The 41,515-nt window shown below is 70.8% G+C and carries 32 protein-coding genes; 11 read left to right on the forward strand and 21 right to left on the reverse strand.

The genetic code is table 11. The features are described 5' to 3' along the window. The 6 genes from HUW36_RS35070 to HUW36_RS02340 all read right to left on the reverse strand — a co-directional run. Positions 1-154, reverse strand: a 154-nt coding sequence (locus HUW36_RS35070; protein WP_174526540.1) for an FAD-dependent oxidoreductase, incomplete at its 3' end; no start/stop codon positions are given. A 154-nt stretch (positions 155-308) separates the two neighbouring features. Next, a complete protein-coding gene (locus HUW36_RS34285) occupies positions 309-1,421 on the reverse strand; it encodes a hypothetical protein (RefSeq protein WP_246247804.1) in 1,113 nt (370 codons plus the stop codon). A gap of 208 nt (positions 1,422-1,629) precedes the next feature. Then, the gene (locus HUW36_RS02325) at positions 1,630-3,327 is read right to left on the reverse strand and encodes a glycoside hydrolase family protein (RefSeq protein WP_174526541.1); all 1,698 of its coding nucleotides are present in this window, start codon (positions 3,325-3,327) and stop codon (positions 1,630-1,632) included. A 127-nt stretch (positions 3,328-3,454) separates the two neighbouring features. Then, entirely contained in the window at positions 3,455-4,282 is an 828-nt protein-coding gene (locus tag HUW36_RS02330; RefSeq protein WP_174526542.1) for a carbohydrate ABC transporter permease, read from the reverse strand. A 3-nt stretch (positions 4,283-4,285) separates the two neighbouring features. Beyond that, positions 4,286-5,230, reverse strand: coding sequence for a carbohydrate ABC transporter permease (locus HUW36_RS02335; RefSeq protein WP_246247814.1), 945 nt, complete (start codon positions 5,228-5,230; stop codon positions 4,286-4,288). 5 nt (positions 5,231-5,235) lie between these two features. Next, complete coding sequence (locus tag HUW36_RS02340; protein WP_174526544.1) at positions 5,236-6,498, reverse strand: ABC transporter substrate-binding protein; 1,263 nt, start codon at positions 6,496-6,498, stop codon at positions 5,236-5,238. A 381-nt stretch (positions 6,499-6,879) separates the two neighbouring features. On the opposite strand from HUW36_RS02340, the gene HUW36_RS02345 reads away from it, so the two are divergent. Then, a complete protein-coding gene (locus HUW36_RS02345) occupies positions 6,880-7,845 on the forward strand; it encodes a formylglycine-generating enzyme family protein (RefSeq protein ID WP_174526545.1) in 966 nt (321 codons plus the stop codon). A gap of 95 nt (positions 7,846-7,940) precedes the next feature. Here the strand turns inward: HUW36_RS02345 and HUW36_RS02350 are convergent, their stop codons facing one another. The 4 genes from HUW36_RS02350 to araB form a co-directional block, all read right to left on the reverse strand. Continuing rightward, positions 7,941-9,242, reverse strand: coding sequence for a glycoside hydrolase family 27 protein (locus HUW36_RS02350; RefSeq protein WP_246247808.1), 1,302 nt, complete (start codon positions 9,240-9,242; stop codon positions 7,941-7,943). A 127-nt stretch (positions 9,243-9,369) separates the two neighbouring features. Next, positions 9,370-10,866, reverse strand: a complete 1,497-nt coding sequence (gene araA, locus HUW36_RS02355) for an L-arabinose isomerase (protein ID WP_174526546.1) — start codon at positions 10,864-10,866, stop codon at positions 9,370-9,372. Beyond that, a complete protein-coding gene (locus tag HUW36_RS02360; RefSeq protein WP_174526547.1) occupies positions 10,863-11,561 on the reverse strand; it encodes an L-ribulose-5-phosphate 4-epimerase in 699 nt (232 codons plus the stop codon). Before HUW36_RS02360 ends, araA begins: the two co-directional genes overlap by 4 nt. Further along, positions 11,558-13,225 (reverse strand): ribulokinase, encoded by a 1,668-nt coding sequence (gene araB, locus HUW36_RS02365; RefSeq protein ID WP_174526548.1) that lies wholly within the window; start codon positions 13,223-13,225, stop codon positions 11,558-11,560. Before araB ends, HUW36_RS02360 begins: the two co-directional genes overlap by 4 nt. Before the next feature lie 293 nt (positions 13,226-13,518). Between araB and HUW36_RS02370 the strand changes: the two genes are divergently transcribed. Together HUW36_RS02370 and HUW36_RS02375 are read left to right on the forward strand one after the other, a co-directional pair. Further along, complete coding sequence (locus HUW36_RS02370) at positions 13,519-14,496, forward strand: LacI family DNA-binding transcriptional regulator (protein ID WP_174526549.1); 978 nt, start codon at positions 13,519-13,521, stop codon at positions 14,494-14,496. A 197-nt stretch (positions 14,497-14,693) separates the two neighbouring features. Beyond that, on the forward strand, positions 14,694-15,602 hold the full coding sequence (locus HUW36_RS02375) for an endo alpha-1,4 polygalactosaminidase (RefSeq protein WP_174526550.1): 909 nt from the start codon (positions 14,694-14,696) through the stop codon (positions 15,600-15,602). Positions 15,603-15,789: 187 nt separating this feature from the next. Here HUW36_RS02375 and HUW36_RS02380 read toward each other — a convergent pair whose 3' ends face one another. Continuing rightward, positions 15,790-16,530, reverse strand: a complete 741-nt coding sequence (locus HUW36_RS02380) for a GerMN domain-containing protein (RefSeq protein WP_099160245.1) — start codon at positions 16,528-16,530, stop codon at positions 15,790-15,792. 151 nt (positions 16,531-16,681) lie between these two features. Here HUW36_RS02380 and HUW36_RS02385 point away from each other — a divergent pair, with 151 nt between their 5' ends. Together HUW36_RS02385 and HUW36_RS02390 are read left to right on the forward strand one after the other, a co-directional pair. Further along, positions 16,682-17,191, forward strand: coding sequence for a SigE family RNA polymerase sigma factor (locus HUW36_RS02385; protein ID WP_099160247.1), 510 nt, complete (start codon positions 16,682-16,684; stop codon positions 17,189-17,191). A 112-nt stretch (positions 17,192-17,303) separates the two neighbouring features. Then, a complete protein-coding gene (locus HUW36_RS02390; protein ID WP_174526551.1) occupies positions 17,304-18,581 on the forward strand; it encodes a hypothetical protein in 1,278 nt (425 codons plus the stop codon). Positions 18,582-18,683: 102 nt separating this feature from the next. Here the strand turns inward: HUW36_RS02390 and HUW36_RS02395 are convergent, their stop codons facing one another. From HUW36_RS02395 to HUW36_RS02410, 4 genes are all read right to left on the reverse strand, one after another. Next, positions 18,684-20,156, reverse strand: a complete 1,473-nt coding sequence (locus HUW36_RS02395) for a serine/threonine-protein kinase (RefSeq protein WP_174526552.1) — start codon at positions 20,154-20,156, stop codon at positions 18,684-18,686. After that, positions 20,143-21,141 carry a LacI family DNA-binding transcriptional regulator gene (locus HUW36_RS02400; protein WP_246247810.1) on the reverse strand — a complete coding sequence of 333 codons (999 nt, stop codon included), beginning with the start codon at positions 21,139-21,141 and terminating at the stop codon, positions 20,143-20,145. The genes HUW36_RS02395 and HUW36_RS02400 overlap by 14 nt, the downstream gene beginning before the upstream one ends. Before the next feature lie 510 nt (positions 21,142-21,651). Continuing rightward, positions 21,652-22,842, reverse strand: a complete 1,191-nt coding sequence (locus tag HUW36_RS02405) for a cellulose binding domain-containing protein (RefSeq protein ID WP_174526553.1) — start codon at positions 22,840-22,842, stop codon at positions 21,652-21,654. Positions 22,843-22,921: 79 nt separating this feature from the next. Beyond that, positions 22,922-23,974, reverse strand: a complete 1,053-nt coding sequence (locus tag HUW36_RS02410) for a lytic polysaccharide monooxygenase (RefSeq protein WP_174526554.1) — start codon at positions 23,972-23,974, stop codon at positions 22,922-22,924. A gap of 475 nt (positions 23,975-24,449) precedes the next feature. Here HUW36_RS02410 and HUW36_RS02415 point away from each other — a divergent pair, with 475 nt between their 5' ends. Then, on the forward strand, positions 24,450-26,432 hold the full coding sequence (locus HUW36_RS02415) for a cellulase family glycosylhydrolase (protein WP_174526555.1): 1,983 nt from the start codon (positions 24,450-24,452) through the stop codon (positions 26,430-26,432). A 541-nt stretch (positions 26,433-26,973) separates the two neighbouring features. After that, positions 26,974-27,960 carry a LacI family DNA-binding transcriptional regulator gene (locus HUW36_RS02420; RefSeq protein ID WP_174526556.1) on the forward strand — a complete coding sequence of 329 codons (987 nt, stop codon included), beginning with the start codon at positions 26,974-26,976 and terminating at the stop codon, positions 27,958-27,960. 1,158 nt (positions 27,961-29,118) lie between these two features. Here HUW36_RS02420 and HUW36_RS02425 read toward each other — a convergent pair. Then, positions 29,119-30,006: a LysR family transcriptional regulator gene (locus HUW36_RS02425; protein WP_174526557.1), complete on the reverse strand. Its 888-nt coding sequence runs from the start codon at positions 30,004-30,006 to the stop codon at positions 29,119-29,121. A gap of 85 nt (positions 30,007-30,091) precedes the next feature. On the opposite strand from HUW36_RS02425, the gene HUW36_RS02430 reads away from it, so the two are divergent. Next, entirely contained in the window at positions 30,092-31,405 is a 1,314-nt protein-coding gene (locus HUW36_RS02430; RefSeq protein ID WP_174526558.1) for an aspartate aminotransferase family protein, read from the forward strand. Positions 31,406-31,500: 95 nt separating this feature from the next. On the opposite strand, the gene HUW36_RS02435 is transcribed toward HUW36_RS02430, so the two are convergent. Then, on the reverse strand, positions 31,501-32,487 hold the full coding sequence (locus tag HUW36_RS02435; protein WP_174526559.1) for a CPBP family intramembrane glutamic endopeptidase: 987 nt from the start codon (positions 32,485-32,487) through the stop codon (positions 31,501-31,503). 20 nt (positions 32,488-32,507) lie between these two features. Beyond that, complete coding sequence (locus tag HUW36_RS02440) at positions 32,508-33,158, reverse strand: hypothetical protein (RefSeq protein ID WP_174526560.1); 651 nt, start codon at positions 33,156-33,158, stop codon at positions 32,508-32,510. Between the two features lie 97 nt (positions 33,159-33,255). Between HUW36_RS02440 and HUW36_RS02445 the strand changes: the two genes are divergently transcribed. After that, positions 33,256-33,864 carry a TetR/AcrR family transcriptional regulator gene (locus HUW36_RS02445; protein ID WP_174526561.1) on the forward strand — a complete coding sequence of 203 codons (609 nt, stop codon included), beginning with the start codon at positions 33,256-33,258 and terminating at the stop codon, positions 33,862-33,864. A gap of 70 nt (positions 33,865-33,934) precedes the next feature. Here the strand turns inward: HUW36_RS02445 and HUW36_RS02450 are convergent, their stop codons facing one another. Next, a complete protein-coding gene (locus HUW36_RS02450; RefSeq protein WP_174526562.1) occupies positions 33,935-34,255 on the reverse strand; it encodes a hypothetical protein in 321 nt (106 codons plus the stop codon). 64 nt (positions 34,256-34,319) lie between these two features. Then, entirely contained in the window at positions 34,320-34,991 is a 672-nt protein-coding gene (locus tag HUW36_RS02455; RefSeq protein ID WP_174526563.1) for a DUF3159 domain-containing protein, read from the reverse strand. Positions 34,992-35,765: 774 nt separating this feature from the next. On the opposite strand from HUW36_RS02455, the gene HUW36_RS02460 reads away from it, so the two are divergent. After that, complete coding sequence (locus HUW36_RS02460; protein WP_174526564.1) at positions 35,766-36,092, forward strand: TraR/DksA family transcriptional regulator; 327 nt, start codon at positions 35,766-35,768, stop codon at positions 36,090-36,092. Positions 36,093-36,315: 223 nt separating this feature from the next. On the opposite strand, the gene HUW36_RS02465 is transcribed toward HUW36_RS02460, so the two are convergent. Then, positions 36,316-36,879: an NYN domain-containing protein gene (locus HUW36_RS02465; protein WP_174526565.1), complete on the reverse strand. Its 564-nt coding sequence runs from the start codon at positions 36,877-36,879 to the stop codon at positions 36,316-36,318. 471 nt (positions 36,880-37,350) lie between these two features. Here HUW36_RS02465 and HUW36_RS02470 point away from each other — a divergent pair, with 471 nt between their 5' ends. After that, positions 37,351-40,767: a 3-keto-alpha-glucoside-1,2-lyase-like domain-containing protein gene (locus HUW36_RS02470; protein WP_174526566.1), complete on the forward strand. Its 3,417-nt coding sequence runs from the start codon at positions 37,351-37,353 to the stop codon at positions 40,765-40,767. The last annotated feature ends 748 nt before the right edge of the window (positions 40,768-41,515 follow it).

The following is a 41,515-nucleotide window of genomic DNA, read 5'->3' on the forward strand; positions in this document are numbered from 1 at the left end:
CGATGAGGGCGGGGGCCGCCGCGGACGCGGCGTACCCGCTCGTGCCGTCGTCGACGAGCAGCACCTGCGCGTCGAGTCGACGGGCCGTCCGCGCGGCGGCGAGCCCGGCGACACCGCCGCCGAGAACCACCATGTCCCACGTGCCGGTTCGCATCCCTCGCCCCGCTCCGTGACGTCCGCAGCCCGATCCTGTGTCTGTCGTCGCACCGCCGTGAGCTGCGCCCGACCGGGTGGTCGTCGGGCGGCGCGGACGCGCCGCGGCCCGGCAGAGGACACTCCGCCGGGCCGCGACCTTCCCCGGTGTGCGGTCAGTTGAGGGTGCAGACCGCGAGGCTGTCGAGTTCGGGGCGCTGCGCGCCGACGCGGTTGAAGGCGATCTCGATCCGGTCGAGCGCCGCCCCTCGCTTGCTCTTCAGCGGGTTGAGGATGGCGTTGGCGATGAAGTTCGGCCCGCCTTCCGGCTTGACGGCGATCCGGGCAAGCCGGGAGTTGGCCTCGTCGATCTGCTTGTCGAGGGTGGCCAGCTCGGACTGGACCTGCCCGGCGGCCGCGGCCGGCACCGCCGGCAACTCGACGCGGGGGCAGTTCACCGTACGGGCCTGCGCGGCCCCGCCGTTCTCCGACCCGGCCGCCTCGCCCTGGCCGGCGTTGCCGTTGACGGCGCTCGGCGTGCCGGGGGAGTTGAGCGTGCAGGTGGCGAGGTCGACCAGGTTGCCCGGACGGTTGCCGTTGACCCGGCCGATGTCCGTGGCGATGCGGTTCAGGACGGCCACCCGCTTGTTGCGCAGCGGGCCCAGGATGGCGTTCTGGATGAAGTTCGGGCCGCCCTCGGGCTTGACGGCGAGCTTCGCCAGGCGCTCGTTCTGCCGGGCGATCTCCTCGTCCAGGTTCGCCAACTCCTTCTCCACCCCGGCGACCGCCTCGGCCGGCACCTCGGGGAGCTTGTCGCGTACGGTCGGGCAGTCGACCGTCTGCGCGTTGGCCGGCGGGGCGGCCACCCCGCCGTCCCCGGCGCCGCCGGCCGCACCTTCGAGCGTGCAGTTCGCCAGGCCCTGCAGCCCGGCCGGCGCGGCGCCGCCGACGCGGGTGATGTCCTGGCTGATCCGGTCCAGCACCGCGCGGCGCTTGCCGGCGATGTCGTTGAGCTGGTTCTGTGCCGCCTTGGGCTCGCGGGCCAGCCGCTCGTTGACGTTCGCGATCTGCTTCTGCAGATTCTGCAGCTCGCGGTTCACCCCGTCCTGCGCGGCGGCCGGCACCGCGCCGAGCTTGTCGGCGACCGACGGGCAGACCACCGACACCGGCGTCGCGTTGGCGTTCTCGTCGGCGGACGCCAGTTGCAGTCCCGCGCCGATCAGCAACGCGGCGAAGGCTCCCACACCGCCGAGCTTCAGAACGGCGTTGTTGCGCGTACCCCTGGTCATGCACCTCTCCTTTGGTCGACCGCACCGGGCCGACGTGACGGGATGTCGCGGCGACCCGGTGCGGTGCGAAGTGAGGACTCAGGAATCGTGCTCGTGCCCGCTCCGGCATCGCGGTTCCGGACGATGTCCTCTGTCGATGAGGAGTACGGGGTGTTCAGCAGTATCGTTCAGTTTTTGTCACAGAATTTCAGGAAACACGAAGACCGGGTCAGTTGAAGGTCAACGTGGGGCTGCCCGTGATGTCGAAGCCACCGTCGGTCCTGGCGTTGGCGGAGGTGATCCTGGTGCCACCGATGGTGAGGTTCGTGATCGTCAGCTCCAGCGGTGCCTTCGCCTGCCTGACCAGGTTGCGGGGCAGGTCCTTGCTGCCGTTGCCGCGCAGCGAGTTGATCTCCGCAAGGCTGTAGAGCCTGTCCACCCTGGTGTCGGCCAGCGTGATGTCGCGGAACGCCTGGCTGGCGGAGGTGTTGGAGAGGGCCACGACCCGGGTGGTGGGTCCCATGATCCGGGTGCCGGTGACGCTGACGTTCGAGATGGCGCCGGAGCCGCCGGCCTCCTGGTAGTTCAGCAGCCCCCAGTTCGAGTTGGTGCCGGTCCACTCGGTGTGCAGCAGGGTGTTGTTGGTGGCGGTGATGTTGGAGATGGTCTTGGCGAACCAGCCGAGCTGGAACACGGCGCCGTTGTCCATCTGCCACAGGGTGTTGTTCTTGATGGTGGCGTTGGAGCTGTAGAGCTTGAAGGCGTCGTCGAAGGCGGAGACGAACGAGTCGCTGATGGTGGTGCCGGTCAGGGCGGGGATGCCGTCGCCGTTCCAGCCCCAGTTGCCGAGCACCTTGACGTCGGAGATGGTGCCGGTGAACCGGGACTCGTCGTCGCCCTGCTTGGCGGTGATCTCGTTGTCGCGGTGGCCGGTGACCACCCAGTGCGGGGCGTTGACCACGGTGACGTCGTGGAAGCGGAACCTGTCGGTGCCGAGCTGCACCATCTTGACGGTGTACTCCCAGCAGTCGTAGCTGCACGAGGTGGTGCCGTTGGTGCGCTTGTCGGCCCGCCAGTTGAAGTCCTCACCGGAGAGCACGCCCCGGCCGGTGACGGTGAAGCCCTGCTGGGTCGACTTGCTCACCGTGGCGGAGCCGATCGCGCCCTTGACGTACGCGCCGCCGGCCAGGTGCACGCGCTGCACCGAGTCCGGCACCGGCCAGTAGCCGAGGTCGTGCACGCCGCGGGTGAAGATCACCGTGGTGGAGCGGGCGGCCCGGGAGCGGTCGAAGGTGGCGCCGGGGTTGACCACGTAGGTGTCGGGGGCCGTACGTGACGGGTCCGCCACGGCGGCGCGCGAGTCGTCGGCGAACAGCAGCATCCCGTCCAGCGGCAACTGTCGGAGGCTGTCGTAGCGGTTGTCGATGAACTCCACCGACAGCTTGGCCTTCGGCCGGTTGACCCGGATCTTGATCTGCCGGGCGGCGAGGTCCTTGCTGACGATGGTGAAGTCGCCGGTGCCGCGGACCTTGATGTCGGTCACGGCTCCGGCGGCGGCCGTCCGGGTCACCGTGACGGTCGGGGTGGTGCCGACCGGGAACCAGAACGAGGACCAGTTGAACGACCGGTTCTCCGCGCGGGCGTGGTCGCCGCCGTCGCAGTTGGTGCTCGAGCAGGTCCGTGCCTTCGGTGCGGTGCGGTAGACCGACGGGGTCTTCCCCTCCACCGACACCGCGTAGATCGACGACTTGTCGCCCGCGGGCAGCCCAGGGGTCTTCGCGACGGTCACTGCGGCGACGGCTGCGGCGGTCGGGGGGAGGGCTGGTTGCTGCCCGGCGTACGCGCTGGTGACGCCGGCGACGGCCAGGCCTGCGGCGACGGTTACGCCCAGGGCGAGTGCCCCGAGGCGTCGGGTCTTTCCTGCCATAGCCTTGCTCCTTCGGTGTGGTGGGGGTGGGGGGGTGTGGTGCCGCGGTCGCGCCCCGGGCAGGCGTGGCGAGGATGGTGCGGTGGGGACACTCCGCGGGACGGTGGGAGGTTTCAGGACGCGCCGGCTACTTCTCGGCGCCGGCGAGCATGCCCTTGATGAAGTGCCGCTGCAGGAACAGGTACGCCAGCAGGATCGGCGCCATCGCGGTCAGCGACGCCGCGGCGGCGGCACCGAGGTTGCTGCTCTGCTGGGAGAAGAAGGACCCGATCGCGGGGGCGATGGTGCGGACGTCCTGGGTGGTCAGCATGTAGACCGACATCTGGTAGTCGTTCCAGATGAACACGCCGGTCAGGATCGCCACGGTCGCGGTGACCGGCTTGAGCAGCGGCAGCACGATCCGGAAGAACACCCGGAAGGTACCCGCGCCGTCGACCCGGGCGGCCTCCTCAAGGGCGGTCGGCACCGTCCGGATGAACGCGGCGTAGAGGAACACGCTCAGTGGCAACTGGCCCGTCACCAGGATCAGGATGATGCCCCAGTAGGTGTTGACCCCACCGAGTTGGTTCATCAGCGAGTACAGCGGCACGAGCACGCTCAACGGCGGCACCATGATCGAGCCCAGCATCAGCAGCATCACCACCCGGTTCACCCAGGTGCCGCGCCGGGCCAGCGGATAGGCGGCGAGCGCCCCGATCAGGCAGACCAGGACGGTGGCGACCGAGGTGACGACGAGGCTGTTGACGATCGCCCGCAGGATGCCGCCCTGTTCGATGGCGATGCGGAAGTTGTCCAGGTAGAGACGCCCGGTCGGCGGCATCCACTGGGAGCTCAGGTCACTCTTGGGCTTGAGTGCCGTGGTGAGCGCGACGTAGAACGGGACGAGTTGGATGACCGCGAAGGTGAGCAGGAAGCCCACCGAGGCCAGCCGGAACAAGCGGTGTCCGATCAGCATTGCTCACGCCTCCAGCCGGCGCTTGTTGAGTGCCGCGTTGAGCACCAAGGTCATGATCATGATGACGGCGAAGAGCGCGACGCCCATCGCGGCCGCGTACCCGGCGCTCTGCGCGTTGAAGTAGGTCAGGCCGATGAAGGTGGACACCGAGTTGGTCGAGTAACCGGGGCCGCCGCCGGTGAGCACCTTGATCACGTCGAAGAGCTTCATGCCACCGATCAGGTTGAGCACGATGCTGGTGGCGAAGGCCGGCTGCAGCAGGGGCACGGTGATCCGGCGGAACAGCGACCAGCCCGACGCGCCGTCGAGCCGGGCCGCCTCGTAGTACATCGTCGGGATCGACTGCAGCCCGGCCAGGTAGATGATCATCGACAGGCCGACGAACTGGATCGTGTTGACGGCCACGATGATGGCCACCGAGCCGGTCGTGGTGCTCAGCCACGCCTGCTGCTCACCCCCGAGCGCGACCACGATGTCGTTGAGGGCACCGTTGTCGTACTGCAGCAGCAGGTAGTAGATGGTGCCCATGATGACCGGGGAGACCAGCACCGGCAGGTAGATGATCGCGCGCAGCAGGGCCCGTCCCCGCATCGGCCGGTCCAGCGCGAGCGCCAGGCCCAGGCCGAGCACCTGCTGCAGGACGGTGCTGCCGAGGGCGTACACCAGGGTGTTGACGAAGACGGTGCGGAAGGTGCCGTCGCTGAGCAGCCGCTGGTAGTTCTCCAGGCCCACCAGGTGGTGGCCGGGACTGTAGCCGTCCCAGTCGGTGAACGACAGCCCGACCCCGTTGACCAGCGGGTACGCCGTGAACATGGCCAGCAGCGCCAGCGCCGGCAGGTAGAGGACGTTCACCAGCCCTTGCCGAGGCCGATGTCGGGGGCCGGCCGTCGGGCGGTACGTCGCGTCCGCGCTGCGACGCACCGCCGTGTCGATGCCGCTGTCGACCATGTCGGTCACTTCGCCTGCGCGTACAGCTTGGTGAAGTCGGTCTTGACCTTGGCCACGCTGTCGGCGACGGTCGACTGCTTGGTCACCACGCCGTCGGTGGTCTTGACCATGGTGTCCCAGGCGCCGTTGGGCATGTAGACCCGGTCGAAGTAGGGGACGGTCGGCACCGCGCCCGACTTGACGTACGTGTCGTAGCTGCTCTGCAGGCCGCCCAGGTCGGACTGGGCGCTGGTCAGGCCCGGCGCGGACCCGGAGGCCTTGGCCAGCTTGGTCAGGTTCTCCGGCTGGGCCAGGAACGCGAGCAGCTCCTTGGCCTCCTTCGGGTGCTTGGTGTCCTTGTTGATGCCCAGCGCGTTCTTCTCGCCGCTGATCAGGTAGGGCTCGCCACCGTTGGCGGTGGGCACCGGCATGAAGCCGATCCTGGCGTCCTTCTTGTACTCGAACGCCGAGGTGGCGACGAAGTTCATCAGGAAGCTGAACCCGGTCTTACCCTCGGCGAGGGCGCGGGCGACGTTGTCCGTGGTCGCCGAGCTGTAGTCCTTGTTGAACAGGCCGGCCTCGCGGAACGCGCCGACGGTGTCGAGCACCTTGGTGTAGCTGCCCTCGGCGAACGTGCCCTCCTTCATGCTCTTCAGCTCGGCCTCGCTGAAGACGCCCGGCGCGATCCAGTCGACGAACAGGCCGGTCGGCCACTGGTCCTTGCCGGCCGCGTAGATCGGGGTCTTGCCCTTGGCCTTGATCGCGGCGGCGGCCCGGTTGAAGTCGTCCCAGGTCTTGATGTCGTCGGGCTTGACGCCGGCCTCGGCCAGCACGTCGGCGTTGTAGAGCAGGCCCGCGATGTCGGTGTCGACCGGCATGGCGTACAGCTCGCCGCCCTGGCCGAGCATCGCCGGCTTGAGCGCGGGCGCGAGGTCCTTGGCCCAGGGCTCGTTCTGCAGCGGCATCAGGAACTTGCCGTAGCGCAGCAGCGACCACCCGTGGGTCATCCAGATGTCGGGGATGTTGCCCGAAGCCAGCCGCACCTTGAGGTCGCCCTCGTGGTCGGTGCTCGACGGCACCAGGTTGACCTTGACGCCGGAGTGGTCGGCCTCGAACTTCTTGACCAGGTCCTGGTACTGCCCGTAGAGCGGCGAGTCCACCGCGGTGCCGGTGAGGAACTCCACCTGCCCGCCCTTCCCGCCGCCGGAGTCGGTGCCACCGCCGGTGCAGCCGGTCAGGGCGAGTGTGAGTGCGGAGATCGCCGCGGTGAGGACGAGGCGTCGTCTCATGGGTGTGTCCTTTCCAGGGGGTGGGCCGGCGGGCCCACCGGCAGGCGCGGCAACGGGTCGGGTCGGGTTCGGTGCGCGCCGGGTGGGGTTCGGAGTGGATCGCCGGCCGAGAGCCGGCGCTGGGCGGTGCCGAGGCAGGCGACACCCGGGTGGGCGGGATCGTCGCCGTGCCGTGCGGTGGTGTGCCCACCGCGGTGCGGTGTGCTGTCAGCGGACCATTGTGACCGCTCACATTGAGCGTGAGTCTGGTCGACCGAAAACCGGCAAGTCAAGCGTCCTTCAAGTTACGTTTGGGTCACAAGCGGCCTTCTACCAGTATGTTCACGCGCACATGCTTGTACGGCTATTGATCAAGGCCGCTCATTGTTACCGTTCTCAAACATGAAGTCGCCAGAGGTTGCGTCCTCCGCCTGCTGCCAGCCCGGCACGGCGGGAGGATCCCCTGCGGTGGTCGGCCCGCCGCACCCCGTTCCCGGATTCACGTCCGGTCCTGCCCGTCCCGCACCAGCCGACGCCCTGGCGGAGATGATCACTGTTCCGGCCGGTTCGTTCTGGATGGGCGCGGACGGCCCCGGCACCGTCCCCGGTGACGCCGAGGGCCCGGTCCGCCAGGTCCACGTCGACGAGTACCGGATCGGCGTCACGACGGTCACGAACGCCGCGTACGCCGAGTTCGTCGACGCCACCGGATACGTCACGGACGCAGAGCGCTACGGGTGGTCCTTCGTCTTCGCCGGCCTCGTCGGCCCCGAGGCCTGGGCCGGCGTGCTGCCGGGCACCGTCGCGGAGGCGCCCTGGTGGTTCGCCGTGCGCGGCGCGAACTGGCGGCACCCCTTCGGTCCCGGGTCGTCCGTCGACGAACTCGCCGACCACCCCGTGGTGCACGTGTCCTGGTACGACGCCTCCGCCTACGCGCGCTGGACCGGCACCCGGCTACCGACCGAGGCGGAGTGGGAGAAAGCCGCGCGCGGCGGCCTGGACCGGGCCACCTACCCGTGGGGCGACGAGCTGCTGCCCGGCGGCGAGCACCGGATGAACGTCTGGCAGGGGGAGTTCCCGTTCCGCAACACCGCCGAGGACGGCCACCGTGCCACCGCGCCGGCCCGGTCCTACCAGCCCAACGGGTACGGGCTCTTCAACGCCTGCGGCAACGTCTGGGAGTGGACGGCGGACTGGTGGTCGGGCGACCCGGCCGGTGGCGGGTCAGGGCGCGACGCGGCCCGGGTGGTCCGAGGCGGGTCCTACCTCTGCCACGCGTCGTACTGCAACCGCTACCGCACCTCGGCGCGGACCCGTAACACGCCCGACACCTCGGCCGGCCACACCGGCTTCCGCGTGGCCTGCTGAGCCGGGCCGGCCGGCCGCTCGGCGGGGGACCACACCGCCGAGCGGCCGGCCGGGTCGCGAGGCGACGCGGGGTCGGGACCCGGCCGGTGTACCGGTCAGCCGAGGTGCTGGACGCGGAACAGCCGGGCGCCGTGCGCCTCGACGCGCATGCCGGTGGTGCCGCAGGCCTTGCCCTGCTCGGACCGGCTCCACAGGTCGCGCAGCGTCACCTCACCGTCGATGCCCACCGCCCGCAGGTCCAGCTGTACGTCCCGGTCGTCCTTGCCGACGTTGAACACCGCCAGCGCGGTGCTCGACTCGTCGAGCCGGGAGGTCCAGACGATGACGTCGTGCTCGCGGTACACCTCCCGGGCCCCGTCGCCGTCGCGCAGGACGGCCAGCACCTCGGGGTTGGTCAGCAGGTCCCGGGTGGCGTCGTCGAGCCGGGTCAGGTCGGTGCCGAGCATCAACGGCGAGCGGGCCACGCACCACAGGGTCATCAGGGTCGTCTGCTCCGGCCTGGTGAACCGGGTGTACCGGTCGCGCACCCCGGTCTCGCCGGAGCGCAGGGCGATCCGGCCCAGCGGCAGCATGTCGGCGTCCGGCCAGTGTCCCGGCCCGGCGTACGGGGCCCAGGCGGCGCAGATGTCGAACGCCGCACGCAGGTCGCTCCACCGGTCCCAGAAGTCGGCCGTGGTACGCCACATGTGCGCCCGGGAACTCAGGTGACCGGCCTCCGCCACCGGGGTCGGGCCGCAGGAGAGGCTCAGCACCATCTCCCGGCCGCAGGCGTCCAGCGCGTTGCGCATCAGGTTGATCTCGCCCCGGTGGTACGGCAGCAGCATGTCGTCGGCCTTGACGAAGTCCACCCCCCACGAGGCGTAGAGCGCGAACAGGGAGTCGTAGTACTCCTGGGCCCCGGGGCGGGTGGCGTCCACGCCGTACATGTCGGTGTTCCACGGGCAGATGGAGTTGGTCTGCGCGATGTCCCGGGCCGTCACGTCGCTGCCCAGGATCGGGGTGGCCGCGTGCACGGCCTGGCGGGGCACGCCGCGCATGATGTGGATGCCGAACTTCAGGCCCATCGCGTGGATCCGTTCGGCCAGCGGCGCGAAGCCCCGGCCGCCGGCCGCCGACGGGAACCGGTTCGCCGCCGGCACCAGCCGTGAGTGCCCGTCCACGGTCAGCGGTACGAACGGCCGGTAGGCGGAGCTGTGCGCGTCCGGCTCGTACCACTGGATGTCGACGACCAGGGTGTCCCAGCCGAAGGGGAGCAGCTCCCCGGCCAGCACCTCGGCGTTGGCGAGGATCTCCGCCTCGGTCACACTGGCGCCGTAGGTGTCCCAGCTGTTCCAGCCCATCGGGGGAATGGCGGCCACGGTCATGTTCTTGTCCTGCGCTTCCTGGTCGTCGGTCACGAGCGGTCGTTCGAGGTGGCGCCGGCCGGCACCGGTCGGACCCGGTCCGGGCGGGCCGGCGCCGAGGACGGCCCAGGAACCGCGGCGGTGGCGTGTGCCAGTCGTGCGGTCCGAGGGTGCGGTGGTGTCACAGCCCGCGGGCGAGCCGGTGGTAGGCGCTGGTCCAGCGCAGCTCGTGGGCGAAGCGCCGGGACGTGGTCTCCGCCTCGATGAGTGCGAGTTCGACACCGAGGATCTCGGCGAAGTCGTACAGGTGCTCCCTGGTCAGCGCGGTGGAGAGCACGGTGTGGTGCGGGCCGCCGGCGGTCAGCCAGGAGTCGGCGGACGTGGCGAAGTCGGGGTGCGGGCGCCAGACGGCCCTGGCGACGGGCAGCCGGGGCATCTCGGCCAGCGGCTCGACCACCGTCACCTCGTTGGCCACCAGGCGGAACCGGTCGCCCAGGTCGCACATGCCGACCACCAGGCCCTCGCCCGGGTCGGCGTCGAACACCATCCGGACCGGGTCCTCCCGGCCGCCGATCGACAGCGGATGGATCTCCACGCGCGGCGTGCGGGCGGTGATCGTGGGGCAGACCTCCAGCATGTGCGCGCCGAGCACCAGTTCCCGGTCGGGCTCCAGGTGGTAGGTGTAGTCCTCCATGAACGAGGTGCCGCCCGGCAGCCCCGCCGCCGTGACCTTGAGCGCGCGCAGCAGCACCGAGGTCTTCCAGTCGCCTTCGCCGCCGAACCCGTAGCCGTCGGCCATCAACCGCTGCACGGCCAGGCCGGGCAGTTGGCGCAGGCCGCCGAGGTCCTCGAAGTTGGTGGTGAACGCGGTGAAGCCGCCGTCGTCGAGGAAGTGCCGCAGCGCCAGTTCGATCCGGGCGGCGTAGCGCAGCGACTCGTGGCGCCCGCCACCGGCGCGCAGCTCCGGCGCGACCGCGTAGCGCTGCTCGTACTCGCCGACCAGTTCCTTCACCGGGCCGTCGTCGACGGCGTCGACCACGGCGACGAGGTCGTTGACCCCGTAGGTGTTGACCGAGACGCCGAAGCGCAGCTCGGCCTCGACCTTGTCCCCCTCGGTCACCGCGACGTCGCGCATGTTGTCGCCGAAGCGGGCCAGTCGCATGGTGCGCAGCGCCTGCACCCCCACGGCCACCCGGGACCAGTCGCTGATCCGGGCCAGTACGGTCGGGTTGGACAGGTGGCCGGAGACCGTCTTGCGGGTCCTGCCGAGCCGGGTCTGCACGTAGCCGAACTCGCGGTCGCCATGCGCTGCCTGGTTCAGGTTCATGAAGTCCATGTCGATGGAGCTCCACGGCAGGTCCCGGTTGACCTGTGTGTGCAGGTGCAGCAGGGGCTTGCGCAGCGCGTCGAGGCCGGTGATCCACATCTTGGCGGGGGAGAAGGTGTGCATCCAGGCGACGACTCCGACCACCCGGTCGTCGGCGTTCGCCGCGCACATCACCTGACGGATGGCGGTGGCATCGGTGAGCACCGGCTTGGCCACCACCTCTGCCACGATCCCGGGATGCCGGGCCAGCGCCACGCAGATCTCGCCGGACTGGCGGGCGACCTGGTCGAGCACCTCCGGCCCGTACAGCCCCTGGCTGCCGGTGAGGAACCAGATCTGCTGCTGCCTCATGAAGTCGGTTCTCCCTGCTGTCCGTAGACGTTCTGGTAACGGTGGAAGAGGCTGTCGATGTGCTCCTGCTCCAGGCGCGGTGGCCGGCCGAGCTGGTGGGCGACGTGCACCGTGCGAGCGACGTCCTCGAGCATCACCGCGGCCTTGACCGCGTCCCGCGCGTCGCTGCCGATGGTGAACGGACCGTGGCCGCCCATGAGCACCGCCCGGCTGCGCGACCCGCGCAGCGTCTCGACGATGCCGCGGCCGATGGAGTCGTCCCCGATCAGCGCGAACGGGCCGACCGGGATGTCCCCGCCGAACTCGTCGGCGACCATCGTGAGCACGCACGGGATCGGCTCCCGTCGGGCCGACCAGGCGGTGGCGTACGTGGAGTGCGAGTGCACGATCCCGCCGACCTCCGGCAGGTGCCGGTAGACGTAGGCGTGCGCCGCGGTGTCCGAGGACGGGGCGCGGTCGCCGTCGACCAGCCGACCGTGCAGGTCGGTGACGACCATCGCCGCGGGGGTGAGCTCGTGATACGGCAGCCCGGAGGGCTTGATGACCATCAGCTCCTCGCCGGGCACCCGGGCCGACACGTTGCCAGCGGTCCAGACGACCAGTTCGTAGCGGGTCAGCTCGGCGTGCAGCGCGCAGACGGTGTCGCGTAGCTGCGCCACGGCGGACCGTACGGCGGAGGCGGTGTCGATCGTCATGCGGTGGTCTCCCGTCGAATCGCCTTGAGGCGCCGCATGGCGTCGGTGCCGCCGCGGCCGAACTGGTCGTGCAGTTCCCGGTAGATGTCGTAGAGCCGCTGGTAGGCCATGACGTTGGCCGTGATCGGCCGGTACGACTCGACCACCCGGCCACCCATTGCCGCGGCGGCGGTGGGCACGTCCGGGTAGGCGCCGGCCGCCACGGCCGCGTGGATCGCGGAGCCGAGGGCGGGACCCTGCTCCGAGACGACGGTGGACAGCGGCAGGTTCAGCACGTCGCTGTAGATCTGCATGAGGAACCGGTTCTTCGGCAGCCCACCGGCGACGATGAACTCCCGCACCGGCACCCCGGCGCGGGCGAAGGTCTCCACGATCACGCGGGTGCCGAAGGCGGTCGACTCCAGCAGGGCGCGGTAGATCTCCTCGGGCCGGGTGGTGAGGTCCAGGCCGATCAGGAGACCGGACAGCTCGTGGTCGACGAGTACCGAACGGTTGCCGCTCCACCAGTCGAGGGCGACCAGTCCGTGCGCGCCCACGGGGTCCCGGGCCGCGAGGTTGGTCAGGTATTCGTGCACGGAGACGCCCTGGGTGCGGGCGTCCGCGACGTACGCCGGGGGGACCTGGTTCGCGACGAACCAGCCGAACATGTCGCCGACCCCGGACTGGCCGGCTTCGTAGCCGGGAAGCCCGGCGACGATGCCGCCGTCCACGACACCGCACATCCCCGGCACCTCCACGAGCCGGTCGCCGCTCATCACATGGCAGGTCGAGGTGCCCATGATCGCCACCAACTGACCGGGCTCGACCGCCTGCGCGGCGGCGGCGGTGACGTGTGCGTCCACGTTGCCGACGGCCACCACCGTTGCCTCGGGCAGCCCGGTCCAGCGGGCGGCCCGGGCGGTGAGCCGGCCGGCGGCGGCGCCCAGTTCACCGATGCGCTGGTCGAGCTTGTCCCGGACGAAGTCGCGGAAGTCGGGGTTGAGCGCGGCGAGGAACTCCTCGTCCGGGTATCGGCCGTCCTGGAGGATGCCCTTGTAGCCGGCGGTGCAGGCGTTGCGGATGTAGGTGCCGGTGAGCTGCCAGACGATCCAGTCCGCCGCCTCCACCCACCGGTCCATGGCGGCGTACGCCTCGGGTGCCTCCTCCAGCAGTTGCAGACCCTTGGCGAACTCCCATTCCGAGGAGATCAACCCGCCGTAGCGGCCGAGCCAGGGCTCGTTCCGTTCGGCGGCCAGAGCGTTGATCCGGTCGGCGTGGCGCTGGGCGGCGTGGTGTTTCCAGAGCTTCACGTAGGCGTGCGGCTCATGGGCGAAGCGGGGCAGCTCGCAGAGCGGCGTGCCGTCGGCCAGCGTGGGCACCATGGTGCAGGCGGTGAAGTCGGTGCCGATGCCGATGACGTCGGCCGGGTCGATCTTCGCGGCCCGTACCGCCCGGGGCACGGCGGTGCGCAGCACCGTGAGGTAGTCGGCGGGGACCTGGAGGGCCCAGTCGCGGGGCAGCCGTCGCCCGGTGCCGGGCAGCAGGGTGTCGATGACGCCGTGCGGGTACTCGCAGACCGCGGACGCGAGTTCCGCGCCGTCACTCACCCGGACGACCAGCGCTCGGCCGGAAAGTGTGCCGAAGTCGACCCCCACGACGTAGCGCGGTCCTGGCTGCGTGCTCATGTCCCCGACTCCCATGATCCCGACGGTGCCGGCGGGCACCTCGCTGCTGGCGGCCATTGTTAACGGTCACAACAGGCGCCGTCAACCCTTGATCAAGGGCAAATCACGGCTGAGAGCGGCAATAACGTCCGCTCTATAAGCTCTCCTGAGAGTTGGTTGATGATCGCTTTGTGACCGCTCTGTTAAACGTTTTCGAGAGTCGCGGTCGGGCGGCGCGGCCTGTTACCGTACGGGTCATGACCTCACGCGCGCCCGCTCAAGGCGAGGACGCGGGCAGGGCCCGGACACCAGTCATGCGCGATGTCGCCCGGCTCGCCGGCGTCTCGCACCAGACCGTCTCCCGGGTCCTCAACGGGCTGCCCAACGTCAGCGACTCCGTGCGGGAGCGGGTGGAGCGGGCCGTCGCCCAGCTCGGATACCGCCCGAATGTCAGCGCCCGGGCCCTGATCACGAAGCGGACGATGACGCTGGGTGTGGTCAGCGTGTCCACGCAGCAGTACGGTCCGGCGGGCACGCTGACCGGCATCTCCGAGGCGGCGCGGCGGGCCGGGTACTTCGTCAGCGTCACCGTGCTCGACGCGGTCGATCGCCAGTCGATGCGGTCCGCGATCGACCACCTGCTGGCGGCTGCGGTGGACGGGGTGATCGTCATCGCGCCGGTCGGCTCCGTGGTCGAGGCGGTGGCCGGTGTCGCACGCACAGTGCCGCTCGTGATGGTCGAGGCACGCGACGGCGAGCAGTCCGTCGCCGGCATCGACCAGGTCGGCGGGGCCCGGACGGCCACCCGTCACCTGCTCGATCTCGGGCATCGGACGGTGGCTCACGTCCGGGGCCCGATCAACTGGTTCGAGGCGGACGCCCGGGTCAGCGGCTGGCTGACCGAGCTGATGGCCGCTCATGCTCCCGTGCCCGAAGTGCTGGTGGGCGACTGGTCCCCCCGCTCCGGCTACGAGGCGGGCCGGCGCATCCTCGAGCGGTCCGACGTCACCGCCGTCTTCGCCGCCAACGACCAGATGGCGCTGGGCCTGCTCCGCGCATTCGAAGAGGCCGGGCGCTCGGTACCAGGCGACATCAGCGTGGTGGGTTTCGACGACCTGCCCGAGTCGGAGTTCTTCCACCCGCCGTTGACCACCGTCCGGCAGGACTTCGCCGAGGTCGGTCGACGCTGCATCGCCGAGATCGTCGCTCGGATCGACGGCACGAGCCCGCCCTCGGCAGGTCTGATCGTGCCCGAGATGGTCGTGCGAGACAGCACCGCCGCGCCCCGCTGAGCGGGCGGGCGGGCGTACCCAGCGTCGGGCCGAGAGCGGCTGCGCGGGCCGTCGGCGCCACCGTGCCGACGCACGGTCGCTCCGGTTCTCCGGCAGGCCCCGGGGCCGCCCCCACCTCCCGCTGAAACTCCGGCTGCGCCGCCGGAGTGTTCCCGGTCGACGCCGCCGTCCCGGTGGTGACCGACCCGAGGAGCGCCATGAAACCCTCAACTCGCGCCTGGCCGAGCGGCATCATCGCCGTCCTGCTCGTCCTGCTGCCCGGTGATCCCCTTGGGATCACGTCCGACGCCCCCACCGCCGTCCCGCCGCCGGTTACCACCGCCTACCTCTCGTCGAGCAGCGGCGGTGTCACCGCAGCCTCCCAGCGCCCCGGCTTCGCGCGGCGCACCGTTCGGCGGCCACCCACCAACGTCTCGATCGACTACCAGCTCGGCGGCGCCTACCCGCTACCGCTGCCGGCGCGGGTGGTCAGCCGCGACTGGGCGGACAGCCCGGCCCTCGGCGCCTACACCATCTGCCGCGTCAACGCCTTCCAGGCCCAGCCCCAGGAGATCGGCTGGTGGCGGGCCTACCACGACGACCTGCTGCTGCGCGACGCCATTGGACGGTACGTGGTCGACGCGCCGCGGCAGGAGATCCTGCTCGACATCTCCACGCCGGACAAGCGGGCCCGTCTCGCCGCCATCGTCGGCGGTTGGCTCGAACGATGCGCCGCCGACGGTTTCCCGGCCGTCGAGCCGGACAACCTCGACTCGTATCACCGGTCCCAGGGCCGACTCACCGAAGTGCAGGCGATCGAGTACGTCGGGATGCTCGCCGCCCGCGCCGACCGGGTCTCCCTGGCCGTGGCGCAGAAGAATGCCGTCGACCTCGGCCGGGCCGGACGCGACGTCGGTCTCGACTTCGCCATCGCCGAGGAGTGCGGCCGGTACGCCGACTGCGACGACTACACCTCCGTCTACGGCGACCATGTCATGGTCATCGAGTACACCGACGCCGGCTTCGCGCAGACGTGCCGCACGGTCGGGGCCCGACTGTCGGTGGTGCAGCGTGACCGGCGGCTCAGCCGCCCGAACAGCCCCGGCTACGTCTACCGCACGTGCTGAACCCCGTCGTCGCCTGCGGAGTGTCCTGTCGCGAGCGCCCTCTTGGTCCAGACAGAAGGCATCTGTCAGGAGGCCGAACGGATGGCCGCGTGGACCGGGTGGACTTCGTCCTGGACGGGGCCGATCCAGTGCGCTGGACGGAACGCGGCCGAGCCGGACCCCGTCGGCCGGGCTCCGGCTCGTGCCGTCATTTCGGCACCTGGTCGTGCAGCACGTCCACATAGAAGGCCCGCTGGTCACCGCGGATGGAGAAGCGGGCCTCCCGGATCCAGCCGAACTGCTCCAGGGTCCGCCGCATCGGCTCCAGCAGCTTGGTCTTCTCGCACCTGTCGTCGGGGGCCAGGATGCCGTCCAGGTCGGTGAAGTCGGCGCGGGCCATCGGCCCGTCCAGCTTGAGATACCGGAACCGGTAGGCGTCGTCGCGAAAGACGCTTGTCAGCCCCGCCGACTGCTCCGCCGGTGTCGGCCCGTCCAGCAGCGCGGCCAGCGCCCGCTTGGCCACCCCCTCGGCGGGCAACTCGCGAGTCACCGGCACGATCTGCGGACAGGGTTGACCGGCGCGCTCACGCAGCAGGAACAGCTTGACCCTGCGGGTGCCGGTGGAGGGCTCCACGGTCGGCTGCAGCGGCTCCTGCCCGTCACTCGGCCGGGCCGTCGGCGCGACAGATGTCGTGGTTGAAGGCCCCACCGCCGGGCCGGTGACCGCCTGTCCGCGTTGCCCCGCCGGGCTCAGGGCCCCGATCCCGATCGGCACGGCCAGCACGGCTGCGGTGACCATTCCGACGGCACCGGCGGTACGAGCGCGGCGTCGGCGGGTCCGGCGGTGCAGATCCGCCAGGTCCGGTGGCCGGGCGGTGTCCGCGGCGGTGCCGGCCAGGCGGCGCAGGGCGTCCCGCGTCGCGCCGTCGTCGCGCCCACCGTCCGTCACCGCTGTCTCCTCGAAGCGTCGTCGAGGCCACTGTAACGTTTGACGCTGAACCGGCCGTCACATAGCGTGCGGTAGCGGATGGCGGGTGAGTGGGCCTCGTTGCTGTCGGACGGCCGCCACAGTCACGGGCGATCCCTGGCTGAGAGGTTCGATGTCGACGGACCGGGAGTTCACCGAATTTTACCTCGCCACCTATCGTCGACTGGTTGGTCAGCTGTACGCGTTGACCGGGAACCGCCACGATGCCGAGGAGCTGGCGCAGGAGGCGTTCTCCCGCGCGCTCGTCCGATGGGCGAAGATCAGAGAGTACGACCTGCCCGAGGCGTGGGTACGCAGAGTGGCCTTCAACCTCGCGTTCTCCCGACGCCGGCAGGCACTTCGCGCGACGGCCGCCATGCTGCGCCTCGGCGCCGGTCGTCGCGGGCAGCCCGACGACGGTGACCACACCGCCGTCGTGGACGCGCTGCGGAAGGTGCCCGTACGCCACCGACAGGCACTGGTCCTGCACTACCTCGTCGACCTCCCCGTTCGGGACGTGGCCGAGGAACTCGGCGTACCGGAGAACACCGTCAAGACGTGGCTGCGGCGAGGACGCCAGCAGCTACAGGACGTGCTGCGTGACGAACTGACCGTCGCGGCACTGGCCCGCCTCGAGTTCTGAGCCCGGCCGCCGTTCGACATGAAACCCGCGCCGTCCCCGCGGGGTGTTCCTGCGCAGATCCCACCGCCGGCGCTCGCGAAGCGCCGCCGGTCGACACGGAGGAGGCCCGAGGATGAGCAGTCGTGGTGCGAGAGTTGGTCTGCTGAGTACCGCCGGTGTGCTGGTGCTCGCCGCCGCGGCGGCGTGGGGGACCGCGCCGAGTGCCTCCGCGGCGGCGGCACCGACCATCACCGCCGTCACCGGCGCGACGGACGGCGGCACGGTACGAGGCGTCACGGTGGTCCAGGCGAAGGTCCGGGGAGCAACCGACGCCGTCACCTTCACCCTGTCCGGCCCGTCGAGCGACGTCTGGACCGAACGGGCCGCACCGTACTTCTTCCACGGCGACCACAACGGAGCCGCCACGGGCTGGGACACCAACCGGATCGCCGACGGGCGCTACACCCTGACGGTGCGGGCCGCCAAGGGCTCCGCCGCCACGACCCGGACGGTAACCTTCACCGTCGACAACGGATCCGCCACCCCGACGCCCGACCCGACCGACGCCGCCGGCCGGCCCTCGGTGTGGGTGCTCAGCGACATGAGCATCCCCGGTGGCGGCACCGACCGCGACGACATCGTGACCCTCGCGACGCTGAGCGCGTATGCCGACAAGTTCGCCGTCGAGAGGGTCGTCGTCGGCGCGACCACCGTCGGCATCAACTGCGCCAAGGCTCTCGACTACGCGAGAACGTCCTTCGGCGCGCACCTGCCAGGCATCACCTTGGCCTCCACCTGCGCCGACGGCGACGGCTTCACCACCTGCACCGCCGCGAACCCGTGGCTGCGGCAGCCACCGGCGACCGTCGAGGCGCTCGTCGCCTCGATCCGGGCCGGCGGGCTCACGGTGCTCAACTGGGGGCCGATGTCGGAGATCGCAGGTGCGGTGTGTTGGCTGGAGCACCACGCGCCGGCCGACCTGGCCAAGGTCCGGATCATCAGCCACTGGACGGACCCCAGCCCCGGCTACCCGAGCCGCGGACAGGCGTACAACTGCGCGAAGGACCAATCCGCCTGCGACTACCTGCACCAGGCTGCCCGACGCGCCGCCAACCGGATCTCGCTGGTGGAACTCGGCGGCTCGGGCCAGCGATTCGTCGACGAGGCCAACGACCGGTGCGCCGCGGACACCAGCGTCCCGAACAACGGGCTGGGTGCCCTGCTCAACGTCACCAAGGACACCGGCACCCCGGACATGTCCGACGGGGCGACGTTCCTGCTGCTGGTGACCGGCGGCCTGGAGAGCTACGTCGACGACGGGACCGACGACGCGAACTTCACCAAGGGCTTCCAGCAGCTCTGTGTGGCGGCGCCGGCCATCTTCGACCATCTGCGCACCCATCTGAACTGAGCCGTTCGGCGGGCGGGCCGGCGCTCCCGGCCGGTCCCCCCGTCGTGCGGGCTCGCGCGACACGCCGAGCCTCGGTCGACCCGGGCGGGGCGTGGCACAGGATCAGGCGGCGGGTGTGGCACGGGACACGGCGTCGCCGACGCGGTCGACGGCGTCGGTGAGCGCCGGGGCCGCCGCCGCTGACACCCCGCCGTCGCGGATCTCGTCGGCGAGGCTCCGGCGCAGGTCAGACATCAGCTGGGCCAGGTTGTCCGCCCGGGCGTTCTGGTTGTTCACCACGTTCACCACCTGAGCGTCGATCTTCTGCGCCGCGCCGGAGGTCACGGTGCCCTCGGCGAGATCCCGGCGGAGCAACTCACGAAGCTCGGCCGCCGCGACGGCGAGAGACACGGTCGGACTGGCGGACGGTCCCGTCGTGGCGGAGGCGGGCCCACCGGTCGAGGGCGCGGATGAGCGGATCGCGCTCGGCACACGGGTCGGCTTGTTGCTCCGTGATGGTCCGGGCGTCGTGACCGGCCGCGTCGACCGGACCAGGGGCGGCCAGGAGAGCTCAGGCGCGGGCAGTTGGGCCTCGGGCGGCGGCGTCGGCGAGCGAGTGAGCGCGACGATGGTCACGGCGGCGGCCAGAGCGCCCGCGACCACCGTGGCCACCCCGGCGATCACCGGTCCTCGCCCACGCCGGTCTGCCGCCGGTTCGAGCACCGCGGTCACCACCCGGCCGGCCGGCGCGGTCGCCGGTGCAGGCGTCCGGGGCGGCTGGTGTCCGGCGGACATCGGATCGGTGACCGCGTCCAGCTCGGCGGCGACCTCCGCTGCGGACGGGCGCCGGCTCGGCTCCCGCCCCAGACACCTGTCGCACAGCCGCACCACCTCGGCGGGGACTGCGGCGGGCATGCGGATGGCATCGTCCGGTGGTCTGCCGGTGAGCATCTCGACCAGCAGCGCGCCGAGGGAATAGACGTCTGCCGCCGGATCGGCCGGAGCATCGGCGAGCCGTTCCGGCGCGAGGTACGGGGGAGTGCCGAAGGTCCAGCTCCGCTGCGGGCGGTCCCCGATCCTCGCGGCGATTCCGAAGTCGAGCAGCTTGACCTCGCCGTCGGCCACCATCACGTTGTCCGGGGTGACGTCCCGATGGACGACGCCGTGTGCGTGGACGGCCGCCAGCACCGCGGCCAGCCGCGCGGCGATCCTGACGGCCTGGCGCCACCCGAGCGCCCCGGAGGCCAGGACGTCGAGCAGCGATTCCCCGGCCAGCATCTGCAGGACCAGGAAGGTGGCCGTGGTGCCGTCGGGTGCCACGACCTGTCCGACGTCGTGCACGACCACCACGTCGGGATGCGAGACGGCCGCCATGGTGCGCGCCTCGGTGCGTGCCAGGGCGTCCCGGTCCACCGGCACGTCGCGGTCCGGGCCGGGAAGCTTGACCGCGACAAGACGGTCCAGCTCCACGTCCAAGGCCCGCCAGATGACGGACATGCCGCCCGCGCCGATGCGCTCCACCAGCCGGTAACGGCCGGCGAGCGTCACGCCCGGCGTGGGCCAGCGCTCGGGCGTCGGCCGCTCAGGCCGACCCACGACGGACGAGTTCAGTGGGAAGTACGACGGTGTCACTGGTGGGTCGGTCCTCGATGATGTCGGCCAGCAGCAGTCGGCAGGCGATCCTGCCCAACTGCTCGACCGGTTGACGGACGGTGGTCAGGGCCGGCTGGATCATGGTGGCGACGGGTGCGTCGTCGAACCCGACCAGGGCCACGTCGTCGGGTACGGCGCGGCCGGCACGGCGCAGGGCGTGAAGAGCACCGACCGCCATCGCGTCCGAGGCGACGAAGACCCCGTCGACCGTCGGTGCACGGCTGATCAGCCACTGCATGGCGTGCGTTCCGGAGGCCTGGGTGAAGTCCCCGTAGGCGGTGGCCGCCGGCTCGATCCCGGCCTCCGCCATCGCCTCGCGGTACCCGGCGAGGCGGTCGGCGGCGGCGGGCAGGTCCGGCGGCCCGGCGATCATGGCCACCCGGCGACGTCCGCCGCGCAGCAGGTGCCGCACCGCCGCGCGGGCGCCCCCGCGGTTGTCCACGTCGACGAACGGAATGTCCAGCTCGGCCGGGCGGCCGACACCGCGTACCGGCACCGGGGACGTGGCGACCGCCCGGGCAACCGGATGCTGGTGGTATGCGCTGACCAGGAGGACACCGTCGGCGCCGCCGGTGAGCAGGTAGCGTTCGATCCCGGCCAGGTTGTCCCGTGCCGCCGTCAGGATCGGCATGGGAGAGCCGTGGATCGACAGTTCGGCCTCCGCGCCGGCGGCCAGCCGCGCGAAGAACGGGTCGGCGAACACCCGTGCGGTCGGCTCGCAGATCACCAGGGCCACCACCGGAGGCTTCCGCAGACCCGGGTGCCGGGCGTCCCGCCGTATGTAGCCGAGCTGCGCCATCGCCGCGTACACGCGCTGCCGGACTCCCGTCGTCACGCGGACGGAGCCGGTGAGCACCCGCGACACCGTGGCCGGTGACACCTGGGCCGCGGCGGCGATCTGTTGGACGGTCGGCTGCGCGCGCATCATGCTCCGGCTCGAGGTCGGGTACCGAGCGGTCGGCCGCCGTTCTGTGAACAGGAAGGCGCGTCCGCGGCGCGACGAGCCCGGCTGAGGTCGTTGGAAGCAGGTCTCGTCGCGGGTACCTGCTTCCGAGTGGCGGGGCGTGGCCCGACTGCGCCGGAATCACCGAAGCGTGGCACGGCCGCGAAGGCCTGGCAAGGCCGGCGTGCCGTACGGGCCCGTACCCCGGCCGGCGGTGCCCCGCCGTTCCGGCCGGGGCCGCTGCCGGGAGGTGGCGTCCCGTCCACGGCATCCGCGCCGGTCACCGCCGTCCGGGCATCGACGGCGGTGGCCGGCGTCGGCGCGTCACGGACCGTCGCCGCCGCCTGCGAGCCGCAGGCGGCGACGTGCCGGGACCCGGCCGGGCCGGACGAGGCCGTGAAACGCGTTTCAGGCAGCGGGCGTCGCCGGTCCCGGGACGTCTCCCGCCGGCGGCGCGGGCCGGTCGTGGGGGACGACCCCCGGGGCAGCCGCCGGTCAGCAGGCGAGCGGGTACGCCGACACGGCGACGTCGTCGAACCAGAGGGTGTCGTCGCCACCGCCGTAGCTCTCCCAGCCGAGCCGGAGGTCGGTGAGGTGCGGACGCCAGGTCCGGCCGGTCCACTGCGCGTCGACGTCGGCGGTGGGCACGGCGTCGACGAGCAGGCCCGGCACCTGGGTCCCGTTCACGCTCGTGGACATCGTGCCCCGCTCACCGTCGACGGCGAACGCCACGCAGTTCCACGTGCCGGTCGGCAGCGGAAGGCTCTGCGCCACCCCCGCCGGACTCTGCACGGGCACGGTGGCGTCGTCCGACTCCCGGTTCCACTGCAGCGCACCGCTCTGTCCGCCGAGGCGCAGGTCCTTGCCGCCGTCGGCGTCGTCGCGCAGCGCCGCCAGCGCCACATGGCCGCCGGGCAGCGGCACGCTGTGGCGGACGTAGAACCGGACGTGCCAGGTCCTACCCACGGGGGTGAGATCGGCGACCGGCCGGACGAAGACGTGGTTGCAGTAGCCGGCGCGGCCGTCCACCCGCACGGATCGGGTGCCGGAGTGCGCGACGGCGGTGTCGACGGTGGCCGTACCGGATCCCTGGCAGTGGGGCCGGCTCACGGTCCAGGCGCCGTCGGGCACGGTGCCACCCTGGGCCTCGAAGCCGTCGCAGAACGTCGCGTTTCCGCAGGCGGCATCCGGCGGGCCGCTCGGTGTGGTCGAGGGGGTGGGGCTGACGGGCGGGACCGAGGGGGTGGGAGTGCCCGCGCCAGCCGGGTCCGCGCACGCGACCGCCGGTGCCTTGCTGTCCGGTTGACCGGTGCCCAGCAGCCCGATGATCGTGGACCCGGCCGGCGTCACGTTGCCGTTGAAGGTGGCGTTGGTGGCGGCCACCGTCGACCCGTCCTGGGTCACGGTGGCGTTCCACCCCTGGCTGACCTGCTCACCGTTGTCGTAGGACCACACGAGCCGCCAACCGGTCAGCGGGACGGTGCCGGTGTTGGTCACCTGGATGTCGGCCTGGAAACCGCCGGACCACTGGTTGACGATCCGGTAGGTCGCGGCACACGAGGCGGCCGCCGCGCCGGCGGCCGCGGGGGAGAACAGCACGGGGAGCGCCGCGGTGGTGACCAGGACCGCGGCGATGGTTGCGGTCGGTGCCGACCGTATGGTCGGCAGCCGGAGGGGACGGGTCATCGGTGCTCCTGCGGTGGTGGGGGTGCGGTCCACGTCGGGGACGTGGACCGCACCGGTGGTGGGGCGGGTACGGCTGGGCTCAGCCGCAGGTCACGTCACTGAAGGTGGGAGCGGTGGTGCCGCTGCCGAGCAGTCCGGCGGTGGTCGAGGCGCCCGGTGCCAGGACCCGGTTCCAGCTCGCCGCGTGGATCATGGCGGTGGTGCCGCTCTGCATCGGAGTGCCGTTCCAGACCTGATCGAGCCGTACTCCGGTCGGGAACGTCCAGCTGGCGTACCAGTTGGTCATGGTCGTCGTGCCGGTGTTGGTGATGGTCAGGGTGGCCTGGAAGCCGCCGCTCCAACTGTTGTCGGTGCGCAGGCTCGCCCGGCAGGCCACGGCCGGTGGGGCGGTGGGGGAGGTGCTGGGCGTGGGCGTGGGCCCGGTCGGCGTCGGGGTCGGGGTCGGGGTCGGGCCACCAGGTCCGCTGAAGTCGACGTCGGAGCAGCCGTAGAACGTTTCCTGGCTGTCGGTCCGCGACCAGACCGAGTAGATGACGTGTCGGCCGGAGCGGTGTGGCAGCTGGCCGCTGAAGCGGTAGGCGCCGTCGCTGACCGGGGGCTGCGGATCTGCCGTCAGGAACGGCTGCGCCTCCAGATCGTCCCAGGTGAGCGGCTTGGTGGGGTCGTAGCCGTCCTTGGTGATGTACAGCCGGATTCCACCGGGGTGCGGCACCCAGGCGCCGTAGGAGAAGTCGTACGTGCCATCGGCCCGCACCGAGGTGGCCGGCCAGTCCGCCCGGGGAGCGTCGTACGCGGCGTACTTCGGGTTGCCGCCGCTGCACAGTTGGCCGTCCGGAATGTAGCCACGGGTGCGACCGCCGCCGTCGGAGCGCAGGACGCCGTACCAGTCGTAGAGCGGCTGGGTGCCGCCGGCGGCCACGGCGGCCTGGCAGGCCGGGTTCTCGGGCACGATCTCGCCGCTGCCGACGATGCCGTCGGTGTAGCAGGCGTACGTTCGGCTGGCCGGGGCCTGGAGCGCGCCGTGCGCCTGTGCCGGCCGGGGCGTGGACAGGACCGTCACGACGCCGGCCGTGAGGGCCAGGACGCCGAAGGCGGCCAGCACACGCCGGGTAGGTGCTGCCGACAGTTGCATGTTTCCTCCTCGCGGCCCCGCTTCCGGGACCGCCTTCGCCGACCGAGGCCGGCCGGTGTTTCCGCAGACGAGTGAGTCCGGTGGCGGCGCGGTGGCCCAGGCCGCGGTCGCCCATTCCGGCGAGCGGCGGGGTGCCCGGCCACCCGGCTCGCTCCGATCGCAGCCGCCGCTCGGTGCCAGAAGCCAACATCCCGCACGTCTCGGGTACCAGCCCGTGGCCAGCTATTCGGCGACGACCTGCGGCTTTGTGTGAAACGCGTTTCAGCGATCGGGCCGGTGACCACCGGGTCGGTCCGAGGCCATGCGGCAGACGTCGTCGCAGGTGACCGGGGTTTCGGGCGGATCCGGCGCAGGGGTTCGGTGCGGGGGTCGCGTCATCCGGCTGGACGGCAGTGGTTCTCGGGCTGCTTATGCTCGCCGATGGAAGCGCTCCCATTCGCATCATCACCACACCACCACCGTCGAAGGACAGAACATGTCTGTGAAGAGATCCGTGCGCGGCGTCGCGCTGGCGGCCTGCGTGGTCGTCGGGCTGTCGACGCCGGCGACCGCCACGGCGGCCCCGCCACCCCGAGCGGCGTTGCCGCCGGCGGCCGACAGCGCGGCACCCGCCGCGGACTGGCTGCACACCGAGGGCAACAAGATCGTCGACGAGGCGGGCAACCAGGTCTGGCTCACCGGGGTCAACTGGTTCGGCTTCAACGCCACCGAGCGGGTCTTCCACGGCCTGTGGGGCGGCAACCTCGAGACCATCACCCGGCAGATGGCCGAACGCGGCATCAACACCGTTCGGGTCCCGATCTCCACCCAGCTGCTGTTGGAGTGGAAGGCCGGGCAGACGGTCATGCCCAACGTCAACCTGGCGGCCAACCCGGAACTGGCCGGGATGAACAATCTGCAGATCTTCGACCACTGGCTCGACCTGTGCGAGAAGTACGGCCTCAAGGTCGTGCTCGACGTGCACAGCGCCGAGGCCGACAACGCCGGCCACGTCTATCCGGTCTGGTACAAGGGCACGGTCACTCCCGAGCAGTTCTACCAGGGCTGGGAGTGGGTCACCGCGCGGTACGAGGAAAACGACACCATCGTCGCGATGGACATCAAGAACGAGCCGCACGGCCAGCCGGGCGAGTCCCCCCGGGCGAAGTGGGACGGCAGCACGGACGCCGACAACTGGAAGAACGCCTGCCAGACGGCCGGTCGACGGATCCTCGCGATCAACCCCAAGGTTCTGATCATGTGCGAGGGGATCGAGGCGTACCCCCGGCCGGGCAAGAGCTGGGACTCGCCGAAGACAAACCCCGACCTGAGCCCGAACTACTACAACAACTGGTGGGGCGGCAACCTGCGCGGCGCGAAGGACTTCCCGGTCGACCTCGGCGCCAACCAGGACCAGCTGGTGTACTCCCCGCACGACTACGGACCGCTTGTCTACGAGCAGCCCTGGTTCCAGGGCGCGTTCGACAAGACCACGCTGACCGACGACGTGTGGCGCCCGAACTGGCTCTACCTGCACGAGGGCAACACCGCGCCCCTGCTGATCGGTGAGTGGGGCGGACGCCTCGGCCAGGACGCCCGGCAGGACAAGTGGCTCAAGGCGCTGCGCGACCTGATCGGCGAGTACAAGCTGCACCACACCTTCTGGTGCCTGAACCCCAATTCGGGCGACACCGGCGGGCTGCTGCTCGACGACTGGAAGACCTGGGACGAGACGAAGTACAACCAGATCCTCAAGCCGGTGCTCTGGCAGCACAACGGCAAGTTCGTCAGCCTGGACCACCAGGTCCGCCTGGGCGGCAACACCGCCACCAGCGGCATCAGTCTCACCGAACGCTACGCCGGTGGCAGCGAGGACGACACCGTCGCGCCGACCGCTCCGGGCCGGCCCGCCGCCAGCGCGGTCACCGCCAACGCCGCCACCCTGACCTGGGCCGCCTCCACCGACAACGTCGGAGTCACGTCGTACGAGGTGTTGCGCGCCGTGGGCACCGCGCCCGCGACGGTGGTCGGCACCGTCTCCGGCACCAGCTACCGGGCCGGGAACCTCAGCGGCGACACGACGTACACCTTCACCGTGCGGGCCCGCGACGCCGCCGGCAACGTGTCGGCGCTGTCGCCGGCCGCGACCGTCACCACCCCGGCCGGCGGTAGCGGTGAGGGCGGGTGTGCCGCGACATACCAGGTGACCAACGCCTGGCAGGGCGGCTTCCAGGGCGAGATCCAGGTGAAGAACACCGGCACCGCACAGATCAACAGCTGGACGGTGACCTGGACCAACCCGACGGGCACCGCCATCTCCTCGGTCTGGAACGGCAAGCTGAGCACCACCGGTGGCAAGAACACGGTCAGCAACGAGCCGTACAACGGCAAGGTGGCCGCGCAGGCCAGCACCAGCTTCGGCTTCACGGGCACCGGTGCCGGGTCCGCACCGTCCGACCTCAGCTGCGCCGCGTCATGACCGGCCCGCTGCGGCGCGACGGCGCGGCGGCGCGCACGCGGCAGGCCGTCCCTGCGCCTGCCGCCGGCGTCGACAGCTCACAGTTGACCGCGGAGACCACCGGCCAGAACGTCGTCGGACCGACTCGCGCGGGAGTGGACCCACTGGCCAGACGCCACCGCGGCTTCCGGGTCCACCGATTCCGGTGACTCATCGCCACGGATCAGGACACTCACCTTCACGAAGGACGAGCTGTCTCTGATGCGGGGTCGGCAGAGACATGCCGACCCGATCAGGACGCGGCCCGGCGGGACCCCACCCCGTCGGGCCGCATCCTTCCCCGCTCCGTGCGCAAGATGCTCACCGCACATCTCATTCAGCTGTTCAGGTACGCGGGTTGGCTGCGTAGACTCTGCTCCACCCTTCCCGACCAGCGGCGAAGGCTGCTCCGGTACGCCTCCACCGGAGCGCCAGTGCTGACCCGCGCCGCTCGGATCGGTCAAGGCCCGTGGGTGGGCACCCACGGGCAGGCGGAAAGGTGGGTGCCGTGCGCGGTCCAGCGATGACGGACGTGGCTCGCCTCGCCGGCGTCTCCCACATGACGGTCTCCCGCGTCCTCAACGGGCACCCCACCGTCCGCGAACAGACTCGCCTGCGGGTTCAGGCGGCCATCGCGCAACTCGGCTACCGACCCAATCGGGCAGCCCGAGCGCTGGTCACCGGCCGGTCGCAGATGATCGGAGTGATCGCGCAGAGCACCAGCCTCTACGGTCCGGCATCCCTGCTCACCGAGGTCGAACGGATCGCGGCGCAGGACGGGCTGGCCGTCAGTGTCAGCTGCGTGCCGCGCCCCGACCAGCACTCCATCTCCGAAGCGGTCGACCGGCTTCTCGCGCACCGGGTCGCCGGCATCATCGTCATCGCCCCGATCGAGGTGGCCGACGCGGCCCGGTACCGCCTTCCCCCGGACGTTCCCCTCGTCACCATCGACGGCGACATCCAGCGATCGACGGCCGTGGTCACGATCGACCAGGTGAGCGCTGCCCGCGAGGCCACCCAACACCTGCTCGACGCGGGACATCGCACCGTCTGGCACGTCGCCGGACCACCGGACCGGTTCGGCAGCGCTGCCCGTCAGAAAGGATGGCAGGAGGCACTCGTCGCGGCGGGGGCCGATGTGCCGCCACCGCTGCCGGCCGGCTGGTCCGCGGCGTCCGGATACGAGTGCGCGGAACTGTTGGCCCGGATGCCCGAAGCGACCGCGATCTTCGCCGCCAACGATCATGTCGCTCTCGGCGTACTACGCGCGCTTCAGGAACACGGCAGGCGAGTCCCGGAGGACGTCAGCGTCATCGGCTTCGACGACGTGCCGGAGGCCGCGTACTTCATGCCACCACTGACCACGGTGCGACCACACTTCGACGCGGTCGCGCGAGCCAGTTTCGAGCTCTTGGGCGCGCAGCCCGGATCCGGGGACGGCGGCGTGCGGCAGCGCACCGTCGTGCCCACCCTCATCAGCCGGGCCAGTGTCGCGGCACCGCCGAGCTAGCGGCCGACGCGGTAGGCGGGCCGGCGCCCCTATCGGGTCATGAGCTCACGCCGCCCTGCCGGCGGATCAGGAGGCGCCGAGCTACGCCGGATCCTGCATCGTCACTACGCCGGTCGCGGCGCCCAGTTTGGCGCTCGCACCCCGACGGAGCATCTTCGTCCACATGGCGGAAGACCACGCCACACACGCGTTGCGAACCAGGCCGTGACCGGCGTTCGCCTGGTCACGGCCTTGACGGGTCGCGAACGGAAAGCGTCTGAGCCGTGCCGTCAACCCCTCGCGAAGGTCGTGATCTGGCACTCCTGCTCGAATTCCTCTTGTCTCTGCTCCGGAGGGACCACCACGTTCGGTCGCCCCACCCACCTCATCACTGTCTACGGCGTGGGCTACAAGATGTCCGATGCGACGCGCTGAGGTTCCGCTGCGCCACAGCCTGCTCGTGCGGCTGCTGGCCATCTCGCTGACCGTGGCCGTCTCCGCGATCGTGGCCACCGCGTGGCTCACCTTCCGCACCACCACCCAGGTCATCGAGCGTGAGCAGGGCCAGTCGCTCGCCAACCACGCACAGATCTACGACTCCCTGATCGGCTACGCCGCGACCCACACCAGCTGGGCCGGTGCCGGTTCACTGGTGGCCGACCTGGCCAGGCAGACCGGACGGCGGATCACCCTCACCACCCCCGACCGGACGGTGCTGGCCGACTCCGCGCCCGGGCCGGCACTGAGCGACACCACACCGTCGGCGACGATCGACCCACTGCGGCTGGAAGGCTCACTGAGCGGTCGCCCGCACGGCAGCATCGACCCCAGGGTCATCGGGCCGTACGAGCTGTCGGACAAGGAGGCGACGGTCCTGCTCGAAGCCGCGGAGAAGACGGCGAACTGCCTTCGTGGGAACGGCATGGCGGCGCAGATCTCCGTGCACGCCTCCGGTCGCCCGCACGTCGAGGGACCCGGCGCCGAGCCGTTCCTCGCCGAGTGCACCGAACCCTACCTGCGCTCGGCTATGCCCGGTGAGCAGCGATCGTTGACCGAACTGGCCACCGCCACCAACACGTGCCTCGGCCGACCCCAGACAGCCATCGGCGTAGCGGGTGCCGGCAGCGGAGAGGATCGACACCGCGCGGCCGCTCTCAGTCGGGCCGGCGCCGGCCTGGGTCACTCACCTGCCCTCAGCGCCTTGAGCACGGCCGCCACCTCCGGGCGTGACGCGGCCGGTCGCCGGACCGCAGCCGTGATGCGCCGGGTCAGCGGCGGGTTCAGCGGCCGGGTCACCACCCGGTACCGCGGGTCGACCGCCAGCCGCGGCAGCATGGTGATCGAGCGGCCGTTCTCCACGTGCTGGAGCGCCAGCATGTAGTTGTTGAACCGACAGATCACCACGGGCTCGAACCCGGCCTCCCGGCACAGCCGGGTGGACAGCTCGGACATGTACGAGCCGGCGACGTCGAACGTCCAGCGCTGCTGCGCGCACGCCTCCAGGGCGACCGACTCGGCGCTGGTCAGCGAGTGCCCAGGAGGTAGCACAAGCACGACCGGGTCGGTGGCGAGCGGCACCAGGTCGATCTCCGGGGAGAGCTCGGCGCCGGCGAAGTCGGCCGTCGTGACGATCAGATCGACGTCGCCCCGACGCAGCGCCGGCATGCTCTCGTGCGGCTCCAGTTCCAGCAACACCACGTGCACGTCCGGGTGCCGGGCCGCGAGACGGGCCAGCGCCGGTTCGGCGAGGGCTTGCACGGCACTCTGGAACGCGGCCACGGTAACCGTGCCGGCCGGGTCGTCGGCGAGACGGCGCAGCTCCGCCTCGGCCGCGTCCATGGCCGCGAGGATCTCCCGAGCCCGACCGGCGAGCAACATTCCGGCCGCGGTGAGCCGCACCCGCCGCCCGGTGCGCTCCAGCAGCGCGGTCCGGGTCTCCCGTTCCAGCGTGGTCAGCTGCTGCGACACCGCCGACGGGCTCAGGTTTGCGCGCTGCGCGACGGTCCGGACGGTGCCGTACGCCGCCAGGTCGGCGAGCAGCCGCAGTCGCCACGGATTCAGCGTCACGGCCCCCGACTGTACGGCTCTGCTTAACAGCGACAACGGAAATGTGCGATGGACGTGCCTGTCCGGGCCTGCCTAGCGTCGGTCCATGGCTGATTCGTTCTGGTCCGACGCCGATCGTCACCTGGTCCGCTACATCGGCGCGGGCAGCTTCGTACGGGAGATCATCGACCGTGCCGAGGGCAGTTTCGTCTTCACCGCCGACGGCCGCCGCGTGCTCGACTTCACGTCGGGGCAGATGAGCGCGATCCTCGGCCACTCCCACCCGGCCGTCGTGGCCACGATCCAGCGGCAGGCAGCGACTCTCGACCACCTGTTCAGTGGCATGCTGAGCCGGCCCGTGGTCGAGCTGGCCCGCCGCCTCGCCGGCTCGCTGCCCGCGCCGCTGGACAAGGTTCTGCTGCTCACCACCGGCGCGGAGTCCAACGAGGCGGCGATCCGGATGGCGAAGCTGGTCACCGGCCGGCACGAGATCATCTCGTTTGCCCGGTCGTGGCACGGGATGACGCAGGCTGCGGCGAGCGCCACCTACAGCTCGGGACGCAAGGGGTACGGGCCCGCGGCGCCCGGCAACTTCGCGATCCCCACGCCGAACGCGTACCGGCCCGACTTCACGCTTCCCGGCGGCGAGCTGGACTGGCGGCGTCAGCTGGAGTTCTCGTTCGAGCTGTTCGACGCCCAGTCGGTGGGCAGTCTGGCGGCGTGCGTCGTCGAGCCGATCCTCAGCTCCGGCGGGGTGATCGACCTGCCGCCGGGATACCTCGTGGCGCTGCGCGACAAGGTGCACGAGCGGGGCGGGCTGGTGATCCTCGACGAGGCGCAGACCGGTCTGTGCCGCACCGGCCAGTGGTACGCGTTCCAGCGTGACGGCGTCGTGCCGGACATCCTCACCCTGTCCAAGACGCTCGGCGCCGGCCTCCCGCTGGCCGCGGTGGTGACCAGCCCGGAGATCGAGCACACCGCGCACGAACGCGGTTTCCTCTTCTTCACCACGCACGTCTCGGACCCGCTGGTGGCGGCGGTCGGCAACACGGTCCTGGACGTGCTGGAGGCCGACCGGCTCGACGAACAGGCGGCGCACCTGGGCTCGTACCTGCGGAAGGGTCTTCAGGAGATCAGCCGACGACACCCGGTGGTCGGCGACGTGCGCGGACGCGGTCTGCTGGTCGGGCTCGAACTGGTCAGCGACCGGGAGTCGAAACGACCGGCCGACGCGCTGGGCGCCGCGGTGACCCGGCGTTGCCTGGAGTTGGGCCTGCACATGAACGTGGTGCAGCTGCCGGGCATGGGCGGTGTCTTCCGGATCGCGCCGGCGCTCACCTCCACCCACGCCGAGCTGGACCTGGGCCTGGAGATCCTCGACCGTGCGCTCGCCGACGTGGTGCCGCAGTTCACGCCCTAGGAATCGGAGCTGCCAGCAGGCCCGGCATCGAAGCCGGCAACGACCACGGCCGCCCGATCGGCACGACCGAAGCCGCCCGGATCGCCGCCGTTCCGTCACGGCCGGGTGTGGCGTGGCGTCGCACCGGTGCCGGCCGGCTCCGCGGTGAGTGCCGGTCCGGTCTTTCGGGTACGCCACCAGATGATCGCGGTGATGACGACGACCGCAACGGTGGGGACGAGCTGGTACGGCGTGCCGACTCCGGCTGAGCGGTCCTGCAGTGCGGTGCCGAGGTCCACCCGCAGCGACGCGGCCAGGACGAGGCTGAACGTGTTGAGGACCGCGTGCAGCATGACGGGGATCTCGAGCCCGCCGGTGCGCCAGGTGATGATGGCCAGTCCGGTCCAGAGCACGAAGTACCAGACGATGATGTACGGATCCGTCGCGCCGTGTGCGGCCGTGAACAGTGCGCTGGAGAGCAGGACGCCGGCGATCAGTCCCGCCCGTGGGCTGCGGGTCCAGCTTCCGATCACGCGGAAGATCAGGCCACGCACGCCGTATTCCTCGCCCGCCGACTGGAGCGGGGTGAGGAGGATGGTGGCGAGGAAGATGGCGACGAGGTCGGTCTGCGACCAGGGGGACTCCTCGACGGGCGTGAGGGATCCGAGGGCGTTGACCACCAGCCAGGCGGGACCGAAGATGAGCAGCGACTTGCCGAGCAGGTCGAAGCGGAACCGCGACGTCACGGAGTGCAGGGACGCGCCGGGCACCCCGTAGAGCCACCGCTGGATGAGCATGCTCCAGGGAATGAGCAGGCCGAGGGCGAACATCGAACCGGCGTGGTAGAGCGGCGTGTAGTCGGTGCCGCCCAGGATCGGCGGGGTGTTGCCCATCCGGACGTCGATCGGCGCAAGCGCTCTGCCGATGACCGTCGGAAAGACGACGAGCCCTGCCAGCAGGAGGATGATGGCGAGAACGCCGCGACCGATCCGGCGTTTCTCTCCGGCGAGTACCCGGTGGTACTCGACTGCGGTGGGGACTGACGGCCCGTTGCGGGGCGCGGCCGGAGTGAGCAGCGAGTTCGGCCTGGTCATGGTGGTCATGTTTCCTCCGGTGGATGTGGTTACTTCCCGACCTGGTCGAGCACGCTGTGACGCACGCGGAGCGCCCGCTCGGTGCTGGCCAGGATGGCCCCGACGGCGAGGGCGAAGTTGAGCCAGATCGGTAGGTGCAGGGGCGATTCGAAGGTTCCGACGCGTTCGGCGATCGGAGGGATCCGGGAGATCGGTTCGGCGAGTTGCAGCAGGTTCAGGCCCACGCCGGCGAGGAGGACCAGCACCGACAGGAAGCTGACCGAGCGGCTCAGCGTCGGGTGTTCGCGTTCGAGGCGGGCGCGGCGTCCTTCGGCGGACTTCGGATCCGGAACGAGCCGGTGCTCCGCGCCGGACGTGGTGACGTAGTGGCAGCGCTTGAGCCCGAACGCACTGATCGCCACGTCGATTCTGCCGCCCTCCACGGGGAAGGCCGCCGGGAGCTTGGACTCGGCGTGGTGTCTGCCGTCCAGATACAGGTGCGCTCTCGCCTTGCCGCCGTCCGGATCGGTCCGGCGCGGGATGTCGACGGCATACACCGTCTGCCGACCATCCCCGGCGGGCAGCGGCAGGTAGAACAGAGCCCGGAAGGGCAACTGCCACCAGCGCAGGCGGGTCAACGCCCGCCCGTCTCCGCTCGTGATGCGCTTGGCTGCCCGCCGTTGCCGCCACTCCTCGATCACCTTTTCTCCCTCGCCGTCGACCGCCGTTTCCGCTAACACGCTGTACTAGTAGCCACGCTAGCACGATGTGCTAGTACGCTGTACGAGGAGGTGGCCGATGACACGGGACGACGGCAGTGGCGGCTCGCGGGAACGGATCCTCGCCGCTGCGGCGGCGATGATCGCGGAGGACTTGACCGCGCGGTTGAGCGTGCGCGCGGTCGCGGCGCGGGCCGGGGTGAGCACAGGCTCGCTCAGGTTCCACTTTCCGACCCAGCGCGCGTTGCAGGACGCCGTGCTCGCCAGGATCTCCGACTGGATGTTCCCGGACGACCCGATCCACGACCGGTCGCTACCGGCCCGGGATCGACTGGTCACCTGTCTGCGGCAGGTGCTCGCCCCCGCCGGCGTCGGGGAGCAGGCGCGCACGGCGTGGGGCGCGGCGTACCACACATTCATCGCGCCCGAACCGACCGAGGAGGTACGCGCGGCGTATCGCGCCGTGGAGCGGCAAGGGTGGCGCCGGGTCGAGTACTGGCTGACGGTTCTCGCCGAGGAAGGCGCCCTCCCCAGGGAGGACCACGCGCGCCGAGTGAGATTCCTGCTCACCGTCCTGCAGGGGCTCTCCATCGAACGAGCCCTGCCCGCCGATGACTCGATCCTGAGATCCGAGACCGAAACCCTCTACCTGGCCGTCGACTGCGTCCTCGACGATCCGGCCGCTTAGGGAGGCTGTCCCCGGTCGCACTCCGGCGCGGCGACGCCACAGAGGCAACGCGGGCCCGGCGCGACGAGGCTCAGCGGTCGCCCGACACCTGGTCGGGTCGCCGGTCGCGGCTGGCGAAGCGTTGCAGGATCCGGACGTACAACATGCCCATACATCCGCTGAGTGTGGCGATGATGATCGCCTTGGTGACGGGCCCGTCAGCGACGATGTCCGCCACCACGAACAGCGACACCATGAACGCGACGACGCCGAGCGCGGCGTAGACCCTGTCCTGCGCGTTCTCCCAGCGTCGCATCGTGCGGCTGCCCTGCCGGCCGAGGCTGCGCGTGTCGATGAACAGGGCGATCAACAGAACGGGGACCACCTGCAGCGCGCCTTCGTAGAGGACCATGCTCGTGCCTTTCCGGTGCGTTCGTCGTGATGCGGGGGGACGGGTCGTCGGCCTCGCGCCCCGGTCATCTGTCGGCTGCGGTGAGGCGTCTGGTGCTGCGCCGGAAGCTCCAGACGACGACCAGCGCGGCCAGCACCGTGAGCGGCGTGCCCATGACGATCCGGGCGACGCCCAGCCCGCCGGTGCTGTCGCTCAGGTAGAGCCACTGCTGCACCGCGAACCGCGAACCGAACACCGCCGCCACGGCGAGGGTCGCGACGTCGTGTGCCACGCGTACGGCCGGGTCGGCTCGCCACGCGTGCCCTCCGCCGTGCAGCGCGTTCCAGATGACGCCGGTCAGCGGCCGACGAGCCAGCACCGACCCGACCATGACGACGAACCCGGCCAGCGAGGCCCAGATCCCGATCACGAAGAAGTCCCGCGCGGAGCCGGTCCACGCGACGATCCCGGCGGCCACCACCACGCCGACCAGGCTGCCCACCGCGGACAGGGGACGTTCGCCGCGCAGCAGCCGAACGATGAACAACGCCAGCCCGGTCGCGACCGCGACTCCGACGGCCAGCGGCAGCGGCAGGAACGCGTCCGCCGTCACGAACACGACCACCGGAACGGTCGAGTAGACGAACCCGGCCACACCGCCCATCTGGTCCAGTAGGGAGGACCGGGCGCCGTCGTCGGGCCGGATGGGCCCGTGGTGCCGCTCCGGCAGCCCGCCTGGTTCGACCTCGTTCAGCATCGACCCATTAGCCGGTGTGCCCCAACGGCACACTCAAGCCCGGCCGACGCGGTGTGTCGAACCTCACCGGCGGACGACCGGCCGGTCCAGCGGCCGTCGCTGGTGCCGTACAGCAGGCGTCGGCAAACAAGGGAGCGGAGTCTCTCCGCACGTCACCGACCAGATCACACCGGCCGGGGTTGAGTGTGCCGCCACGGCCGGGTGTCTCGCCGAGGGCGCACGCCTCTGGGACGACTCGACTCGGAGATCCCGATGGCCGTGTTCGGCTCCGGTCCACCCGTGGGCGGTCCACCCCGCCTGCTTCCCGGCGCACCGGCGCTCGCGTCGGCGTCGCCCTTGGGGGGCGACTGTCGCGCTCGTCCTGTCGGCCGCCTGTGCCGGCATCCCGACCTCGGCGGAGTCCGCGCCGCAGCCGTCCGCCACGGGACTGAAGGCGTACTGGGGGCAGAAGATGTCGTTCGGCTCGTGCGCGGGCTACGGCAGCACCCGGGGAAGAAGAAGCAACACGGCATCCGTACGTTCTGTCGGGCGGCCGTACCTCCGGACGCCCGGTGGTTCTGCCGCCGCACGGCTACCCGCGGACGGAGGCCGGCAGGTTCGCATGCAGCTTCGACGCGTACGCGGGCCTTCGGCGCCGATTGGCGGACGTGCCGAGGGTGACCCGCTACGCGATCTGCCTCCAGTGCTACGGCTCCCAGTCCAGGCCGGCGATGGGTACGGCGGGGCGGGTGGCGGCGCTGGTCGTCCATGACGGTGGGCATCTAGGCTGCACAGGTGGTCCGGGATGAACTGCTGCGGCTGCGAGCGAGGGCGGAGACCGAGGCGGCGGCGCTGGCGAAGGATCTGGAGGCGCTGTTCCTGGCATCGCGGGATTCGAATGCCGACGACGAGCACGACCCGGAGGGCGCCACCATCGGCTTCGAGCGCGCCCAGTTGACCGCGCTGCTGGCCGGGGCGCGGGCGCGGATCGCCGACCTTGACGACGCGCTGCGTCGGGTGGACGCGGGGACCTACGGCGTCTGCGAGCGATGCGGGCAGCCGATCGGCGATGATCGGCTCGCCGCGCGTCCGTTCGCCCGCTTCTGCATGGCGTGCGCGTAGGGCAACCAGCGGTTCACCAGTGCCAGTGAACCGTCCACGCGGGCCTCGACCAGACGCGCTCAACTGCCGCGAGCCGCGCTGGTCGTCGGCTACGCGTCTCCGTGGGGGAGGTGGCAGGGGGCGGCGACGCGTTGACGAAGGTGCCGGGGCACCTGATCGGTATCGAGCCACGGTGGGCACGAGGACTACAGCCCTTGCGGCCGGCCCGGGGATGCTGCCCGGCCTACAGGAAGCGCTCAGGGTCGAAGCTGTCGAGGTCGATGATGCGAACCCGAGGAAGGACGTTGGTGAAGCAGCCGGCATCCTCCTCGATGTCGAAGACGTGCAGGCCCGGCAGGTCGGCGAAGCCGGCGTTGAGGAACTCCTTGAATCCGACGACCGCGACCTGGTGGTCACCTCGTAGAAGCTCGTCGACTTGTGGCAGGAAGTCGCCGTCGTGGCTGGCGAGCATCACGTTGCCGGGACGCCGGGTGATGGCCTCCAATGTTCGCTGGATGCCGATGTCCACCACCTTCTGATCCGATGATCCGGCCAGCGGGATGGGCCGGTACTCCAAGCTCAGAAGGGCCCGGACGAAGGGCATCGGCAGACCGCCGCCCGAGGCGTTGAGGAAGAACAGCGCCTTCACCGGCTGCTGCCAGGTCTCCCGCGCGAAGTCCCGCAGACGCTCCCACCGGGGTCGCTCCGCCGGGGCCGGCCGGCGCTCCAGGACACTGTTGCCGAGAGTGGCATCGATGTTCTCCCCGTCCACGATGAGGTACGTGACGGGTGCGGTGGTGCCGGGCATAGGCGTGCCTCTCGAGTCGAGCAGCGAGCGCGGACCGGACGAGCCCGGACGCGTGTGACGTGCCGGAGGAAGCCCCGCTCATGGTCAAGGGTATGGCCTGCCGGCCCTGCCGGCAGACAGCATCCGACTCTCCTCCGGCGCCCCGGGGTGGGCCGGTGTCCACCACCGCTGGTGTCGCACGGCAGGTATAACCCTCTGTCCTGCTTCGGCGTCCCGACTCGACAGGTACTTCGCGCGGATGATGCATGCACATTTGTCTCTGAGCGGGTTGCTTCTGGCTCATCTGGGCGAAGTTTCGTCTGCTGCGTTCAAAAGATATCGACGGGATTCTAAAAGTCTTCTAGGGTCGTGGTGCGTCGCGGCATCAGGGCTGGTCGATCTTCTGCCTCGCCGACCAGCACCGAGCCGGACCTCGGCGGTCAGCTCCTCCGCAACGGGCCGCCGCCTCCGTCCCCCAGCACTGGAGGAACCATGGCCACACGACGGCTGCGCCGACTCCGCAGCTCGGTCCTGGCAATGCTCACCCTCACCGCCACCGTCCTCGGGGCCGCCCCGGCCCACGCCGCGCCGGCCCAGGAGCCGGGCGTGACGCTGCGCGTCTTCGACGTGCAGGTGCCACTGAACGAGATCTGCACCCTCAAATCCGGGCAGACGCCGAACGTCGACAAGCTGATGTCCACCGTCAACTGGACCTCGACCGCCGACTTCGGCTTCGACGACTACTTCGTCTCCCAGGTGCTCGGCAACCTCACCGTCACCCAGGCCGGCAGCTACACGTTCCGGCTGACCAGCGACGACGGCTCCCGACTGACGATCGACGACGCGGTCGTCATCGACCACGACGGGTTGCACGGCGCCACCCCGCCCAAGGAGGGCACGCGCACGCTCACCGCCGGGCTGCACCCACTGCGCATCGACCACTTCGAGCGCACCGGTGGGCAGCAGATCACCCTGGAGTGGAAGACGCCGGGCTCGTCGACCTTCGCCGTCGTGCCGAACTCGGCGCTGAGCACCGACGCCGGCGTCGTCCGGGTGACCGCGCCGGGCAAGAAGGAGTGCGAGGGTGTCACCGACTCCCCGGGCGACGGACTGCCGCTGACCGGGGTCCATCCCGGCTACACCCTGACCAACCTGCGGCCGAACGGCTTCCAGCCCAAGGTCACCGGGATGGACTGGCTGCCCGACGGCCGTCTGGTGATCTCCACCTGGGGCGGCAGCGACCAGTCCGGCAGCTCCCAGGACGGCGAGGTCCACATTCTCGGCAACACCGGCGGGTCCACCGGCCCGGGCAGCGTCACCACCAAGAAGATCGCCGGCGCCCTCAAGGAACCGATGGGGCTCAAGGTCGTCGACGGGGTGGTCTACGTGTCCGAGAAACAACGGCTGACCAAGCTCGTCGACACGAACGGGGACGAGGTCGCCGACCGCCTCGACACGGTCGCCACCTGGCCGTACGGGGGCAACTTCCACGAGTTCGCCTTCGGCCTGCTCTACGACGCCGGCTTCTTCTACCTGAACCTGTCGGTGTCGATCAACTACGGCGGCGCGACGACCAACCCGCAACCGGCCCCCAACCGCGGCACCACCATCAAGGTCAACAAGGACACCGGGGCGGTCACCTACGTCGCCGGCGGCCTGAGGACGCCGCACGGCATCGGCTGGGGCCCGGAGAACGGCATCTTCGTCACCGACAACCAGGGCGGATGGCTGCCCTCGTCGAAGCTGCTGCACGTCAAGCAGGGCCGGTTCTTCAACCACTACATGAACCCGGCCGGCCCGTTCGACACCAACCCGGTCACCGCGCCGGTGCTCTGGATGCCGCAGAACGAGATCGCCAACTCCCCGAGCACCCCGCTGTACCTGAGGTCCGGAGCCTTCGCCGGGCAGTTCGTCATCGGTGACGTCACCTACGGCGGCCTCCAGCGCGCGTACGTCGAGAAGGTCGACGGCGAGTACCAGGGCGCCCTGTTCCGGCTCACCCAGGGCCTGGAGGCGGGGGTCTCGGAGGTCAACCTCGGACCGGACGGCGCGATCTACGTCGGTGGCCTCGGCGCCGGGGGCAACTGGGGGCAGAGCGGCAAGCTCTCGTACAGCCTGCAGAAGCTGACCCCGAACGGCACCAGCGTCTTCGACATCCTGGCCATGCGCGCCACCACCACCGGTTTCGAGCTGGAGTACACCCAGCCGCTCTCGGCCGACACGGCGGCGGACCTGGCCGCGCACTACAAGGTCAAGCAGTGGCGCTACCAGCCGACCGCCAGCTACGGCGGCCCGAAGATCGACGAGGAGACGCTCCCGGTCACCTCGGCCACCCTGTCCGCCGACCGCAAGAAGGTCAGCCTGACCATGAGCGGTCGCAAGGCCGGGCACGTGGTCTACGTCCGCTCGCCCCGCCCGTTCACCTCCGACAGCGGCCAGTCGCTGTGGAGCACCGAGGCGTGGTACACGCTCAACGCCATTCCCGGCGCCACCCCGCCGCCGACCGGTGGGAGCAACCTGGCGCTCGGCAAGCCGGCCACGGCGGACAGCTCCTGCGCCACGACCGAGGGCCCGGAGAAGGCGGTCAACGGCTCCGTCACCGGCGGCAACACCGACAAGTGGTGCTCGAAGGGCGCCACGAAGTACCTCCAGGTCGACCTCGGGTCCAGCACCGACGTCAACCGGTTCGTGGTCAGGCACGCCGGCGCCGGTGGCGAGAACACCGCCTGGAACACGAAGGACTTCACCATCGCCACCAGCGCCGACGGTGCGAACTGGACGACCCGCGCCACGGTGACCGGCAACACCGCCAGCACCACCACGCACGACGTCGCCGCGGTGGCCGCCCGCTACGTACGCCTGTCCGTCACGGCGCCGACGAGCACCACCGACCCGGCGGCCCGGATCTACGAGTTCGAGGTCTACGGGCCGAGCGGGTCCGGCGGCGCCATCACCGGCATCGCCGGCAAGTGCCTGGACGTCAGCAACGCGGGCACCGCCGACGGCACGAAGGTCCAGCTCTGGACCTGCAACGGCACCAACGCCCAGAGGTGGAGCCGGGTCGGTGAGACCTACCGGGCGCTGGGCAAGTGCCTGGACGTCTCCAACGGCGGCACCGCGAACGGCACCAGGGTGCAGCTCTGGACCTGCAACGGCACCGGCTCCCAGGTCTGGCGACCGCAGACCAACGGCTCCGTCCTCAATCCCCAGTCCGGCAAGGTCCTGGAGGCCGCCGACGGGAGCACCGCCGACGGCACCCAGGCCCAGATCTGGGCGTACGACGGCGGCGACAACCAGCGGTGGTCGGTCGAGGGGAGCACGGCCGCCCGCGTCACGCTCCTCGACGGTGACGACCTGGACGCGTGGCAGACCACCGGCGGTGGGGCGGCGACCTGGCCGCTGGCGAACGGCTCGGCGGAGGTCGCCGGTGGCGACATCCGGACCCGGCAGACCTTCGGCGACTTCCGGCTGCACGTCGAGTGGTACGAGCCGACGTACCCGGCGGACGTCACCGGCCAGCAGCGCGGCAACAGCGGCATCTACCTCCAGGACCGGTACGAACTCCAGGTCCTCGACTCCTTCGGTGACAGCTCGCTGGACAACACCGAAGCCGGCTCGATCTACGGCCGGAAGGCGGCCGACAGCAACGCCGCGACCGCACCGGAGACGTGGCAGACCTACGACGTCGTCTTCCGCGCCGCCCGCTTCGACGGCGCCACCAAGACGGAGAACGCCCGGGTGACGGTCCGCTGGAACGGGGTCCTGGTGCACGACGACGTGCCGATCTCCGGCCCGACGGGCGGTGGGGCCGCCGAGAGCGCGGCGGGTGGCCCGATCCGCCTCCAGGATCACGGTGATCCCGGTGCCAACGTCCGCTACCGCACCATCTGGATCGAACCGCTGACCTGATCCGACGCGGTGCGGGCGGGACGGCGGCGAGCGGGATCCTCCGGCTCGCCGCCGTCCCGCCGTCGCACGGCGTGCCGCGGGGCGTCGGTGTCGAGGGTGCCTCCGCCGTCCTGGTGACACCGACTTCACCAGACCGGTTGGCATGGTGACCCGGGCTGATCGACGAGGGACACCGGGCGCTCGGGCTGTACGACGCGCCACCTGACCGGGGGTGCGTCGCATGCTGCCCGACGGCGTCGACGTGTTGCCGCCCGCAGGTCGACTGCCGTGTCGCCCGGTGCCGGATCGAGCTGGTGGTCGGACCGAGCGGGTGGATGCACCGGATGGTGGCCCATCGCGGCGGCGGAGAAACAGGTGACAGCATGTCGGAAACGTTATCCGTGAGGCCTTCCATAACCGCGCGAACATAACGGCCGGTCAGCGACGTGAGTCGGTTAAGTGTGTCGTAAGGATTGTCGCTCCGGTGCCGGATCCGGCTGCGGTCGGCAGTTTTCCCGCTAATCTTCCGCAGTCCGGTCCGGCGATTTCCGGAACCGGCGGGAAACTGCTTCACCACGGAGAGGCGAAGGATCCAGATGTCAGATCGTTCGGATGCCCGCTCGCGGCCTACGCCCGCCCTGCGCGGCCTCGTCGCCGGCAGTGCGGTGCTGCTCGCCCTGACTACGGCGCTGACCGGGTGCAGGGCGCAGAACGGGGCGGGTGACCGCCCGGTCGCCGGCCCCGCCGCTGCCGCGTCGGCCGGCGCCCC

Origin of the sequence: Micromonospora maritima (assembly GCF_902825405.1) — a bacterium.
In the GTDB taxonomy this organism is placed as follows: Bacteria; Actinomycetota; Actinomycetes; order Mycobacteriales; family Micromonosporaceae; genus Micromonospora; species Micromonospora maritima.

Bases quoted from the DNA above. Each gene is read 5' to 3' on its own strand.
- HUW36_RS02450 (WP_174526562.1), bottom strand. From the start codon at position 34,255: ATGGTCCTCTACGAAGGCGCGCTGCAGGTGGTCCCCGTTCTGTTGATC.
- HUW36_RS02330 (WP_174526542.1), bottom strand. From the start codon at position 4,282: ATGCTGATCGGACACCGCTTGTTCCGGCTGGCCTCGGTGGGCTTCCTG.
- HUW36_RS02400 (WP_246247810.1), bottom strand. From the start codon at position 21,141: ATGATGCGCGCGCAGCCGACCGTCCAACAGATCGCCGCCGCGGCCCAG.
- HUW36_RS02465 (WP_174526565.1), bottom strand. From the start codon at position 36,879: ATGCCCGGCACCACCGCACCCGTCACGTACCTCATCGTGGACGGGGAG.
- HUW36_RS02325 (WP_174526541.1), bottom strand. From the start codon at position 3,327: ATGGCAGGAAAGACCCGACGCCTCGGGGCACTCGCCCTGGGCGTAACC.
- HUW36_RS02455 (WP_174526563.1), bottom strand. From the start codon at position 34,991: ATGCTGAACGAGGTCGAACCAGGCGGGCTGCCGGAGCGGCACCACGGG.
- HUW36_RS02430 (WP_174526558.1), top strand. From the start codon at position 30,092: ATGGCTGATTCGTTCTGGTCCGACGCCGATCGTCACCTGGTCCGCTAC.
- HUW36_RS02420 (WP_174526556.1), top strand. From the start codon at position 26,974: ATGACGGACGTGGCTCGCCTCGCCGGCGTCTCCCACATGACGGTCTCC.
- HUW36_RS02360 (WP_174526547.1), bottom strand. From the start codon at position 11,561: ATGACGATCGACACCGCCTCCGCCGTACGGTCCGCCGTGGCGCAGCTA.
- HUW36_RS02470 (WP_174526566.1), top strand. From the start codon at position 37,351: ATGGCCACACGACGGCTGCGCCGACTCCGCAGCTCGGTCCTGGCAATG.
- HUW36_RS02435 (WP_174526559.1), bottom strand. From the start codon at position 32,487: ATGACCACCATGACCAGGCCGAACTCGCTGCTCACTCCGGCCGCGCCC.
- HUW36_RS34285 (WP_246247804.1), bottom strand. From the start codon at position 1,421: ATGACCAGGGGTACGCGCAACAACGCCGTTCTGAAGCTCGGCGGTGTG.
- HUW36_RS02410 (WP_174526554.1), bottom strand. From the start codon at position 23,974: ATGCAACTGTCGGCAGCACCTACCCGGCGTGTGCTGGCCGCCTTCGGC.
- HUW36_RS02445 (WP_174526561.1), top strand. From the start codon at position 33,256: ATGACACGGGACGACGGCAGTGGCGGCTCGCGGGAACGGATCCTCGCC.
- HUW36_RS02375 (WP_174526550.1), top strand. From the start codon at position 14,694: ATGAAACCCTCAACTCGCGCCTGGCCGAGCGGCATCATCGCCGTCCTG.
- HUW36_RS02340 (WP_174526544.1), bottom strand. From the start codon at position 6,498: ATGAGACGACGCCTCGTCCTCACCGCGGCGATCTCCGCACTCACACTC.
- HUW36_RS02370 (WP_174526549.1), top strand. From the start codon at position 13,519: ATGCGCGATGTCGCCCGGCTCGCCGGCGTCTCGCACCAGACCGTCTCC.
- HUW36_RS02385 (WP_099160247.1), top strand. From the start codon at position 16,682: ATGTCGACGGACCGGGAGTTCACCGAATTTTACCTCGCCACCTATCGT.
- HUW36_RS02415 (WP_174526555.1), top strand. From the start codon at position 24,450: ATGTCTGTGAAGAGATCCGTGCGCGGCGTCGCGCTGGCGGCCTGCGTG.
- araB (WP_174526548.1), bottom strand. From the start codon at position 13,225: ATGAGCACGCAGCCAGGACCGCGCTACGTCGTGGGGGTCGACTTCGGC.
- HUW36_RS02345 (WP_174526545.1), top strand. From the start codon at position 6,880: ATGAAGTCGCCAGAGGTTGCGTCCTCCGCCTGCTGCCAGCCCGGCACG.
- HUW36_RS02335 (WP_246247814.1), bottom strand. From the start codon at position 5,230: ATGGTCGACAGCGGCATCGACACGGCGGTGCGTCGCAGCGCGGACGCG.
- HUW36_RS02405 (WP_174526553.1), bottom strand. From the start codon at position 22,842: ATGACCCGTCCCCTCCGGCTGCCGACCATACGGTCGGCACCGACCGCA.
- araA (WP_174526546.1), bottom strand. From the start codon at position 10,866: ATGAGGCAGCAGCAGATCTGGTTCCTCACCGGCAGCCAGGGGCTGTAC.
- HUW36_RS02390 (WP_174526551.1), top strand. From the start codon at position 17,304: ATGAGCAGTCGTGGTGCGAGAGTTGGTCTGCTGAGTACCGCCGGTGTG.